General features: G+C 70.4%; 43 protein-coding genes, 1 pseudogene and 2 riboswitches (1 of these 46 cut by a window edge). Of the genes and pseudogenes, 22 read left to right on the top strand and 22 right to left on the bottom strand.

What is annotated here, in order from left to right:
- The 5 genes from Q0P88_RS08885 to xseA form a co-directional block, all read right to left on the bottom strand.
- A partial coding sequence (locus Q0P88_RS08885) for a lyase family protein (protein WP_295013212.1) occupies window positions 1-436 on the bottom strand: 436 nt, incomplete at its 3' end.
- Window positions 437-475: 39 nt separating this feature from the next.
- Complete coding sequence (locus Q0P88_RS08880) at window positions 476-1,135, bottom strand: carbonic anhydrase (RefSeq protein ID WP_295013210.1); 660 nt, start codon at window positions 1,133-1,135, stop codon at window positions 476-478.
- Window positions 1,132-1,785, bottom strand: coding sequence for a DUF4245 family protein (locus Q0P88_RS08875; RefSeq protein ID WP_295013207.1), 654 nt, complete (start codon window positions 1,783-1,785; stop codon window positions 1,132-1,134). Before Q0P88_RS08875 ends, Q0P88_RS08880 begins: the two co-directional genes overlap by 4 nt.
- Window positions 1,782-2,057 (bottom strand): exodeoxyribonuclease VII small subunit, encoded by a 276-nt coding sequence (locus tag Q0P88_RS08870; protein WP_295013224.1) that lies wholly within the window; start codon window positions 2,055-2,057, stop codon window positions 1,782-1,784. The genes Q0P88_RS08875 and Q0P88_RS08870 overlap by 4 nt, the downstream gene beginning before the upstream one ends.
- Window positions 2,058-2,072: 15 nt before the next feature.
- Complete coding sequence (xseA, locus tag Q0P88_RS08865; protein WP_295013205.1) at window positions 2,073-3,389, bottom strand: exodeoxyribonuclease VII large subunit; 1,317 nt, start codon at window positions 3,387-3,389, stop codon at window positions 2,073-2,075.
- Window positions 3,390-3,591: 202 nt separating this feature from the next.
- Here xseA and Q0P88_RS08860 point away from each other — a divergent pair, with 202 nt between their 5' ends.
- Entirely contained in the window at window positions 3,592-4,632 is a 1,041-nt protein-coding gene (locus Q0P88_RS08860) for a 4-hydroxy-3-methylbut-2-enyl diphosphate reductase (protein ID WP_295013222.1), read from the top strand.
- On the top strand, window positions 4,629-5,240 hold the full coding sequence (locus Q0P88_RS08855) for a DUF6264 family protein (protein WP_295013203.1): 612 nt from the start codon (window positions 4,629-4,631) through the stop codon (window positions 5,238-5,240). The genes Q0P88_RS08860 and Q0P88_RS08855 overlap by 4 nt, the downstream gene beginning before the upstream one ends.
- Window positions 5,241-5,326: 86 nt before the next feature.
- Here Q0P88_RS08855 and fbaA read toward each other — a convergent pair whose 3' ends face one another.
- Window positions 5,327-6,355 (bottom strand): class II fructose-bisphosphate aldolase, encoded by a 1,029-nt coding sequence (fbaA, locus tag Q0P88_RS08850; protein ID WP_295013201.1) that lies wholly within the window; start codon window positions 6,353-6,355, stop codon window positions 5,327-5,329.
- Window positions 6,356-6,539: 184 nt separating this feature from the next.
- Between fbaA and glpX the strand changes: the two genes are divergently transcribed.
- Window positions 6,540-7,532 (top strand): class II fructose-bisphosphatase, encoded by a 993-nt coding sequence (glpX, locus tag Q0P88_RS08845; RefSeq protein ID WP_295013199.1) that lies wholly within the window; start codon window positions 6,540-6,542, stop codon window positions 7,530-7,532.
- Window positions 7,533-7,672: 140 nt separating this feature from the next.
- Entirely contained in the window at window positions 7,673-7,885 is a 213-nt protein-coding gene (locus Q0P88_RS08840) for a UDP-N-acetylmuramyl pentapeptide phosphotransferase (RefSeq protein ID WP_295013196.1), read from the top strand.
- Here Q0P88_RS08840 and Q0P88_RS08835 read toward each other — a convergent pair.
- The gene (locus Q0P88_RS08835; protein WP_295013195.1) at window positions 7,860-9,221 is read right to left on the bottom strand and encodes a DNA recombination protein RmuC; all 1,362 of its coding nucleotides are present in this window, start codon (window positions 9,219-9,221) and stop codon (window positions 7,860-7,862) included. The two genes, Q0P88_RS08840 and Q0P88_RS08835, sit on opposite strands and share 26 nt — an antisense overlap.
- Before the next feature lie 79 nt (window positions 9,222-9,300).
- Complete coding sequence (locus tag Q0P88_RS08830; protein ID WP_295013193.1) at window positions 9,301-9,900, bottom strand: 3'-5' exonuclease; 600 nt, start codon at window positions 9,898-9,900, stop codon at window positions 9,301-9,303.
- A gap of 80 nt (window positions 9,901-9,980) precedes the next feature.
- Between Q0P88_RS08830 and Q0P88_RS08825 the strand changes: the two genes are divergently transcribed.
- Both Q0P88_RS08825 and ychF read left to right on the top strand, forming a co-directional pair.
- On the top strand, window positions 9,981-10,721 hold the full coding sequence (locus tag Q0P88_RS08825) for a class I SAM-dependent methyltransferase (protein WP_295013191.1): 741 nt from the start codon (window positions 9,981-9,983) through the stop codon (window positions 10,719-10,721).
- Window positions 10,722-10,752: 31 nt separating this feature from the next.
- Window positions 10,753-11,826: a redox-regulated ATPase YchF gene (ychF, locus tag Q0P88_RS08820; RefSeq protein ID WP_295013188.1), complete on the top strand. Its 1,074-nt coding sequence runs from the start codon at window positions 10,753-10,755 to the stop codon at window positions 11,824-11,826.
- 18 nt (window positions 11,827-11,844) lie between these two features.
- On the opposite strand, the gene Q0P88_RS08815 is transcribed toward ychF, so the two are convergent.
- Entirely contained in the window at window positions 11,845-12,342 is a 498-nt protein-coding gene (locus Q0P88_RS08815) for a DUF427 domain-containing protein (protein ID WP_295013186.1), read from the bottom strand.
- A 35-nt stretch (window positions 12,343-12,377) separates the two neighbouring features.
- Here Q0P88_RS08815 and Q0P88_RS08810 point away from each other — a divergent pair, with 35 nt between their 5' ends.
- Window positions 12,378-12,989 (top strand): LON peptidase substrate-binding domain-containing protein, encoded by a 612-nt coding sequence (locus Q0P88_RS08810; RefSeq protein ID WP_295013184.1) that lies wholly within the window; start codon window positions 12,378-12,380, stop codon window positions 12,987-12,989.
- Window positions 12,990-12,996: 7 nt separating this feature from the next.
- Here Q0P88_RS08810 and Q0P88_RS08805 read toward each other — a convergent pair whose 3' ends face one another.
- Together Q0P88_RS08805 and Q0P88_RS08800 are read right to left on the bottom strand one after the other, a co-directional pair.
- Entirely contained in the window at window positions 12,997-13,380 is a 384-nt protein-coding gene (locus Q0P88_RS08805; RefSeq protein WP_295013183.1) for a VOC family protein, read from the bottom strand.
- 58 nt (window positions 13,381-13,438) lie between these two features.
- Window positions 13,439-13,876 (bottom strand): VOC family protein, encoded by a 438-nt coding sequence (locus Q0P88_RS08800; RefSeq protein ID WP_295013181.1) that lies wholly within the window; start codon window positions 13,874-13,876, stop codon window positions 13,439-13,441.
- 79 nt (window positions 13,877-13,955) lie between these two features.
- Between Q0P88_RS08800 and Q0P88_RS08795 the strand changes: the two genes are divergently transcribed.
- The 3 genes from Q0P88_RS08795 to Q0P88_RS08785 are packed head-to-tail and all read left to right on the top strand — an operon-like array spanning window position 13,956 to window position 16,065.
- Window positions 13,956-14,531, top strand: a complete 576-nt coding sequence (locus Q0P88_RS08795) for an alpha/beta fold hydrolase (protein ID WP_295013179.1) — start codon at window positions 13,956-13,958, stop codon at window positions 14,529-14,531.
- 51 nt (window positions 14,532-14,582) lie between these two features.
- Complete coding sequence (locus Q0P88_RS08790) at window positions 14,583-15,395, top strand: DNA-formamidopyrimidine glycosylase family protein (RefSeq protein WP_295013177.1); 813 nt, start codon at window positions 14,583-14,585, stop codon at window positions 15,393-15,395.
- Between the two features lie 25 nt (window positions 15,396-15,420).
- Window positions 15,421-16,065 (top strand): DUF1345 domain-containing protein, encoded by a 645-nt coding sequence (locus Q0P88_RS08785; RefSeq protein WP_295013176.1) that lies wholly within the window; start codon window positions 15,421-15,423, stop codon window positions 16,063-16,065.
- A gap of 3 nt (window positions 16,066-16,068) precedes the next feature.
- Here Q0P88_RS08785 and Q0P88_RS08780 read toward each other — a convergent pair whose 3' ends face one another.
- Together Q0P88_RS08780 and Q0P88_RS08775 are read right to left on the bottom strand one after the other, a co-directional pair.
- Window positions 16,069-16,650: a 1-acyl-sn-glycerol-3-phosphate acyltransferase gene (locus tag Q0P88_RS08780; protein WP_295013174.1), complete on the bottom strand. Its 582-nt coding sequence runs from the start codon at window positions 16,648-16,650 to the stop codon at window positions 16,069-16,071.
- 98 nt (window positions 16,651-16,748) lie between these two features.
- Entirely contained in the window at window positions 16,749-17,048 is a 300-nt protein-coding gene (locus Q0P88_RS08775) for a Fe-S cluster assembly protein HesB (protein WP_295013172.1), read from the bottom strand.
- Window positions 17,049-17,333: 285 nt separating this feature from the next.
- Between Q0P88_RS08775 and Q0P88_RS08770 the strand changes: the two genes are divergently transcribed.
- Window positions 17,334-17,513, top strand: a complete 180-nt coding sequence (locus Q0P88_RS08770; protein ID WP_295013170.1) for a hypothetical protein — start codon at window positions 17,334-17,336, stop codon at window positions 17,511-17,513.
- 40 nt (window positions 17,514-17,553) lie between these two features.
- Here the strand turns inward: Q0P88_RS08770 and Q0P88_RS08765 are convergent, their stop codons facing one another.
- Window positions 17,554-19,029 carry an MDR family MFS transporter gene (locus tag Q0P88_RS08765; RefSeq protein WP_295013168.1) on the bottom strand — a complete coding sequence of 492 codons (1,476 nt, stop codon included), beginning with the start codon at window positions 19,027-19,029 and terminating at the stop codon, window positions 17,554-17,556.
- Window positions 19,030-19,210: 181 nt separating this feature from the next.
- On the opposite strand from Q0P88_RS08765, the gene Q0P88_RS08760 reads away from it, so the two are divergent.
- Window positions 19,211-21,094, top strand: coding sequence for an ABC transporter ATP-binding protein (locus Q0P88_RS08760; protein WP_295013220.1), 1,884 nt, complete (start codon window positions 19,211-19,213; stop codon window positions 21,092-21,094).
- Between the two features lie 10 nt (window positions 21,095-21,104).
- Here the strand turns inward: Q0P88_RS08760 and Q0P88_RS08755 are convergent, their stop codons facing one another.
- From Q0P88_RS08755 to Q0P88_RS08725, 7 genes are read right to left on the bottom strand one after another with little or no spacing between them, the layout of a single operon-like run.
- On the bottom strand, window positions 21,105-21,878 hold the full coding sequence (locus Q0P88_RS08755; RefSeq protein WP_295013166.1) for an SDR family NAD(P)-dependent oxidoreductase: 774 nt from the start codon (window positions 21,876-21,878) through the stop codon (window positions 21,105-21,107).
- A gap of 28 nt (window positions 21,879-21,906) precedes the next feature.
- Complete coding sequence (locus Q0P88_RS08750) at window positions 21,907-22,848, bottom strand: glycosyltransferase family 2 protein (protein WP_295013164.1); 942 nt, start codon at window positions 22,846-22,848, stop codon at window positions 21,907-21,909.
- Between the two features lie 9 nt (window positions 22,849-22,857).
- The gene (locus Q0P88_RS08745; protein ID WP_295013218.1) at window positions 22,858-23,988 is read right to left on the bottom strand and encodes a cysteine desulfurase family protein; all 1,131 of its coding nucleotides are present in this window, start codon (window positions 23,986-23,988) and stop codon (window positions 22,858-22,860) included.
- 10 nt (window positions 23,989-23,998) lie between these two features.
- On the bottom strand, window positions 23,999-24,850 hold the full coding sequence (gene nadC / locus Q0P88_RS08740) for a carboxylating nicotinate-nucleotide diphosphorylase (protein WP_295013162.1): 852 nt from the start codon (window positions 24,848-24,850) through the stop codon (window positions 23,999-24,001).
- Window positions 24,847-26,472, bottom strand: a complete 1,626-nt coding sequence (gene nadB, locus Q0P88_RS08735; protein WP_295013160.1) for an L-aspartate oxidase — start codon at window positions 26,470-26,472, stop codon at window positions 24,847-24,849. The genes nadC and nadB overlap by 4 nt, the downstream gene beginning before the upstream one ends.
- Window positions 26,472-27,773, bottom strand: a complete 1,302-nt coding sequence (nadA, locus tag Q0P88_RS08730) for a quinolinate synthase NadA (RefSeq protein ID WP_295013158.1) — start codon at window positions 27,771-27,773, stop codon at window positions 26,472-26,474. Before nadA ends, nadB begins: the two co-directional genes overlap by 1 nt.
- Window positions 27,770-28,474, bottom strand: a complete 705-nt coding sequence (locus Q0P88_RS08725; RefSeq protein ID WP_295013156.1) for an NrtR DNA-binding winged helix domain-containing protein — start codon at window positions 28,472-28,474, stop codon at window positions 27,770-27,772. The genes nadA and Q0P88_RS08725 overlap by 4 nt, the downstream gene beginning before the upstream one ends.
- Window positions 28,475-28,582: 108 nt before the next feature.
- Here Q0P88_RS08725 and Q0P88_RS08720 point away from each other — a divergent pair.
- The 9 genes and pseudogenes from Q0P88_RS08720 to Q0P88_RS08680 all read left to right on the top strand — a co-directional run bounded on the left by Q0P88_RS08720 (window position 28,583) and on the right by Q0P88_RS08680 (window position 39,975).
- Window positions 28,583-29,197 (top strand): annotated as a pseudogene (locus Q0P88_RS08720) (DUF817 family protein).
- 19 nt (window positions 29,198-29,216) lie between these two features.
- Window positions 29,217-29,310, top strand: a riboswitch (glycine riboswitch).
- 67 nt (window positions 29,311-29,377) lie between these two features.
- A riboswitch (glycine riboswitch) is annotated at window positions 29,378-29,503 on the top strand.
- 50 nt (window positions 29,504-29,553) lie between these two features.
- Window positions 29,554-30,672 carry a glycine cleavage system aminomethyltransferase GcvT gene (gene gcvT, locus Q0P88_RS08715; RefSeq protein WP_295013155.1) on the top strand — a complete coding sequence of 373 codons (1,119 nt, stop codon included), beginning with the start codon at window positions 29,554-29,556 and terminating at the stop codon, window positions 30,670-30,672.
- Window positions 30,669-31,046, top strand: coding sequence for a glycine cleavage system protein GcvH (gene gcvH, locus Q0P88_RS08710; protein WP_295013153.1), 378 nt, complete (start codon window positions 30,669-30,671; stop codon window positions 31,044-31,046). The genes gcvT and gcvH overlap by 4 nt, the downstream gene beginning before the upstream one ends.
- A 2-nt stretch (window positions 31,047-31,048) precedes the next feature.
- Complete coding sequence (gene gcvP, locus Q0P88_RS08705) at window positions 31,049-33,919, top strand: aminomethyl-transferring glycine dehydrogenase (protein ID WP_295013151.1); 2,871 nt, start codon at window positions 31,049-31,051, stop codon at window positions 33,917-33,919.
- A gap of 208 nt (window positions 33,920-34,127) precedes the next feature.
- Window positions 34,128-35,756 (top strand): ABC transporter substrate-binding protein, encoded by a 1,629-nt coding sequence (locus tag Q0P88_RS08700; protein ID WP_295013149.1) that lies wholly within the window; start codon window positions 34,128-34,130, stop codon window positions 35,754-35,756.
- Window positions 35,757-35,857: 101 nt separating this feature from the next.
- Complete coding sequence (locus Q0P88_RS08695) at window positions 35,858-36,784, top strand: ABC transporter permease (RefSeq protein ID WP_295013147.1); 927 nt, start codon at window positions 35,858-35,860, stop codon at window positions 36,782-36,784.
- On the top strand, window positions 36,777-37,718 hold the full coding sequence (locus Q0P88_RS08690) for an ABC transporter permease (protein ID WP_295013144.1): 942 nt from the start codon (window positions 36,777-36,779) through the stop codon (window positions 37,716-37,718). The genes Q0P88_RS08695 and Q0P88_RS08690 overlap by 8 nt, the downstream gene beginning before the upstream one ends.
- A complete protein-coding gene (locus Q0P88_RS08685; RefSeq protein WP_295013142.1) occupies window positions 37,715-39,397 on the top strand; it encodes an ABC transporter ATP-binding protein in 1,683 nt (560 codons plus the stop codon). The genes Q0P88_RS08690 and Q0P88_RS08685 overlap by 4 nt, the downstream gene beginning before the upstream one ends.
- Window positions 39,394-39,975, top strand: a complete 582-nt coding sequence (locus Q0P88_RS08680) for a PH domain-containing protein (RefSeq protein ID WP_295013140.1) — start codon at window positions 39,394-39,396, stop codon at window positions 39,973-39,975. The genes Q0P88_RS08685 and Q0P88_RS08680 overlap by 4 nt, the downstream gene beginning before the upstream one ends.
- A 55-nt stretch (window positions 39,976-40,030) precedes the next feature.
- Here the strand turns inward: Q0P88_RS08680 and Q0P88_RS08675 are convergent, their stop codons facing one another.
- Window positions 40,031-40,828: a CPBP family intramembrane glutamic endopeptidase gene (locus Q0P88_RS08675; protein WP_295013137.1), complete on the bottom strand. Its 798-nt coding sequence runs from the start codon at window positions 40,826-40,828 to the stop codon at window positions 40,031-40,033.
- Window positions 40,829-40,978: 150 nt separating this feature from the next.
- Here Q0P88_RS08675 and typA point away from each other — a divergent pair, with 150 nt between their 5' ends.
- A protein-coding gene (typA, locus tag Q0P88_RS08670) for a translational GTPase TypA (RefSeq protein WP_295013135.1) crosses the window boundary here: on the top strand, window positions 40,979-42,746 show its 5' portion. 143 nt of this gene lie beyond the right edge of the window; 1,768 of the gene's 1,911 nt are visible here — the first part of the coding sequence; its start codon is at window positions 40,979-40,981; its stop codon lies beyond the right edge, outside the window.

Raw genomic sequence — 42,746 nt, 5'->3', positions numbered from 1 at the left:
GCACCGAGGTGGGGAAGACGTCGTTCGAGGACTGCGACGCGTTGACGTGGTCGTTGGGGTGCACGGTCCCACCGAGGATCCGGGTCGCGAGCGTCGCCAGCACCTCGTTCATGTTCATGTTCGAGCTGGTGCCGGATCCGGTCTGGTACGTGTCGACCGGGAACTCGCCGTCGTGCGCGCCCGAGGCGACCTCGTCCGCGGCCTGGGCGATCGCGTCCGCGATCGCGCCGTCGAGCGTGCCGAGGTCCTTGTTCGCGAGTGCCGCGGCCTTCTTGATGCGGGCCAGCGCCGCGATCTGAGTGGACTCCAGTCCCTTGCCCGAGATCGGGAAGTTCTCCACGGCGCGCTGCGTCTGCGCGCCGTACAGCGCGTTCACGGGCACCCGCACCTCTCCCATGGTGTCGTGCTCGATGCGGTACTGCTCGGTGTCGGTCACTGCTTTCCTCCAGATGCGACGGTGGATGAGGGGGGATGTTCAGGCGTGGGCGTCGCTGAGGCCCACGGTGACGACAGGCACCGCGGTGCCCTCGCCGAGACGATAGTTGGCGCCGACGATGCCCAGCCGGCCCTCGGCGACGGCCGCGTTGATGAGCTCGGACGACTGCAGCAGATCCTGCACCGTGTTGCGCAGGTGCTCACGCCCCACGAGCTCGGCGTCGATGTCGTCGACGGCGGAGACGCCCTGCTCGGCCACGACCTTGCGCGCGGCGGGCACGATCGGCGCGATCAGACGCCAGATGTGCGGCGGGAGCGGAGCCGCGTCGATCGCGGTGCCGTCGATCGCCGCGCGGACCGCGCCGCAGCTGTCATGCGCGAGCACGACGATGAGAGGCACGCCGAGCACGTGCACGGCGTATTCGAGGCTCGCGACGATCGACTCGCCGAGCACCTGCCCCGCGTTGCGCACGACGAACAGGTCGCCGAGGCCCTTGTCGAAGATGATCTCCGCGGCCAGGCGCGAATCGGAGCAGCCGAACAGCGTCGCGAGCGGCGCCTGACCGGCGGTGAGCTCGTGCCGCTTGTCGACGTTCTGATTGGGGTGCTGCGGCTCGCCCGCCACGAACCGGCGGTTGCCCTCCTGCATGAGGGCCCATGCCTCGTCCGGGGTGAGCGAGCGCGGTGCGGGAGCGGTCATCGTTGTCCTTCGAGTTTGTCGATCTGCGGGCTGATCTTCGCGACGAGCTCGGCCGTCTGGGCCTTGCCGAGGGCGCCGTAGACGAGGATGTAGTCGGATCCGACCTGTGCGCCCAGCGCATCGGTGACGTTGCCGGACTGGCTGGGGTTTGCGATCGAGTACTGGTCCCACGTGCGACCGCCGATGCTCACGGTCCCCTTCGGCGCGGTGCCGCGCAAGGGCGTGAGCGCCCAGTCCGCATCGGCGTCGAACGCCTGCGCGATGTGGGCGTAGCCGCGGGCGTTCTGGGCTTTCGGGGCGACCGTGATGTCCCAGACGGTCGGCTTGCCGTCGACGAGCACGGCCTTGTTCACACGCCAGTTCGACGGGATCGTGGGGACGAGGACGGGCCTGTTCAACGAACTCTGCGCGTTCTTGGCCGCGGTCCCGAGATCCACTTCACCGCTGCCGTCGAAGTTGCCGCGGGGCACGATCAGCACGATGAGCAGCACGACGCCGACAGTCGCGATGATCGCGGCGACGAGCCCGCGGAAGGTCTGGCTGGAGCGGTACGCGGCCGAGAAGGCCGCCTTCCGGTCCGCGGTCTCCTGCGCGGTCTCCGCGCGGCCGAGCTCGGCGACGATGGGCGGCTGCTTCGGTGCGCGGCTCATCGCTGCGTCCCCTCGGGGGATCCCTCAGCCGCGGTGCGCGCCGCGTCCAGCCGGCGCTTGGCGCCGAGCAGCCATTCCTCGCAGCGGGCGGCGAGGGCCTCGCCGCGCTCCCACAGGCTCAGCGACTGCTCGAGTGTCGGCGCGCCCTGCTCGAGCTCCGCCACCACGCGGACGAGTTCGTCCCTGGCCCGCTCGAAGCTGAGCTCGGCGATCGCGGGATCGGCGGAACCGGGGACGGAGACGCCTCCGGAAGCGGACGGCTCGTTCGACACGGTCACTCCTTCATCCTACCGGCGAGGACCGGGCGCCTCGGTCGATCCTTCGTCTCCGGCGTCCTCCGCGACCTCGCCGTCGGACGTCGCCCGCATAGACCCTCGCCGAACCGTCACGGTCAGCGCGGTCCCGGCCGGGGCGTCGGCGGCGTCGCGCACGATCACGCCGTCGTCCCGATGCGCGATCGCGTAGCCGCGGGCCAGCGTCGCGGCCGGAGAGAGGGCGCGCAGCGAGGCGCGCAGTTCCGCCGTCCGCCGCCCGGCGACGTCCACGCTGCGCGTGAGGGCGTCGCGGGACCGCGCGAGGAGCAGCCAGACCTCCTGCGCACGGCGCTCGACGAGCGGATCCGGATCCTTCAGCACCGGACGCGAACGCAGTTGCTCCAGCTGGGCGATGTCGTGGGCGACCCGCTGCGAGACGCGCATCGTCGCGCGGGCGCGCAGCTGCCCGATGACCGCTCGCTGCTCGCCGACGTCCGGAACGACCCGCTTCGCCGCGTCGGTCGGGGTCGACGCCCGCAGATCGGCGACGTCGTCCAGCAGCGGGTGGTCGTTCTCGTGCCCGATCGCGCTGACGACGGGCGTGACGGCGGCCGCGACCGCCCGCACCAGGCGCTCGTCGCTGAAGCCGAGGAGGGTCTGCGGATCGCCGCCGCCGCGCGCGATCACGATGACGTCGACGTCCGGATCCGCGTCCAGCGTGCGCAGGGCGGCGAGCGTCTCCGGCACGCAGCGGTCGCCCTGCACGGCCGCGTGCACGGTGCGGAAGCGCACCTGCGGCCAGCGCAGCTCGGCATTGCGATGCACGTCCTTCTCCGCGTCCGAGTTCTCCCCTGTGATGAGCCCGATCACGTGCGGAAGGAACGGCAGCCGCTTCTTCCGTGCGGGATCGAAGAGCCCCTCCTGGCGCAACTGGGCGCGCAACCGCTCGAGACGTTCGAGCTGATCGCCGAGTCCGACGTGCTTCATCGCCGACACGGTGAAGCCGAAGTCGCCCGCCTTGACGAAGTAGTCGGCCTTGACGGCGGCCACCACGTGGTCGCCCACCGTCAGGTCGGAGGGGATCCGCGCGCGCACGCTCGACCAGACCCTGATCGAGATCTGCGCGTCGGATCGGGTGTCCTTGAGGCGCGCGAACACGTTGCCGGCACGGACGTTCCAGCTCGTGATCTCGCCTTCGACCCACACCGTTCCCCATTGGGCGACGAAGTCCCGGATGGTCGCATTGAGGCGTGCGATCGAGGTCGGTGCCTCAGCCGAGGAATCGCGCGGCGACACCGCGTCGGCGGGCGGAGCCTCGCCGGGGCCCGTGGCGGCTTCGAAGACGGTCATCGCATCCTGTCGTTCGGGCCGCGCTCGTCGTCGCGGCCACCCGCCGCAGCGAGCGGGCCGGAACAGGATAACGCGGACCGCCGACGCCCCTCGGGACGCCCCTCGGGACACCGGCCTGCGCGGCGTCCGTCCCGGCCTTCTGCCAGGAGGTCACGGATAGACTCGGGGGGTGAGTTCCCCCGTTGCGCTGCCTGTGCCGCAGATCCCTCGCCGTCGCCCCGAGGGCGTCCGCGAGCCCCTTCAGGACCGCCCGGTCGACGGGGCCAAGCGGGTGCTGCTTGCTGCTCCGCGTGGATACTGCGCCGGGGTCGACCGCGCGGTCGTCGCCGTCGAGAAGGCCCTGCAGCGCTACGGCGCCCCCGTGTACGTGCGCAAGCAGATCGTGCACAACATCCACGTCGTCACCGAGCTCGAAGCGCAGGGCGCGATCTTCGTCGACGAGGTGGACGAGATCCCCGAGGGCTCGCACGTCGTCTTCAGCGCGCACGGCGTCTCGCCGATGGTCGTCTCCGCGGCGGAGGACCGGCATCTGCACGCGATCGACGCGACCTGCCCGCTCGTCACGAAGGTGCATCGCGAGGCCGTGCGCTTCGCCCGCGATGACTTCGAGATCCTGCTCATCGGCCATGACGGTCACGAAGAGGTCGAGGGCACGGCGGGGGAGGCCCCGAACCATGTCACGGTCGTGAACTCCCCGGACGAGGCGGACCTCGTCGAGGTGCGCGACCCGTCGAAGGTGGTCTGGCTCTCGCAGACCACGCTCAGCGTGGACGAGACCATGGAGACCGTGAACCGGCTGCGGACCCGGTTCCCCGAGCTGCAGGATCCGCCGTCCGACGACATCTGCTACGCGACGCAGAACCGCCAGGTCGCGATCAAGAAGGTGGCGCACGATGCAGACCTGGTGATCGTCGTCGGATCGGCGAACTCGTCCAACAGCGTGCGGCTCGTCGAAGTGGCGCGCGAGTACGGCGCGAAGGCCGCCTACCGGGTCGACTACGCCGAGGAGATCCGCCAGGACTGGCTCGACGGCGTGTCGACGGTCGGCGTCACCAGCGGTGCGTCGGTGCCCGAGGTGCTCGTCGAGGAAGTGCTCGCCGCGCTCGCCGAGGCCGGCTACGGCGACGTCGAGGAGGTGCGCACCGCCGAGGAGGACCTCATGTTCTCGCTGCCGAAGGAGCTGCGCCAGGACGTCGCGGGACGCCGGGACGAGAGGGCGCTCGGCGGACGGACGGCCCGATGACCGAGCAGGGCGGATCCGCGGAGCCGTCACGCCCGCGCCCGCAGTACGGCGAGTATGCGACGACCGAGGAGCAGCTGCGCCGCTCCGGCCGGGAAGCGGCTCCCGTCCCCCCGGGACTGGCGCCGCCCGCGATCTCGCCCCACGCGGCGGCGTCGCACGCGCTTCCGCCGCGTCCCGGCGCGCCCTCCGCGAATACCCCTGCGTCGACCGCCGGAGCGGTGACGCCGGCGCATCCGATCGACCGCATCGCCGCCCTCGCGCTGCTCGCCTACGGGCTCTGGAACGTGATCACCTCGGTGATCACGTTCCTCGATCCCTCCACCCTCATCGGCACCATGATGCAGATGCTGGGCGTCAGCGGAACTTTCACGAACTACGGGCAGGCCAAGGTGCTCGGCATCGTCGCCGCGGTGATCCTCATCGTGGGCTGGACGCTCACCGCCGCCTGGACCGTGCTGCGGCTGCGTCGAGGCAAGCGCACCTGGTGGGTCCCGGTGCTCGGAGGCGCCGTCTTCGTCACGCTGTCCTCGATCTGCATCCTGGTCGCGTTCTACAGCGACCCGGCCGTGGTCTCGTACATCCAGGGACTCACGACCACGAAGCCGTGAGTGTCGGGATGGGAGCCACGGAAGGCGCCCGGTCATGAGGAACGCCCCGTCCGATCGGACGGGGCGTTCCTCATGACCGGGCGGGATCAGCTCTTCGACTGACCGTAGGATCCGAGCTGCCGGGTCGACTCGATGACGCGCTGCGCCATCGCGGTCTCGGCGACCTTGCCCCAGGCGCGCGGGTCGTAGACCTTCTTGTTGCCGACCTCGCCGTCCACCTTGAGCACGCCGTCGTAGTTCGAGAACATGTACCCGGCGACGGAACGCGTGAAGGCGTACTGCGTGTCGGTGTCGATGTTCATCTTGACGACGCCGTTCGCGACGGCGAGCGCGATCTCGGCATCGGACGATCCGGATCCGCCGTGGAAGACGAGGTCGAGCGGCTTGGGGCCGGTGCCGTACTTGGCCGCGACCTCGGCCTGGATCTCGCCGAGGAGCTCGGGGCGCAGCTTGACGCCGCCGGGCTTGTAGACGCCGTGCACGTTGCCGAAGGTCAGCGCCGCGATGTAGCGTCCCTGCTCGCCGAGGCCCAGGGCCTGCACGGCCTGATCGACGTCGGCGAAGGTCGTGTAGAGCGCCTCGTTCGAGCCCTCGTGCTGGACACCGTCCTCCTCGCCGCCGACCACGCCGATCTCGACCTCGAGGATCGCGTTGATGTTCTTCATGCGGGGCAGGAGATCCTTGGCGATCTCGATGTTCTCCGCGAGCGGCACGGCCGATCCGTCCCACATGTGCGACTGGAAGATCGGGTTGCGTCCCGCACGGACCTCTTCTTCGCTCGCCGCGATGAGCGGCTCGACGAAACCGGCGAGCGCGTCCTTCGGGCAGTGGTCGGTGTGCAGCGCGACCGTGATCGGGTACGACTTGGCGACCTCGGTGGCGAAGCGGGCGAAGGCGAGCGCACCGGTGGCGCGCGCCTTGACGCTCTGCCCGGCGAAGTAGTCGGCGCCGCCCGTGGTGACCTGGATGATGCCGTCGGACCCGGCCTCGGTCAGTCCCTGCAGCACGGCGTTGATGGTCTGCGAGCTGGAGACGTTGAACGCGGGGTAGGCGAACCCGCCCGCCTTCGCGCGGTCGAGCATCTCGGCGTACTGATCCGGGGTGGCAACGGGCATGGCATCTCCTGTGCTGGACGACGGGGGTCACGGCCACTCTATCGCCGCAGGATCGCCGATTCCGAGCGCATGACGAGGCCGCCGCAGGGCTGGATCTTCCGCTCGGTGAAGAACCGCGGATCTTTCGCCTCCGAGGGGCGGAAATCCACGGATCCGTAACGCGCCCACCTCTACGCTGGGCATCATGGTGAGTCTCACGGCCGATCTCAGCCCCCTTCGTCCCGACCGCAACCTCGCGCTGGAGCTCGTCCGCGCGACCGAGGCTGCGGCGATCCGCGCGGTGCCGTTCATCGGGCGGGGCGCGAAGGAGGCCGCGGACGGCGCCGCGGTCGACGCGATGCGCGCCTTCCTCGGCACGGTCGACTTCGACGGACGGGTCGTGATCGGTGAGGGCGAGAAGGACAACGCCCCGATGCTCTTCAACGGCGAGCACGTCGGCAGCGGAACGGGAACGGGGCCGCAGTGCGACATCGCGGTGGACCCGATCGATGGTACGTCTCTGACCGCCGCGGGACGTCAGAACGCGCTCTCGGTGATCGCCGTCTCCGACCGTGGCACGATGCTCGACGCGTCGAGCGTGTTCTACATGGACAAGCTCGTCACCGGTCCGGCCGGCGTGGGCGTCGTCGACATCCGCCTGCCGATCGGCGAGAACATCCGTCGCCTGGCCGCGGCGCTGGGCAAGCCGGTCGAGGAGATCGTCGTCTCGGTGCTGAACCGTCCTCGGCACGAGCAGCTCATCGCCGACATCCGCGAGGCGGGCGCCGGAACGCGCCTGATGAGCGACGGCGATGTGGCGGGCGGGATCAACGCCGCCCGGCACGGCGCGCGCACCGACATGTGCGTGGGTGTGGGCGGCAGCCCCGAGGGGATCGTCACCGCCTGTGCGATCAAGGCCCTCGGCGGTCACATCCAGGGCCGGCTCTGGCCGCGCGACGACGATGAGCGTCAGCGCGGGATCGACGCGGGCCTCGACATGGACAAGGTCTACGAAGCGGACGACCTGGTCAGCGGGAACAACACGATCTTCGTGGCGACCGGTGTGACCGACGGACAGCTCGTCGCGGGTGTGCGACGCGAAGGCGACTACCTCTACACCGAGAGCGTCGTGCTGCGCAGTGCGTCTGGCACGCTGCGCAGGATCGCCTCGGAGCACCTCGTCTCCAAGTGGCTCTGACGCCGGGAGCCATGCTCTGACGCCGGCCACCATAACGACCTGGTCGCATTCCGGTCCTTCTCGGCGACGCCTGGCACAATGGAGGTGCGCCGTTCGGCGTGCGTCGGAACCTTCGGCGCGAAGCAGGAGGGGTTTTCGCAATGGCTTCGGAGAACATCTACCGGCATGAGACGGTCACCGACACCGGTTCGGTGACGGTGGTGGAGATGGACGCCGCGCGTCGCCCCGACGTCTTGTTCCGCGTGCGTCGCGAAGAGGGTCACGAGGTGAGCGCCTGGTGGATGGTAGGTGCCTTCGTCCTCTTCTCCGGCATCGTCGTCTTCCTGCTCAGCGGGGTTCCGGGGAGCGCCTGACGGCATCGTCGTGGTGCGATTCGGAGGTCGATGACCCCGTGCCGATCCGTGTGCGGAGATCGCCCAGATCCGCCTGGATCGACGTCTTCCCGCCTCCGACCGGGTCCGTTCCCTCGCGCGACGGGTTCTCGTCCGACCCCGTCGAGTCGGCTGCCGGGGTGCTCGGGTCGTGCGCCGGAGGCACCAGCTCGTCCGCCGTGTAGCGGCGGGTCGCCGAGGTGATGCTCGGCGGCGCGGGGAGCGCATCCGCGTCGATTCCGGGGAAGCGTCGTGCGGTGACGAGCACGCGGCTTTCGAGCGAGCCGGCGAAGCGGTTGTAGCTGTCGACCGTGCGCTCGAGAGCCTTCCGCAGATCGTCCGCGTGGCCCGCGAGCACGCCGAGGCGGTCGTACAGCTGGGTGCCGAGATCGAGGAGGACTGCGGCCTCCGCGGACAGCTCCTGCTGCTTCCAGGTGTAGGCGACCGTCTTCAGCACGGCCCACAGGTTGACCGGAGTCGCGAGGGCCACGCGCTTGCCGAAGGCATAGTCCAGCAGCGTCGGGTCCTCGTCGAGTGCCGCGGACAGCAGGGACTCGCTGGGCAGGAAGCAGATCACGAACTCCGGCGCCACGTCCAGACCCGACCAGTACGCCTTCTTCGCCAGGGCATCGACGTGCGCTCGCACCGCCTTGACATGCTGCTGGATCAGTGAACGCCGTTGCGGATCGTCGTCGTCGAGCGCGCCGGCGGTGAGGAACGCATCGAGCGGCGCTTTCGCGTCGACCGCGATCGACGCTCCGCCCGCGAGCCGGATCACCATGTCAGGACGGCCGTGGCCGGTATCCGAGCGGATCGTCGTCTGCAGATCGAAGTCGACGTGGCGGGTGAGCCCCGCCGCCTCGACGACGCGGCGCAGCTGGGTCTCGCCCCACATCCCGCGCGCCGCGGTGGAGCGCAGGGCGCCCGCGAGGGACGCGGTGGTGGAGCGCAGCGCCTCGCCGTTCTCCTCCGTGCGGCGCAACTGCTCGCTGAGTTGACCGAACTGGGCCTGACGTTCACGCTCCAGCACGGTGACCGTCTGCTGCATCCGATGCAGGCTCTCGCGCACCGGTGCCAGCGCGGTGAGCACCGCGTTCTCCTGTCGTGTCCGGTCCGCGGCCTCGCTCTGCGTGCGGCGGGAGTGCTCGACGGCGTCCCGGTAAAGGTCGTTCTGGCGGTCGCGGTCCTCCCGGACGGCACGCAGCTCGGCGTCGGCACGGGCGAGATCCGTCGCACCGCGCATGCGACCGAAGTACCAGCCCAGGCAGAGACCGGCGCCGAGGGCGACGACGGCGAGGAGGAGTGCGATCGGATCCATTCCCTCATCCTGCGCCGGGCCACCGACATCGGCGGGATCCCGCGCGCGAGCGCACGGGACGGGGGTGGAGACCCGGCGGTCAGGCCGCCGTGCGCACCTTCGCGGCGGACGGTCCCAGCGGGTCCGCGATGCGCACGCCGATGGCCTCGGCGAGACCGTGGACGGTCCTCGACGCGGTGCGCCGGGCGGCGTCGATCACGATCTGGGCACAGGCGCGCGCATCCGCCAGCGCGTCGTGATGCGGGAAGGCGCCGAAGCCCGCCGCAGCCGCGGCGCGGGGGAGCTTGTAGGAATCGAGGTCGTAGACCTTGCGCGCCACACTCAGACTGCACAGCGATCGGTACGGCGGCGTCGGCGCCTCGGTGACCTCGCATGCACGGCGGATGACGTTCAGATCGAAACCCGCGTTGTGCGCCACGAGCACGTCCGCTCCGGCGAAGGCGCACAGGCGGTCGAGCTGATCGATCCAGCCGTCGGCGCCCGCGACCTCGTGCGCGCGGATCCCGTGGATGCGCACGTTCCACTCCTGGAACTCGTCGTGCCCGGCCGGTGGGCGGATGAGCCAGCCCGTCTGCGCGACGACCGCGCCGTCCCGGACGCGGACGAGGCCGACCGAGCACGCGGAGGCGGGGGAGGAGTTCGCCGTCTCGAAGTCGATCGCGGTGAAGTCCAGGGGCACGACTCCACCCTCCGTCCTGCGGAGCATTCCACGATCCAGGCGCGCCGGGGCGTGTCCGATCCCGCGCGTAGGCTGGCGGGATGACGCAGCGTGCGACGAGTTTCGGGGCGGAGAGCGGCAGCTACGAGAAGGGGCGCCCGGAGTATCCCGCCGATGCGGTCGCCTGGCTCCTGGAGCCTCTCGCGAAGGGGACCCGCGCCGTGGTCGACATCGGCGCGGGAACCGGGAAGCTGACCCGGGCGGTGCTCGCGCTCGGCGGGACGGATGTCGTCGCGGTCGACCCGGATCCGCAGATGCTCGCGACGTTGCAGGAGAACACTCCCGGCGTGCCCGTGCTCGAAGGCACCGCAGAGGGCCTGCCGCTCGGCGACGCGGTCGCCGACGCCGCGGTGCTCGGTCAGGCCTGGCACTGGGTGGATCCGGTGCGCGCCTCCCGGGAGATCGGCCGGGTGGTCCGCCCCGGCGGTGTGCTGGGCCTCATCTGGAACGTGCGCGACGACCGCGTCGAGTGGGTGCGCCGGCTCACCGCGATCATGCACGGCAGCGCCGCGGAGGAGATGATCGCCGAGGACGGCGTCCGGGTCGCGGATCCCTTCGGCGTGCTCGAACGGTGGCGCGGGGAGTGGAGTCGTCCCATGACCCGGGAGCAGCTGCACGCGATGGCGCGCTCGCGCAGCTACGTCATCACGGCCGCCGAGGAGGAGAAGCAGCGGATCGCCCGGGAGATGGATGCGCTCTTCGACGACCTCGGGCTCGCGGAGGGGCGGACGATCGACCTGCCCTACGTCACCGCCGCGTTCCGCGCGGTCCGCGGATCCTGAGCCTGCGGCGGCCCCGGTAGACTCGACCTCCGTGGCTCTCACCATCGGAATCGTCGGACTGCCCAACGTCGGCAAGTCCACCCTCTTCAACGCCCTGACCAAGAACGACGTGCTCGCGGCGAACTATCCGTTCGCGACGATCGAGCCGAACGTCGGCGTGGTCAACCTGCCCGATGCCCGCCTCGGCGTGCTCGCGGGGATCTTCGCCAGTGAGCGGATCCTGCCGGCGACCGTGTCGTTCGTGGACATCGCCGGCATCGTCCGCGGCGCGAGCGAGGGCGAGGGGCTCGGCAACCAGTTCCTCGCGAACATCCGCGAGGCCGACGCGATCGCCCAGGTCGTGCGCGGTTTCGCCGACGACGACGTCGTGCACGTCGAGGGCGCGATCGATCCGAAGAACGACCTGGAGACGATCAACGCCGAGCTCATGCTCGCCGACCTGCAGACGCTGGAGAAGGCCGTCGTGCGGTTCGAGAAGGAGGTGCGCGGCAAGAAGACGGATCCGGTCGTCCTGGAGACTGCGACGGCGGCCAAGGACGCGCTCGAACGGGGTCAGCTCCTGTCCACGAGCGGCATCGAGCTCGCGCCGATCAAGGAGCTCGGGCTGCTCACCGCCAAGCCGGTCATCTTCGTCTTCAACGTCGACGAGTCGGTCCTGACCGACGCCGCGCGCAAGGCCGAGCTCGCCGCGCTCGTGGCGCCCGCGCAGGCGATCTTCCTCGACGCGAAGATCGAGTCGGAGCTCATCGACCTGGATCCTGAGGACGCCGCGGAGCTGCTCGCCTCGACCGGTCAGGACGAGTCGGGCCTGGACCAGCTCGCCCGGATCGGCTTCGACACCCTCGGACTGCAGACCTACCTCACGGCCGGACCCAAGGAGGCGCGTGCCTGGACGATCGGCAAGGGCTGGAAGGCGCCTCAGGCCGCCGGTGTGATCCACACCGACTTCGAGAAGGGCTTCATCAAGGCGGAGGTCATCTCGTTCGACGACCTCGTCGAGACCGGCTCCGTCGTCGAGGCCCGCGCCAAGGGCAAGGCCCGCCTGGAGGGCAAGGACTACGTCATGCAGGACGGCGACGTGGTGGAGTTCCGCTTCAACAACTGAGGGCACGCGCCGCGCTGCTCACCAGCCCAGGGATCCTGGTGCACCCTTGAAGGGCCCCACGACCGCGCTCGTGATCCACCCTCCGTAGAAGCGTCCGGGCTGCGGCGTGACGACCTCGCCGTCCACCGTGCACGCGTCCATCTGCTGGGCGTACACGGCGACGCGATCCCTCAGGCTCTCGAATCCGGGCGACGGGTGCGGATAGTTCCACGCGGCGGCCGATCGCACCTCGTCGCCGCCGCGGACGTCGAGGTATCGTGCGGTGCCCTTGAACTCGCAGAACGACGAACCTGCGGCGTCGACCAGCGCGCCCTCCGCGAAGTCGGCCATCGGAATGTAGTAGACCGGCGGATGGCTGGTCTCCAGCACACGGACGGCGTCGCGGCTCTCCGCGATGAGGCGACCTCCGAGACGGATCGTCACGGGTCCGGCGACGGACTCGACGCGCGGCGGCCTGGGGTAGTCCCACACGGACTCCTGGCCTGGTCCGAGTACCTCGGGGCGCGGTCTTGGCACCTGTTCACTCTACGTCCGCGGTGCTTCACTGGGGCATGGCCGCTTCACCGATGTTCCCCCTCGGATCCGTGCTGTTCCCCCACGTGCCCATCGTGCTGCGGGTGTTCGAGCCGCGTTACCTGACGATGCTCGGGCGGCTGCTCGACGAGGACGAACCGGGGTTCGAGTTCGGGGTCGTCCTCATCGAGCGCGGCTCCGAGGCCGGTGGCGGCGACCAGCGGGCCGGGGTCGGGACGCTGGCGCGCCTCGTGAGAGTCGCCGCGGGCGCCGACGACCTGCTCATCGTCGGCGTGGGGACCGGGCGGTTCACGGTCGAGCGATGGCTCGACGACGATCCGTACCCCCGGGCCGAGCTCTCGATGCTGCCCGAGCTGGTGTGGTCCGCGACGCTGGAGCCTCTGCGGACCCAGGCCGAAGCGGTCGTACGACGAGCCGCCGCCCGCGTCGCGGAACCACAGGAGGACGCGCCGGTCGAACTGTCGGACGATCCTGTCGAAGCCGCGTGGCAGCTCGCAGCCATCGCGCCGCTGGGCGAGTACGACCGGTACACCCTGGTGAGAGCGACGTCGATGGGAGATCTCCTGCGTCGGATGATCGATCTGACGCTGGAGGCCGAGCAGCTCTGGGCCGCAGACGGCGACGTCTGACCGCCGGTCACCGCTCGGGGTCGCGCAGCCTCACCTCGAGGGCGTCCGTATGCATCCCGACGTTGAGGACGTTCCCGGCGTCGTCCTGGACGAAGAATCGCGTTACGCCCCACGGCTCGTCGGTGAGCGGGTGCACGATCTCCATTCCAGCGGCTTCCACGTTCGACAACGCCTCGTGCACGTCGTCGACGAAGATCGAGACGGTCGGCTCGACAGGCGCGGTCGCATCCGCCGTCATCAGCGAGAGTTGGTGCGCCCCATCGCTGTCTGCGAGGGTGACGATCCAACCGTGATCCATGACCACCTCCAGACCGGTGAGGGCGCGGTAGGCGTGCACGACACGGGGGAGATCGTCGACCGTCAGCAGGGGCACGACGCGCTGGACTCGCATGCCCTCACGCTAGGCGCCCTCCCGCGCGCAGACAACGGACGACGGAGAATGACCCCCGTCAGCGCAGCGACTGTGCGAGCCCGACGAGGATCCCCTCCGGTCCGCGGACGTAGCACAGGCGATAGACGCCCTCGTAGTCCACGACTTCCGAGCTGACGAGGGTGGCGCCGATCGCCGAGATGCGGGCGAGAGTGTCGTCCAGATCGTCGACCTCGAACATGACCCGCAGATACCCGAGGGCGTTCACGGGCGCGGCGCGGTGGTCCTCGATCACGTCCGGCTCACGGAAGCGGGAGAGCTCCACGGCGCCGTGCCCGTCCGGGGTGCGCATCATCGCGACCTCGACGCGCTGATCTCCGAGGCCGGTCACCGCTCCCGCCCAGGGGCCGTCGACGTCCATGCGGCCCTCGAGCTCGAGGCCCAGTTCGCCGAAGAACGCGATCGCCGCGTCCAGGTCCTCGACCACGATTCCGATGTTGTCCATGCGCACCGTCATGCCGCCATATTAGACAGCCCGCGTCCGACCGCAGAGGCCTGCAAGGAGGACGGACAGGCGGACTCGATACGATGGCCCGGTGACTCAGAACAGCATCTTCGAGCCCGATGGCCGCGCAATCCCGTACGTCGACGAGATGTCCGAGGGCGACGGACCCGCTCTGGTGCTGATCCCCGGTCGCGGCCTGGAGGGCGGGGCGCTCGGATCCGTCGCGCACATTCTCGCGGGCGAGGGCATCCGCGTGCTGCGGATCGGATCCCGCGCCGGCTCGGACGAGACCGTTTCGCTGCAGCAGCGCGTCGACGACGCGAGCGACGTGATGGACCACGTCGGCATCGGAGCGAGCTGGATCGGCGGCCACGGAGTGGGCGGCACCGTCGCCCGGGCGCTCTCGGCGAAGCGCACGGACCGCGCGCTCGGAGTGCTGCTGCTCGGGGTCGAGGACGTGGACGTCCCGCTGGCTCCGGCGGTCCCCGTGCTGATCGTCCAGGGCTCCGAGGACGACGTGATGCCGCCGGTCAACGGCGAGAGGCTGCGCGACGCCGCACCGGAGCGCACCAGCATCGTGACGATCGAAGGCGGGGGCCACCTGTTCCCGGTCAGCGATCCGGTCGACACCGCGTTCGCGATCGAGGACTACCTCGCCTGGGACTGAGCTCCGCAGGGGGCCGCCGCGGATGTCGGCGGCCGGTGGCAGGATGAGTCCATGCCCGAGGCGCCCGAGGTCCAGGCGCTCGTCGAGTTCCTCGGCGAGCGGGGGATCGGCCGCGCGTTCCGTGCGATCGACCACGTCGACCACCGGATCGTGAAGACCCGCGATCGCCCGCCGCAGACGCTCGACGGCGCGCAGATCGCCGAGGTGCGCCGTTTCGGGAAATACGCGGGGATCGCCACCGATGCCGGGTGGTTGGTCGTCAGCTTCGGACGCAACGGCTGGATCCGCATCGACGGCGAGCCCGATACCGGCGCGCTGCCGGTCGCGCATGTCGTGCTCGACGACGGAACCGGCTTCGAGATCGTCGAGCGCGGCGAATTCCTCGCGGTCGCGGTCTGGGTCGTCGACGCTCCGACCGACGTGGCCGGCGTGGCCGCCCTCGGCCCCGATCCGCTGGCCGAGGACTTCTCCCGCGAAGACCTCGAACGGGTGCTCGGAGCGCGCCGCAAGCAGATCAAGGCGCTCCTCCAGGAACAGGCGTCCCTCGCCGGGATCGGCAACGCCTATTCGGATGAGATCCTGCACCGGGCGCGGATCGCCCCCGCCACGCACGCGTCCCTGCTCGCATCCGAGGATCGCGACCGGCTCTTCGCGGCGCTGATCGACACGATGCGGCAGGCCGCGGCGGAGCGACGCGGCCTCCGACCCGCCGACCTCAAGGCGGCCAAGGTCGCGGCGATGACGGTGCACGGGCGGGGCGGACAGCCGTGCCCGGTCTGCGGCGCGGAGGTCGCCGATCACGTGTTCGGCGGAGCCTCTGCGCAGTACTGCCCGGTGTGTCAGACGGTGCCGTCGATGCCCTGACCGCGCCACCGGCTAGCCTGAGCGGGTGAGCAGCCTTCCCCTCCGCCACCGCTGGCGGGTGCGCGCGCTCGTCGGTCTCCTCGTCGGCGTCGCGGTCGGGCTCGTGATCGCACCGTTGCTCGGCGTCGCGGCGGGGCTGCTCGCCGGATGGGGCTCGCTCGCGCTCGTCGGCACGGTGTGGATCCTCCTCGTCGCGTGGCCGATGGACGCCGCGCAGACCCGTGCGCACGCGACGGAGGAGGACCCGGGACGGCGGTGGGCCCGGCTGATCGCCGTGACAGGGAGCTTCGCGAGCGTGGCCGCGGTGCTCGTCGTCGTGCTGCAAGCCAGGCACGCGCACGGCTGGACCGAGTTCGCCCTCGCAGGCATCGCCGTGCTCAGCGTCGCCGCCTCGTGGGGGCTCATCCAGACCGACTACATGCTCCGCTACGCCCGTCTCTACTACGACGATTCGGGCGCCGAGGGGATCGTCTTCAACCAGAAGCAGGACCCGGAGTACACCGACTTCATCTACTTCTCGATCGGCCTCGGCATGACCTATCAGGTGGCCGACACCAACGTGACGCGCAACGCGATCCGGCGGATCGTGATCGCGCAGACCGCGATCGCCTATGTCTTCGGGGCGTTGATCCTCGGAACGATCATCAACCTCGTCACGGGACTGGGCTGAAGCTCAGACGCCGAGGGCGGAGAGCTCCTCGCGCAGCCGCGGCTCGGTGCGGCGTTCCGGCCGGACGCCCGCCTTATCGGCGTAGAACGCGCGGAGCCGTTGCATGTCGGCATGCACGTCCCCGGTGAGAGCGAAGGTGGGTCCGAGGCCGGTGGTCATCGTGGTGCGATCCACGTAGCCGAGGGTCACCGGCAGTCCCGTCGCCCGCGCGATCCGGTAGAAGCCGGACTTCCAGTGGTCGTTGCCGCCGCGCGTGCCGTCCGGCGTGACGACGAGGCCGAAGACCGCGCCCGCGTCGATCCTCGCGATCACCTCGTCCACCACGCGGCTCGGATCCGATCGGTCGACGGGGATTCCGCCGAGGCGGCGCATGAGCGGGCCGCGCCATCCCCGGAAGAGACTTTTCTTGCCGAGCCAGTGCACGTCGATCCGGTTCCGCCACGCGATCGCGAGCATCAGGACGAAGTCCCAGTTGGAGGTGTGCGGGGCGCCGATCAGCACGCTCGGCCGCTCGGGGGCCGGTCCTCCGACGAGCCTCCAGCGGCTGCAGGCCCAGAACGCTCGGGCGATGAGTGACTTCACCATGCGACAACCGTAGGTGGCGTCGCATTCCCGCGGCGGCATGGTCCGCAGACGCCGAGGGCGCCCACCGGACCGGCGGACGCCCTCGGCGGAAGCCTCACTCAGGCCGTCTGGGGGAGCAGCGAGAAGGAGACGGCGCCCTCCTCGTCGACGTTCGCGTCCAGGACCTTGTCGTCGAGGACGATCGCCGCCTCTCCCTCCAGGAAGACGGGGGCGCCGGGAAGATCGACGACCTTGTCGTCCGCCTCGGGGGAGACGACCACGTCGGCGGCGAGGCGGGGCTCGCCGGCCGGGCCGTGGGACTCGGACGTGTGGATGCGCAGACCCGCGCTCTCCGCGTCGGTGCGACGACGGACGAGGGTGGTGACCAGAGCGGTGGCGTTGTCGGTCAGGGTGAGCATGAAGCGCTCCTTTCCGGTTGCGGACATGACGCGGCTGCGACATGTCCGGGCAACGATTCCCGCTCGGCGCGAAGGTCTCAACCCCGGCACGCGGGTCCGGCCGGATTCGGAGGGTTCTCCCACCTGGGCGCGGCGAAACGCTCGTGGAGGACTCCGCGACGCTCGCCCCCGCGGAGGACACCGCGGGCCTCACCAGCGAGCGGAGGGACCCCCGGAGCCACGAACCATCCGGCCCGTCGCGCTCGCACCGGCCCCGACGCGCCCGCACCGGCGTAGCATCGAGGCATGACCACTGCAGCCGAGCATGCGCAGCAGACGCCCGCGGACGCCGATCAGGACCACGCTTCTGCGGCCCCCGAGCCCCTCGTTCCCCTCCCGGGGCTGACCTCCCTGACGCTGACCGATGGCGACGGCGCCGGCCTGTGCATCGGCGGCGTCTGCCGCCTCCCCGTCACGAAGGACTGAGGCGAACCCCCCGCACAAACGGCTGAGGCCAACCTCGCGCTCAGTGCATGGCGGGGACCGCATCCTCCTCGGCCGGCTGATCCGCGGGCTTGCGGATGAAGAACGAGCCGATCACGGTCACGGTCGCGACGACCGCGCCGATGACGAAGGTGGCCCGTGATCCCGCGGCGACCGCCTCCGGCACCTCCGTGCCGCCTCCCGCGTTCACGATGAGAGTGAACACGGCGATCATGACGGCGATGCCGGCCGCACCCGCGACCTGCTGCACGGTGCCGATCACGGCACTGCCGTAGGAGTAGAACCGGGGCGTCAGCGAGGCGAGGGACGCCGTGAAGAGCGGCGTGAACGAGAGCGCCAGTCCGGTCGACAGCAGCGTCTGGGCGACGAGCACCACCCAGACGGGCGTGGTCGTCGTCAGGCCCGTGTAGAACCAGAGCGTCGCGGCCGTGAGGATCGATCCGGGCACGAGGAGGACCCGGGTCCCGCGGGCGTCGTAGATCCGCCCGATGACCGGTCCGAGCAGGCCCATCGCGAGGGCGCCGGGGAGCACGACGAGTCCGGCATCCGTGGTCTCCAGACCGAGCGCCTTCTGCAGGTACAGCGGGATCACCGTGAGGGCGCCGAAGAACGCGAGCGACAGCAGGAACATCTGCACCATCGCGAGGGTGAAGTCGCGGGAGCGGAAGACGCGCAGATCGAGCAGGGCCTCGTCCGAGCGCTGCAGGTGCGCCTGACGCCACAGGAACGCGGCGAGACCGAGCACCCCGACCACGAGGGCGAGGATCATCGACAGCGGGGATCCGCCGCTCCCGGCGAGCGCGCCGATCTGGCTGAGGCCGAAGACCAGGCCTCCGAACCCGAACGCGGACAGGATCACGGAGAGGACGTCCAGCGGCGCGTGCGACAGCTCTCCGACGTTCGTGAGCCAGCGCCAGCCGATGGCCATCGCGATCAGGGCGATCGGAAGCACCACGACGAAGATGGACCGCCAGCCGAAGTGGTCCAGCAGGAAGCCCGAGAGCGTCGGACCGATCGCAGGGGCGAGCGAGATGACGATGCTGACCCGGCCCATCATGCGCCCGCGGGTCGCGGGAGGAACGAGGCTCATCAGCGTGGTCATGAGCAGCGGCATCATGATCGCCGTGCCGGAGGCCTGGACGACGCGCGCGACGAGCAGCACCTCGAGCCCGGGCGCGAGGGCCGCGATGAGCGTGCCCGCGGAGAACAGGGTGAGCGCTCCGAGGAACATCTGCCGGGTCGTGAAGCGTCGGAGCAGGAAGCCTGTGATCGGGATGACGACCGCCATCGTCAGCATGAACGCGCTGGTGACCCACTGGGCCGCGATGGGGGTGATGTGCAGGTCGTCGATGAGGTGCGGGATCGCCATGCTCATCGTCGTCTCGTTGAGGATGGCGACGAAGGCGGCCACGAGGAGCACCCAGATCACCGCCATGTCGCGGCGGGGAATGAGCGACGATCCGCGGGCGGGCACGGATCCGGTGTCGACGGCGGACATGCGGGCCTCCAGGAGGGAAGAGAAGGGAATGCGGAGCGTGGGCGGAGCGCCGCGTGTTCAGGCTAACCATAGGGTCGGACATCGAATTCCCGATACGGGTGCCGGGCTTCTCGGCGCGATCCGGGACCGCGCCCGTGGCGACCGACCGGGCCCCGGTCGTCGTACGCTGGCACCGATGAGCATGATGGGCAGGGTCGGACCGCGCGGCGGCATGCGACCGATCGACGAGGACGCGCAGCGTCGGGCCAACGCCGCGGCGCCAAAGATCGAGGACCTGGGCCGCAGGGTGATCGCGCTCTTCCGGCCGTACCGCGCACGGATCGTCGTGACCATGCTGCTCGTCGTCCTCGGCGCCGCCCTCGGCGTGGTCCCGCCGCTGCTCGTGCGCCACGTGTTCGACGACGCCCTGTTCCCGAAGAGCGGCGGCCCGCAGCTCGGCCTGCTCGTGGGACTCGTGACCACGATGATCGTGCTGTACCTCGTCTCGGCGGGCCTCGGCGTGCTGCAGACCTGGTTCACCTCCACGGTCGGCAACAACGTCACGGGCGACCTGCGCGTGCGGCTGTTCGAGCACTTGCAGTCGATGGAGCTCGGCTTCTTCACCCGCACCAAGACCGGCGTGATCCAGTCGCGGATCCAGAACGACGTCGGCGCGGTCTCCGGGGTGCTCACGAGCACCGTGACGAGCATCCTCGGCAACGCGGTCACGGTCATCGCGTCGCTCGTCGCGATGATCCTGCTCGACTGGCGGCTCACCCTCATCGCCGTCTGCGTCATGCCGATCCTCGTCCTCGTCCAGCGCCGCGTGGGGCAGGTCAGGGCGCGGATCGCCGCGCAGACGCAGGAGTCCCTGAGCGAGCTCACCGCGATCACGCAGGAGACCCTGAGCGTGTCGGGGATCCTGCTGTCGAAGTCCTTCAACCGGCAGGGGGCGGAGTCGGAGCGCTATCAGGCGCAGAACCGCACGCAGATCCGCCTGCAGGTGCGCACCGCGATGAGCGGCCAGGGCTTCTTCGCCGTCGTCTCCGTCATCATGTCGAGCGTCCCCGCGATCATCTACCTCGTCGCGGGCTTCCTCGTCGCGGGGGGCACGGGATCCATCACCGCGGGCGCGATCGTCGCCTTCACGACGGTGCAGGCCCGGCTGCTGATGCCCCTCATCGGGCTCATGCGCGTCGCGCTCGAAGTGCAGACGTCGCAGGCCCTGTTCGCGCGCATCTTCGAGTACCTCGATCTCGTGCCGGAGATCGCCGACGCTCCGGGGGCGCTGCCCGCTGCCGCCGCCCCGGGTCCGCGCGGCCGGCTCGAGTTCCGCGATGTGCGCTTCCGATATCCGGATGCGACGGGCTCCGGCCGCGACACCCTCCAGGGCGTCTCGTTCGTCGCCGAACCCGGCGAGCACGTGGCCTTCGTCGGTCCGTCCGGTGCCGGAAAGACGACGATCCTCTACCTCGCCCCCCGGCTCTACGAGGCGACCTCCGGGACCGTTCTCTTCGACGGAGCGGACGTGCGCGCGCTCACGCAGGACTCGATCATCGAGCAGATCGGGATCGTGTCCCAGGAGACGTACCTCTTCCATGCGACCATCCGCGAGAACCTGCTCTACGCCAAACCGGACGCCACCGACGCCGAGCTCGTCGCGGCATGCACGGCTGCCAACATCCACCACGTGATCGCCGGGTTCGAGCACGGCTACGACACGGTCGTAGGGGAGCGGGGCTACCGGCTCTCCGGGGGCGAGAAGCAGCGGATCGCGATCGCGCGCGTGCTCCTCAAGGATCCGCCCGTGCTGCTCCTGGACGAGGCGACCTCGGCTCTCGACACGGTGTCGGAACGCGTCGTGCAGGAGGCGCTCGACGAGGCGGCGAAGGGGCGTACGACGCTGACGATCGCGCATCGGCTCTCGACGGTCATCGGCGCCGACGTGATCCACGTCGTCGAGGAGGGACGCATCGTCGAATCGGGTACGCACTCCGCACTGCTCGCACAGGGTGGCCTGTACGCCGACCTCGCCGCGCAGCAGGTGGCCGCGGCCCGGATCGACGACGACCTCCGCTCGGCGTGACCGGGCGGCCTCAGTGCACGCTGAGCCCGCCGTCGACGAACAGCGAGTGCCCCGTGACGAACGAGGAGCCGGCACTCGCGAGGAACACCGCGGCACCGGCGAAGTCGCCCGGCAGGCCGTTGCGACCGATCATGGTGCGCGCGGCGAGCGCCGCGATCTGCGCGGGATCCTCCTGCAGCCGCGCGTTCAGCGGCGTCAGGACGAACCCCGGCACGAGGGTGTTGCTGGTCACGCCGTGCGGCCCCCACGCCTCGGCCTCCGAGCGCATGAGCGACTCCACCGCGCCCTTGGAGACGCCGTAGATCCCGCTGCCGACGAACGCGCGGTGCGCCTGCTGCGAGCTGATGTGGATGAGACGCCCGTACCCGCGCTCCGCCATGCCCGGTGCATAGCGCTGCCCGAGCAGGAACGGGGCGAGCGCGTTCACCGTCATCGTCGCGTCCCAGTCGTCCTCGGTGATGTCCGCGAACGGCGGGCGGATGTTGATCCCGGCGGAGTTGACGAGGATGTCCGGCTCGCCGAACGGCACGACGGCCTCCTCCGCGGCCGCACGGATCCCGTCGCGGGTCCCGAGATCGCCGACCACGCCGGCCGCGCGGCAGCCCGTGTCGGTCAGCTCCTGGACGGTCCGGTCGATGCGGTCGGCGCCGCGGGCGACGATCACGGTCGCCGCGCCCGCGCGGGCGAGCGCGGCGGCGATGCCCCGGCCGATGCCGGAGCTGCCGCCGGTGACGACGGCGGTGCGGCCGTCGAGCGAGAACAGGTCGGAGAGATACGAGGTCATGGATCGTCCTGGGGAGCGGCCCCGTCGCTCACCAGCGGAGGGCGGCGGCGAGGGTGGGATCGGCGCGGGCGTCGACGAACTCGGGCAGGCTCTGCAGCGAGGCGAGGAACGCCCTGACCTCCGCGGCGTAGGCGGGGTCGGGGTGGGTGTCGGCGATCTCCTGGATCGGCGGCAGGTCCATCGAGAGGATGAGTCCGAGCCTAGCGGTCACCGCAGCCGACGCACCGGCCTCGTGCAGCACGGCGATCCCGCCGCGCAGGGCGGTGAGGTAGTCGCGGAGGACCGGAAGGCGGTCCTTGCTCTGGGTGAGGGAGGATCCGTCGGCCCGCACGCGCCAGCGCACGACGGGGTCGGGGATCACGTCGAACGCCCGCGCCGCGACGTACATCTGCTGTGCGACCATCTGGTCCTCGTAGGCGACCGACTCCGGGAAGCGACGGTGCCGCCAGAAGTCGGTGCGGCTCAGCTTCGACCAGGCGACGATGTTCGCCGAGGCTGCGGGATGGGCGAAGATCGTCGTGCCGAGGCGCGCGGGGTCGGTCGCCGCCGCGACCCAGGGCTGGATCCTGCCCGTCGCATAGGCGTTCCCGTCCCAGCGCGAGCGGACGTAGGCGGCCGCCACGAAGTCGCTTCCCGTTTCGGTGAGCGTCTCCGTCAGCCGGGCCAGCGCCGTGGGGGCGAACTCGTCGTCGCCGTCCAGGAAGCCGACGAACGGCGTGTCCACCAGGGGGAGCGCCGTGTTACGCGCCGCGCCCAACCCTTTCGGGCGATCGTGGTGCACCACGACGAAGCGGGAGTCGCCCGCCGCGGCGGCGTCGAAGATCCGCCCTGTCGCGTCCTCGGATCCGTCGTCGACGAGGAGGGCCCGCCAGCGGGGCTCGGTCTGCGCGCGCAGCGAGTAGAGAGCGGCGGGCGCGAAGGCGGCGATGTCGCGTCCGGGGACGATGACCGTGGCGATCGGCGCAGGCACCCGCTCAGTCTAGGAGGTCACCGCGGCGACGGACGCGGCCACGAGCGCGGCCAGCCGCTCCGGTCCGTCGCCGGGAAGACCCTGGCGGCCCAGGGTGAGCCGGACCGAGGTCTGCGCCAGCCCGGGCGGCACGCCGCACGCGAGAAGGACGTGGGACGGCTCGTCGCTCCCCGCCGCGCAGGCGGAGCCGCTCGACGACACGACGCCGCGGCGTTCGAGCTCGAGCAGCACGGCCTCGCCCGAGACGCCGTCGAACGTGAAGCCGGCCGTCCCGGGGAGGCGATGGATCGGATCGCCCGTGAGCGCCGCGCGGGGCACCGCGGCGAGGACCGCGGCGATGAGCCGTGCGGTCTGTGCGCCCACGCGTTCCGCGACCGCCACGCGCTCCCCGTCGGCGAGTTCGAGCGCGGTCGCGAGCGCGACCGCACCCGCCACGTTCTCGGTGCCGGAACGCCGACCGCGCTCCTGACCGCCCCCATGCAGCAGCGGTTCGAGCGGGACGCGCCCGCGGACGGCGAGCGCACCGATCCCCTTCGGCGCGCCGAGCTTGTGGCCGGCGATCGCGAGGGAGTCGGCGCCGAGGCCGGACACGTCCAGCCAGCCCGCGGACTGCACGGCGTCGACGTGCACGGGCACTCCCTGCGCGGCGGCGACGATCCCCGGCACGTCCTGGACTGTGCCGATCTCGTTGTTCGCATGGCCCACTGCGACGAGCGCCGTCTCCGGACGGAGCGCCGCGGCGATGGCGGCGGGATCCACGCGACCGTGCGCGTCGGTCGGCACGAGGGTCGCCGTCACGTCGTGGAAGCGGCCCAGATAGGCGACCGATTCGAGGATCGCCTCGTGCTCGATGGGCGTCGTGACGACGTGCGAGCGCCCCCGGGCGAGCGCCGCCAGCACGATCCCCTTCACCGCCAGGTTGTCCGCCTCCGTGCCGCCCGCGGTGAAGACGACGTCGCCGGCGCGGAACCCGAGCACGCGGGCGACCCGGGCCCTCGCGTCGTCGAGGGCGTAGGCCGCGGCCTCTCCGACCGTGTGATGGCTCGACGGGTTGCCGAAGTCCCGGGTGAGGGACGGGGCCATCGCCTCGAGGGCCTCGGGCCGGATCGGGGAGGTCGCGGCGTGGTCCAGGTAGAGCAGGCCGGACACGTCAGTCGATCCGCAGGTCGAGGCCCAGATCCAGGGCGCGGGCGGAGTGGGTGAGCGCGCCGACGGAGATCACGTCGACCCCCGTCTCCGCGATGCCGCGGACCGTGGCGAGGCTCACCCCGCCGGAGGCCTCGACGGTCGCGGATCCGCCGATCAGCGCGACGGCTTCGCGCAGGTCGGGCAGCGAGAAGTTGTCGAGCAGCACCGTGTCCGCCCCTCCTGCGAGCACCGCGGGGATCTGATCCACGCGGTCGACCTCGACGACGACGTGCGTCGTGTGCGGCAGGGTCGCGAGGCCGGCGCGGAGCGCCGAGGCGAGGTCGGCACCGCCGCGCGTGAGGACGGCGAGGTGGTTGTCCTTGGCCATCACGGCATCGGAGAGCGAGAAGCGGTGGTTCCTGCCGCCGCCCGCGACGACCGCGTGGCGCTCGAACGCGCGCAGCCCCGGCGTCGTCTTGCGGGTGTCGACGATGCGGACGCCCGTGCCCGCGACCGCGGCGACGTAGGCGGCGGTGAGCGTGGCGATGCCGCTCAGGCGCTGTGTGAAGTTCAGTGCGACCCGCTCCGCCGTGAGCAGGCTCCGGGCGGGTCCGGTGACGCTGGCGAGCACGTCGCCGGCGTCGAAGGCGTCGCCGTCGGCCACGTGCAGGTCCACCACGATCGTCGGATCCGTGAGTGCGAACGCGGCGGAGAACACGTCGCCTCCTGCCAGCACCCCGGGCTCGCGTGCGACGAGGTCGGCGGTCGCCGCGGCGTCGGCCGGCAGCAGCGCCGTGCTGGTGAGGTCGCCCCAGGGAGCGTCCTCCTCGAGGGCGGCGGCGACGACGCGGTTCAGGACGGCGGGGGTGATCATCGGGCTCCGATCAGGGCGGGGGCTTCGAGGTGGTGGGCGCCGACCGAGCTCGGCCGCGCGAGCGCAGCGCGGATCATGGCCTCGGCGACTTCGATCAGATTGCGGTCCTCGATCGAGGCGCGGGTCGTCATCGGCTCGCCGTCCGGGCAGGACGCAGGAGAAACGGCATCGGCAAGGCATCCCGACCCCGGACGCGGCGGGAACTCCTGCGTTGTGCGCCAGCGACGGACCGTCGCGAGGGCAAGGGCGAGCCCGTCCGGGGCGCGCAGCGGCCCCACCAGGTCCCACATGAGCTGCTGCAGCGCCTCACGGGCGAACGGTGTCGCGCGGGGCACCACGGTCGGCGGCTCCAGGTCGAGCCCGGTCGTCGCGGCGTCGGGACCGTCCCACGCCGGCTCCGGATCGGCCGACCCGGCGTCGGGGCGGATCGGGGATCGTCGGTCCGCCGGCTCGGTGCCGAGGGCCGCCGCCGCGCGCGCGCCGAACACCGCTCCTTCCAGCAGCGAGTTCGAGGCGAGCCGGTTCGCGCCATGCACCCCGGTGCGGGCGCATTCCCCGACCGCGAAGAGCCCGGGAAGCGTCGTGCGGCCGTCGGCATCGGTGACGATCCCGCCCATGAGGTAGTGCGCGGCAGGAGTCACGGGGAGGGGTTCGCGCGCCCAGTCGAATCCGCGCCCTCGGGTGACCCGGTCGATCGTCGGGAACCGCCGGGCGAGGCGGGCCGCTCCGAGCGACGTGGCGTCGAGCCGCACGGGAGACCCCTGCGCGGCGGCCCGGCGGACGATGGCGCGCGCCACGACGTCGCGCGGGGCGAGCTCGCCGTCCGGATGGGCGTCGAACGCGAAGCGCCGCCCGTCGTCGTCGATCAGCACGGCGCCCTCTCCACGCACGGCCTCGGAGATGAGGAACGCGGGACCCGGCGCCGCGAGCACGGTCGGGTGGAACTGCACGAACTCCAGGTCGGCGACGGCGGCACCGGCCCGCAGCGCGGCGGCGATCCCGTCGCCGGTGCACACCGCGGGGGCTGTCGTGTGCGCGAACAGCAGGCCCGCGCCGCCGGTCGCGAGGACGACGGCATCGGCCGGCAGATCCGTGATGCGGCCGCGGTCGAGAACGCGCACGCCGCGCACGACGCCGTCCAGGACGAGCAGATCGACGAGGACGACCTGCTCCCGGATCCGGATCCCGGCTTCGCGCACGCGGTCCGACAGGGCCGCAGAGATCGCCGCGCCGGTCGCGTCCCCGCCGGCGTGGGCGATCCGGGCCGCGGAGTGCGCCGCCTCCAGGCCGCGGCGCAGCGTGCCGTCGGGGGAGCGGTCGAACGGAACACCGCGGGCGACGAGCTCGGCGACCCGTGCCGGCGCGTCGCGCACGAGCACGTCCACGACGGCGGGATCCGACAGCCCCGATCCCGCCCGGAGGGTGTCCGCGGCGTGCGCCGCGGGGGAGTCCCCGTCGCCGTAGACGCCCGCCACCCCGCCCTGCGCCAGCGCGGTCGCCCCGTCGCCGAGCCGCTCCTTCACGAGCACCTGCACGGCGTGTCCGGCCTCGTGCGCGTGCAGGGCGGCGGTGAGCCCCGCGATGCCGCCGCCCACGACGAGGACGTCGAGCCGGCGATCCATCAGGGCCTCGCCGCCAGCATGCGCTCCAGCGCGACACGGGCGGGATCCGCCACGTCGGTGCTCACCGTGATCCTGTTCGGCGTGCGACCGGCCACGAGCTCCTCCAGGACCCACGCGAGATACCCGGGATGGATCCGGTACATCGTCGAACAGGGGCAGACCACGGGGTCCAGGCAGAAGATCTCGTGCTGCGGGTACTGCGCGGCCAGACGGCGGACGAGGTTGATCTCCGTGCCGATCGCGAAGGTCGTGGGCTCGGTCGCGGCGTCGATGGCCTTGCGGATGTAGTCGGTCGATCCCGCCTCGTCCGCGGCGTCGACGACCTCCATGGGGCACTCCGGGTGCACGATCACGCGGACCCCGGGATGCTCGGCCCGTGCCTGGTCGATCTGCGTGACCGTGAACCGGCGGTGCACGGAGCAGAAGCCGTGCCAGAGGATGACGCGGGCGTCCTGCAGGTCGGCGGGGGCGGATCCGCCGAGCGCCTGCCGGGGGTTCCACAGCGGCATCTCGTCGAGCGTCACTCCCATCGCCTTGGCGGTGTTGCGGCCGAGGTGCTGATCCGGGAAGAAGAGCACGCGCCGCCCGCGGGCGAAGGTCCACTCCAGCACGGTCCGCGCGTTCGAGGAGGTGCAGACGATGCCGCCGTGACGACCGACGAAGCCCTTGATCGCTGCCGAGGAGTTCATGTAGGTGACCGGGATCACGGGGACGCGCCCGTCGGCGTCCGGCTCGTCCAGGGGGCCGAGCACGTCCGCGAGCTGCTCCCAGCAGTCCTCCACCTGGTCGATGTCGGCCATGTCGGCCATCGAGCAGCCGGCGGCGAGGTTCGGCAGGATCACGGCCTGGTCCGCCCCCGAGAGCAGGTCGGCCGTCTCCGCCATGAAGTGCACCCCGCAGAACACGATCGCCTCGGCCTCCGGGTGCTTCTTGGCGAAGCCGGCGAGCTGGAACGAGTCGCCCACGTAGTCGGCGTGCTGCACGACCTCGTCGCGCTGGTAGAAGTGGCCGAGCACGACGACGCGGTCGCCGAGAGTCCGCTTCGCCGCGCGGATCCGCTCGTGCAGCTCCGCCTCGTCCGCCTCGCGGTACGCGACGGGCAGCTCGCCCTGGCGGGGCGAGCCGGTCGGGATCACATCGCCCATCGAGGATCCGGGGCCGTAGCCCTCGAGCGCGTCGAAGTGCCACGGCCCGGCAGCCAGTTCGGTCGAGCAGGTCGATTCGGTCGAGGCTCCGGCGACGATGAGACGCAGGGCGTGGTCGACGGAGGGATCGACCGGGGCGTGCAGGGGCGTGGTCATGACGTTCTCGTCTCCTCGGGTGAGAGCGGGCCGCGGTCGGCGAGCTCGACATCGGTGGCATCGCGGTAGAGCCGGGCCGGGCGGTGGCTCCCGGTCCGGAAGGCGTTCGTGGGGATCAGGCTGCGGGTCGCGTCGACCTGGCGGCGGAAGTTCGCCGGATCCAGGCGGCGGCCGAGGATCGCCTCGTACGCCTCGCGCAGATCGGCGAGGGTGAACTCGGGCGGGAGGAAGCCCTGGGCGACCCGGCTGTAGCCGACCTTGTTGCGCAGGCGCCAGAGCGCGTACTCGACGATGCGCGCATGGTCGAAGGCCAGCGGCGGGAGATCGTCGGCGTCGAACCAGCGGACGTTCTCCTGGGCGATCGCGGCGGTCGCGTCCTCCGCGCGGACCAGCGCCCAGTAGACGACGGAGACCACCCGGCTGGGCGAGCGGTCGACGGCGCCGAACGCGTAGAGCTGTTCGAGGTAGCTCGGTGCGAGTCCCGTCGTCTCCGCGAGCGTGCGCGCCGCGGCGGAGGAGAGCCCCTCCGACTCGTCGAGCCATCCGCCCGGAAGCGCCCACTCGCCGCGGTGCGGGTCCCTCGTGCGCAGCACGAGAGGCAGGGCGAGCCGGGCGTCGCCCGTGTCGTCCCGCCGCAGCGTGAGGATCACCGTCGAGACCGCGACCCGGATCCCGGACTCGACCGACGTGCTTCTGGTCATAGCGACTTTAACCTCCGGGACCCATCTTATAGTCACGATGACTCGAAGCGCGCCCCTGTGACGGCGATCTCCCAGGCGCGCGGACGAGGCGGCACGCAGCGTCGGGTGATGCAGCAGCCGACGCGTCTCGAAGCGAGGATCGATCGCCGGGCGCGGCGGATCCTCGCCGGGGCACCGTCCGCGGGCCTCCGAGGGTTCGCCGTCGAGTGCGCCGTCTTCCTCGCGAAACAGGCCTGGGCCTGCGTGTTCGGTGCGCTCCTGCTGCTGGCGATCGTGCTGGTGCGGACCCTGATCCCCGCGGACGCAGGGCTCTCCCGCAACGACGTGCTCACCGTCGTGGCGCTCGCGATCCAGGCCGGGATGCTGCTCGCCGGGCTGGAGTCCGGGAGGGAAGTATGAGTGATCGTGCTGTTCCACGTGACGGGGACGGCGATGGAGCTGTTCAAGACCGATGTCGGATCCTGGGCGTACGCGGGGGACGGGATCCTGCGGATCGGCGCCGTCCCGTTGCTGGTCGTCGTGCTCTGGCTCCCCACGACCATGCACGCACGGGTGTGGCGTCGCCGCCTGGCAGCCGGTCTCCCCGTCGAAGGTCTCCAGCTGGTTCCTGCTGATGATCATCTCCGTGGTGCTCGTGACGCTCGTGTCCCCGCCACGCTCGCCGCGGACCTCCGCCGCAGGGAGAGGGGTGACCGGGTCCGCGGCGCGCTAGGATGGCGCTGACAATCGAACACGTGGCCGAATGGTCCGTGCGGGAGAGTCCGGTGATCGCTGCCGGACACCGAAGGAGCAAGCCTCCCCGCCAATCTCTCAGGTAACCGCACCGCGCAGACCCGGCCGCTCTGGAAAGTGATTCCGAGCGAAGCAAGAAATCAGGTTGAGCGAGGCCGCCGAAGGCGCCCGAGCCGAAACCCTGGTGAGGAGATCCTCGCGGATCTGCATCTCTTGTCCCTTCGCGACGAGATCCGCCGACGGTGAAAGCCGGCCCCGCGCCGGCGAAGCTCTCAGGCCCATGACAGAGGGGGAGTTCTCGGATCCGCGCGCCGTGCGGATCCTCACCGATCCGCACGGGAGAACCCATGGCCGACACTCCGACGCCGCCCCGCTACACCCCGCTCCGCGAACGCCACGAGGCCCTCGGGGCCTCCTTCACAGACTTCGGCGGCTGGCAGATGCCGGTGCGCTACACGTCCGATCTGGCCGAGCACCACGCCGTGCGCGAGGCGGCGGGCATCTTCGACATCTCGCACATGGCCGAGTTCACGGTCGAGGGTGCGGGCGCGGGGGACTACCTCGACTACGCGCTCGCCGGACGACTCTCGGCCCTGGCCGTCGGCAAGGCCAAGTACTCGCTGCTGCTGGCGGAGGACGGCGGGATCATCGACGACGTGATCGTCTACCGCCTGGACGAGGACCGCTTCCTCATCATCTCGAACGCGGGCAATCGCGATGCGGTCCGCACGGCGCTGCAGGAGCGCGCGGACGGGATCGACGTCCGCGTCGAGGACGTCTCGGACGCGTACGCGCTCATCGCCGTGCAGGGCCCGAACGCCGAGTCGATCGTCGCCGCGATCGACGGCATCGAGGACGTGAGCGTTCCCTGGGGCGACCAGAAGTACTACGCCTGGGCCTCCGCCAACTACCACGGGAGGCCGCTGCTGCTCGCCCGCACCGGCTACACGGGCGAGGACGGCTTCGAGCTTCTCGTCCTCGCCGAGGACGCCGCCGACTTGTGGGACGCGGCGCTCGCGGCGGGGGCCGACCACGGCCTGGTCCCGGCCGGCCTCGCCGCGCGCGACACCCTGCGTCTCGAAGCGGGCATGCCGCTCTACGGTCACGAGCTGACGCGGGAGACCAAGCCTGCGCAGGCGGGTCTCGGCCGCGTGGTCGTGACCGACAAGGAGCGCTTCGTCGGCCAGGGCGGCGTGACGGCGTCCGAGGGCGCGCGCGTGCTCGTCGGCCTCACCGCCGAGGGCCGTCGCGCCGGTCGTGCCGAGTACGCGGTGGTGACCGAGGACGGTGCCGTGATCGGCGAGATCACGAGCGGCGCGCTGAGCCCCACACTCGGACATCCCGTCGCGATGGCCTATGTCGACCCCGCCGTCTCCGACGGCTCCGTGCCCTTGTTCCTCGACGTCCGGGGGACGAAGATCCCCGCCGCCCTCACCGCCCTGCCTTTCTACCGGAGGAAGAAATGACCGATCTGAACACCCTGCGCTACAGCGAAGAGCACGAGTGGGTCGCCGTCGACGGCGACGCCGCCACCATCGGGATCACCGACTTCGCCGCCGACGCCCTGGGCGACATCGTCTTCGTCGAGCTGCCGGCCGTCGGCGCGTCGCTCACGCGCGGCGACGTCTTCGGAGAGGCGGAGTCGACCAAGTCGGTCTCCGAGCTCTACGCGCCGGTCGACGGCACGGTCGTCGAGATCAACGACGCGGTGATCGATGACCCGTCGCTCGTGAACTCCGCCCCGTTCGAGGGCGGCTGGCTCATCAAGGTCTCGATCGCCGACGGCGCGGTCGACGGCCTGCTCGACCGCGACGCCTACGTCGCGCACACGGAGGGCTGAGAGTGACCGCGTTCCTCGACCGCCACATCGGCACCACCGCCGACGCGCAGCGGGCGATGCTCGACGCGATCGGCATCTCCTCGGACGCGGACGAGCGTCCCGTCGACGCGCTCATGCGCGAAGCGGTGCCGGCGTCCATCCGCTCCGCGGCGGACCGCGTCAGCATCCTTCCGGCCGCCGCGAGCGAGTCGGAGGCGCTGGCCGAGCTGCGCGCCCTCGCGAACCGCAACACGGTGAACCGTCCCATGATCGGTCTGGGCTACTACGGCACGATCACCCCGAGCGTGATCCAGCGCAACGTGCTGGAGAACCCGTCCTGGTACACGGCGTACACGCCGTACCAGCCGGAGATCTCGCAGGGCCGCCTGGAAGCGCTCATCAACTTCCAGACGATGGTGTCCGAGCTCACCGGCCTCGACACAGCGAACGCGTCGATGCTCGACGAGTCCTCGGCTGTGGCGGAGGGCATGCTGCTCGCGCGGCGCGGATCGAAGTCCGCGTCCTCCGTCTTCGTCGTCGACGCGGACGCGCTCCCGCAGACCAAGGCGCTGCTCGCGACCAGGGCCGACGCCGTCGGCATCGAGCTCGTCGAGCGGGACCTCGCCGGTGGCGAGACGCTGCCGGAGGAGCTGTTCGGCGTGTTCGTGCAGTACCCGGGCGCGTCGGGACGGATCTGGGATCCGTCCGGGGTCATCGAGGCCGCCCACCTCGCGGGCGGCCTCGCCGTCGTCGCCGCCGACCTGCTCGCGCTCACGCTCATCGCCTCTCCCGGATCGCTCGGTGCGGACGTGGCCGTGGGCACCACCCAGCGCTTCGGCGTGCCGATGGGCTTCGGCGGCCCGCACGCGGGCTACATGGCGGTGCGCAGCGGCCTGGAGCGCCAGCTGCCCGGCCGTCTGGTCGGCGTCTCGCAGGACGCGGACGGCCACCCGGCCTACCGCCTCGCGCTGCAGACCCGCGAGCAGCACATCCGCCGCGAGAAGGCCACGTCCAACATCTGCACCGCCCAGGTGCTGCTCGCCGTCATGGCGTCGACGTACGCGGTCTACCACGGTCCGGAAGGGCTCAAGGAGATCGCGACGGGCGTCGCGTCGAAGGCGCGCTTCCTTGCCACGCAGCTGGAGAAGGCCGGCGCGGAGATCGTCCACGCGGACTACTTCGACACGATCACCGTGCGGGTGCCGGGTCGCGCCGACGAGCTCGTCGCCGCCGCCCACGCCGCAGGGATCCTGCTGAACCCGGTCGATGCGGACACGCTGAGCATCGCGGCCGACGAGACGACGACCTACGAGGACATCCTCGCCGTGGCGACCGTCTTCGGCGCGGGCGAGGGATCCTTCGCCTACATCCCGGTGACCTCCGTGCCCGTTGGTCTCGCCCGGCAGGACGAGTACCTCACGCACCCCGTGTTCCACGCGCACCGCTCCGAGACCGCCATGATGCGGTACCTGAAGAGCCTCGCCGATCGCGACTACGCGCTCGATCGCGGCATGATCCCGCTCGGATCCTGCACGATGAAGCTCAACGCGGCGACGGAGATGGCGTCGATCACCTGGCCCGAGTTCGCCCAGCTGCACCCGTTCGCGCCGGAGGCGGACGCGCGGGGCACGCTCGAGCTCATCGATCAGCTCGAGCGCTGGCTCGCCGACGTCACGGGCTACGACGCCGTCTCCCTGCAGCCGAACGCCGGTTCGCAGGGCGAGCTTGCGGGGCTGCTCGCGATCCGCGGGTATCACCTGGCCAACGGCGACGACCACCGCACGGTCTGCCTGATCCCGTCCTCCGCACACGGCACGAACGCCGCCAGCGCGGTGCTCGCCGGGATGAAGGTGGTCGTGGTCGCGACCGACGAGCTCGGCAACGTGGATCTCGACGACCTGCGCGCGAAGATCGCGCAGCACGCGGACGAGATCGCGGCGCTCATGATCACGTATCCGTCGACGCACGGCGTGTACGAGCACGACGTGCTCGACATCACGGCGGCCGTGCACGACGCGGGCGGCCAGGTCTACATCGACGGCGCGAACCTGAACGCGCTCCTCGGCTACTCGCGCTTCGGGGATCTGGGCGGCGACGTCTCGCACCTCAATCTGCACAAGACGTTCGCGATCCCGCACGGCGGCGGGGGTCCCGGTGTGGGCCCGGTCGGCGCCAAGGCGCATCTCGCGCCGTTCCTGCCGGGGCACCCGCAGGCGCAGCGCGCGGTGCACGCGGGCGGATACGTCTTCGAGGGCGGTCCGGTATCCGCCGCGCCGTACGGATCCGCCGGGGTGCTGCCGATCTCCTGGGCGTACGTGCGGATGATGGGGGCGGACGGGCTCCGCGACGCGACGGCCGCGGCGGTCCTCGCGGCGAACTACGTGGCCGCGCGCCTGGGCGAGCACTACCCCGTGCTCTACACCGGCGAGCACGGACGGGTCGCGCACGAGTGCATCCTGGATCTGCGTCCGCTCAAGGAGGCGACGGGGATCACGGTGGACGACGTCGCCAAGCGCCTGATCGACTACGGTTTCCACGCTCCGACGATGTCGTTCCCCGTCGCGGGCACGCTCATGGTCGAACCGACCGAGTCGGAGGACCTGGGCGAGCTGGAGCGCTTCGTCGAGGCGATGATCCAGATCCGCGCGGAGGCCGACGAGGTCGCCGCAGGGGCCTGGCCCGCCGACGACAACCCGCTCGTGAACGCCCCGCACACGGCGGCGTCGCTCCTCGTGGGGGAGTGGGATCACGCCTACACCCGGGAGAAGGCCGCGTACCCCGTGCACGCGCTCATCGCCGGCAAATACTGGCCGCCGGTGCGTCGCATCGACAACGCCTATGGGGACCGCAACCTCGTGTGCGCGTGCCCGCCCGTGGAGGCGTTCGCGCTGTGATGCACGGACGACCGCGCCCTGCGCGATCGTGACGGAACAGGCCCCGAGGACGACGGTCCCCGGGGCCTGTTTCGTGCAGGTCACCAGTGAGTAACGGTTAACGCAACGGGTTCGCCGGAACCCCCGGATCGCGGTTACGCTCGAGTATCCCTACATGCTCGACGATGAGCGTGCAGACTGCTGTCAACTGTCCACAGGAGGACACAACGTGAAGCGCAACAAGATCGCCCTCGCGGCTGTCGGACTGCTCGCGGCGGGCGTCATCGCCCTCGCCGGCTGCTCCGGCGGTGCGAACAAGGGTGGAGGCACGTCCGATGTCAAGGCCGACCCGGCCGCGATCATCACCGCCAACGGTTCCGAGCCGCAGAACCCGCTCATCCCGACCAACACCAACGAGGTCGGCGGTGGAAAGATCCTCGACAGCATCTTCGCTGGCCTGGTCTACTACGACGCGAAGGGCAAGCCCGTCAACGACATGGCGGACTCCATCAAGACGGAGGACCCCCAGCACCTCACGGTGACGCTCAAGAAGGGCGAGAAGTTCACCGACGGCACCGAGGTCAAGGCCGACAACTTCATCAAGGCCTGGAACTACGGCGCGCTCGCATCCAACAAGCAGCTCTCGAGCTACTTCTTCGAGGACATCGAGGGTTACAACGCCGACGCCGACAGCGAGCTCACGGGTCTGAAGAAGGTCGACGACTACACCTTCACGATCGCGCTGAACAAGCCGGCCTCCGACTTCGCGCTGCGTCTGGGCTACTCCGCGTTCTACCCGCTGCCCGACTCGGCCTTCTCCGACATGAAGAAGTTCGGCGAGAACCCGATCGGCAACGGCCCGTACAAGATCGGCAGCAAGGGCTGGCAGCACAACGTCAGCATCGACCTCGTCAAGAACGACGACTACAAGGGCGGACGCCAGGCGAAGAACGGCGGTCTGACGATCGTCTTCTACGCCACGCAGGACGCGGCCTACGCCGACCTCCAGGGCAACAAGCTCGACGTGCTCGACGCGATGCCGTCGACGGCTCTTCCGACCTTCGAGAAGACCCTCGGCGACCGTGCGGTCAACCAGCCGGCCGCGGTGTTCCAGTCGTTCACGATCGGCCAGTTCCTCCCGCACTTCTCCGGTGAAGAGGGCAAGCTGCGTCGCGAGGCCATCTCGATGGCGTTCGACCGCAAGCAGATCACCGAGAAGATCTTCTTCAAGACCCGCACGCCCGCCGAGGACTTCACGTCCCCGGTCATCTCCGGCTGGTCCGGCGACATCCCCGGCAACGAGGTCCTGAAGTACGACCCGACCAAGGCGAAGGAGCTGTGGGCGCAGGCCGACAAGATCTCGCCGTGGAGCGGAAGCTTCCAGATCGCGTACAACAGCGACGGCGGCCACAAGGAGTGGGTCGACGCGGTGACCAACTCGATCAAGAACACCCTCGGCATCGACGCGTCCGGCGCGCCCTACCCGACGTTCGCGCAGATCCGCACCGAGGTCACGAACCGCACGATCAAGACGGCCGCCCGCTCCGGATGGCAGGCCGACTACCCGGGCATGTACAACTTCCTCGGACCGCTCTACGCGACCGGAGCCGGCTCGAACGACGGTGACTACAGCAGCGCCGACTTCGACAAGGAGATCTCGGACGGTATCGGCAACGCCGACTCGAAGGCTCAGCTCGAGGACTTCAAGAAGGCCCAGGAGATCCTGTTCAAGGACCTTCCGGCCATCCCGCTGTGGTACTCGAACGTGACCGGTGGTTACGGCACGAGCGTGCAGAACGTCACGTTCGGCTGGAACTCGGTTCCGCTGTACTACCAGATCACCAAGGCTGCCAAGTAACGCCAGTGTGATACCCGCGAGGCGGTGACGGCGACGTCACCGCCTCGCGGCTTGTCGCTGTAGCCTTGCTCGAGGCTTCCCCTCTTTTGAAAGGACGGCGGATGCTCGGATACATTCTGAAACGTCTGCTGCAGGTGATTCCGGTCTTCTTCGGAGCCACTCTGCTCATCTACTTCCTCGTGTTCGCCATGCCCGGCGACCCGATCCTCGCCCTCTTCGGAGACCGCACGCCCAACCCGGCCATCGTGCAGGCGCTCCGCGAGCAGTACCACCTGAACGACCCGTTCATCGTGCAGTACTGGTACTACATCACCGGCGTCTTCCAGGGGAACCTGGGCGTGACGTACTCCGGACGACCCGTGTCCGAAGTCCTCGCCGAGACGCTCCCCGTCACGGGACGTCTCGCCGTGATGGCGATCGGCATCGAGTTCACGCTGGCGATCATCATCGGAACGATCGCGGCGCTGCGCAAGGGCAAGATCTTCGACAACGTGTCGCTCATCGTCGCCCTGATCGCGCTGTCGATCCCGATCTTCGTGCTCTGCTTCATCGCGCAGTACTTCTTCGCCCTGCAGTTGGGCTGGTTCAGTCCGACGGTCGGCGCGGACAACGATTGGGGCGGCCTGTGGCTGCCGGCGCTCGTCCTCGGATTCAGCCTGTTCGCCGTGAGCATGCGCCTCATGCGCTCCTCCACGATCGACACCCTGAACCAGGAGTGGGTGCGCACCGCCTACGCGAAGGGACTGCCGCGCCGCCGCGTCATCCCCGTGCACGTGCTGCGCAACTCGCTGATCCCCGTGATCACGAACTCCGCGACGAACTTCGGCGTGCTGCTCGTCGGCGCGACCGTCACCGAGGGCATCTTCAACGTCCCCGGCGTCGGCAACACGCTGTACCAGGCGGCCGTGCGCGGCGAGGGACCGACCGTGGTCTCCTTCGTCACCGTGTTCGTCATCCTGTATGTGCTGGTCAACCTGGTCATCGACCTGCTCTACGGCCTGCTCGACCCGAGGATCCGCTATGCCTGAGCCCACCAACACCGCGCACTACGTCGCGCCGGTCGAGACCGAGACGATCTCGGTCGACGCCGTCCGCATCGGCGAGAAGCCGAGCAACCTGTGGCGGGACGCCGGTCGCGACCTGCGCCGTCGTCCGCTGTTCTGGATCGCGTCGGTCCTGGCCCTGCTGTTCCTCATCGCGGCCATCGCGCCGCAGGTGTTCGCGCAGTTCGACCCGACCAAGTGCGACCTCATGTTCAGCAACGAGGGACCGGCCGCCGGCCACCCCCTCGGCTACAACTTCCAGGGCTGCGACATCTACTCCCGCGTGATCTGGGGTGCCCGCACCTCGCTCGCCGTGGGTGGTATCGCGACGCTGCTCAGCGCCGTGATCGGTCTCATCATGGGATCCATCGCGGGCTTCTACGGAGGATGGGTCGACTCGCTGCTCTCGCGCATCGGGGACATCTTCTTCGCGATCCCGTACATCCTGGCCGCGATCGTCGTCATGACGGTCCTGCACGACTTCCGCAACGTGTGGACGCTCGCGCTGGCCATCGGTGGGTTCGCCTGGGCCTCGACCGCGCGCGTCGTGCGAGCGGAGATCCTGCGGGTGAAGCAGGCCGACTACGTGATGGCGTCGAAGGCACTCGGTCTCGGCCGATTCCGGATCCTCGTCGGCCACGTGATCCCGAACGCCATCGCTCCGCTGCTCGTCGTCACGACCCTCGGCCTGGCCTCGGCGATCGTGGCGGAAGCCACGCTGTCGTTCCTCGGCGTCGGACTGGGCAGCGACGTGGTCTCCTGGGGCAACGACATCAGCGGGGCCCAGGCCGCGCTGCAGATCGCGCCGATGGCCCTCATCTACCCGTCCATTGCGCTCACCCTCGCGGTGCTCGCATTCGTCACCCTGGGCGAGCTGATCCGCGACGCCCTCGACCCGAAGGCGAGGGCCCTGCGATGAGCACTCCCGCACAGAACACCCAGGCGCCCGTGCTCACCGTGCGCGACCTCAAAGTCGCGTTCAAGGGCCAGGAGGGTCTCCGCGAGGTGCTGCACGGCGTCTCGTTCGACGTCTACGCCGGTGAGACGGTGGCGATCGTCGGCGAGTCGGGGTCGGGGAAGTCGACGACCGCCACGGCGATCATCAACCTCCTGCCGGGCACCGGCCGGATCACCGAGGGGTCGATCACGCTCGACGGGCGCGAGCTCACCGAACTGGACCGGCGAGGCATCGAGCACGTCCGCGGACGGGACATCGGTTTCGTCCCGCAGGATCCGATGGCGAGCCTCAACCCGGTGTGGTCGATCGGCTTCCAGGTGAAGGAGGCCATCCGGGCCAACGGGATCGCCACGAAGCGCTCCGCGGTCAAGGAGCGTGCGATCGAGGTGCTGAAGCAGGCGGGTCTGGCGGACGCCGAGAATCGGCTGCACCAGTTCCCGCACCAGTTCTCCGGTGGCATGCGGCAGAGGGCGCTGATCGGGATCGGTCTCGCGGCCGACCCGAAGCTCCTCATCGCCGACGAGCCGACCTCCGCCCTCGACGTGACCGTGCAGCGGGTGATCCTCGATCACATGGCGACGCTCACGCGTGAGCGGGGCACGGCGGTGCTGCTCATCACTCACGACCTCGGACTCGCGGCAGAGCGGGCCTCGAAGATCATCGTGATGAACAACGGCAACATCGTCGAGTCGGGGCCGAGCCGGGAGATCCTCGAAAACCCGCAGCATCCCTACACGCGCCGGCTGGTCGCGGCAGCGCCGAGCGTCGCCTCCCAGCGGATCCAGACCCTCGTCGAGGACCGCGGGGTGCAGACCGAGGCCGATCTGGCCACGGCGGCGCCGACGGTCAGGGTGGCGGGTCTGACGAAGGACTACTCGATCCGTCAGGGGCAGTTCCGTAGCGTGCCGTTCCGGGCCGTGGACGACGTGTCCTTCGAGATTCCGCGAGGCAAGACGCTCGCGCTCGTGGGGGAGTCCGGATCGGGCAAGTCGACCGTTGCGAAGATGGTCCTCAAGCTCGAGGAGCCGACGGCGGGGACGATCGAGATCGACGGCCACGACGTGTCCCGTCTGTCGTTCGCCCAGTCGTTCGCGATGCGTCGCCGCATGCAGCCGGTCTTCCAGGACCCCTACGGGTCGATGGATCCGCTGCGCAACATCGGCAACACGATCATCGAGCCGCTCGACATCCACCGCATCGGCGATCAGGCATCGCGCCGGGAGCGGATGCTCGAGCTCCTCGACCAGGTCTCGCTGCCGCGCGCTCTGGCGACGAGGTATCCGAACGAGCTGTCCGGCGGTCAGCGTCAGCGCGTGGCGATCGCCCGTGCGCTCGCGCTGAAGCCCGACATCGTCGTCCTCGACGAGGCCGTCTCGGCGCTCGACGTGCTGGTGCAGGACCAGGTGCTGCAGCTCCTCGCCGAGCTGCAGAGCGAGCTCGATCTCACGTATCTGTTCATCACCCATGACCTCGCCGTCGTCCGCGTGTCGAGCGACCTCGTCTGCGTCATGGAGAAGGGCAAGGTCGTCGAGCAGGGGACTGTCGACGAGATCTTCGCGAACCCGCAGCAGGAGTACACCGAGCGCCTGCTCCAGGCGATCCCCGGTGCCTCGATCACCCTGGGCGGTCGAAGCGCGTGAGCTCTTCCGATCAGATGCCCGTGGGCGCGCGGACCTACCGCACGCCCACGGGCATCGTCGTACTGATCGTGTGCGCGGTGCTCTCCGTGTTCCTGCTCGGCGATGCCGTGATCCGCGGGAGCTGGGGGCTGATGCTGCTGTACGCACCGTGGATGCTGCTGGTGCTCTGGCTCGTCTACGAGATCAGCGTGGTCTCGAAGGTGCGGGTCGACGACGACGGCGCTCTCGTGCAGAACGTCCTGCGCCGCACGACGTTCGGCTGGCATCGGGTGCGTGAACTCGACCTGCGCTGGCAGCTCGATTTCCTCCTCGACGACGGCCGGAAGCTGTCCTGCTGGGGAGGCCCGGGACGGATCCGATCCCCGCGGATGTCCAAGGGCGACGCGGTGAAGGTGCCGTCCAGCCTGCGCGACTTCACCGAGATCCAGGCCCGGTGGGAGGCGGCGACCGAGGGTCCGCCCGCGACGACCGGGTCGGCGGCCGACGCCCCGATCCGGCGCACCTGGGACTGGCCGGCGCTGATCGCCCTCGTCGTGATCGTGGTGTGGGCGGCGATCGCCGTCGCCGTGACCCGCTGACCGCTCCGTCGCGGGATCTCGGAGATCCCCCAGGGGCGCCTCGCTGCGCCGGCCCTCAGTGCGCGGGCAGGCCGAAGAGCGCCGGCCACAGTCCCGCGGCCAGGGGGTAGCCGACGAAGGCGGCGGCGTCGATGAGGAAGTGCGCGACGAGGAACGGCAGCAGACGTCCGGTGCGCAGGAACAGGGCGCCGAAGAGCAGCCCCATCGCGAGGTTGCCCACGAAGGCCCCAGGCCCCTGGTAGAGGTGATAGCTCGCGCGGAGCACCGACGTCGACAGCACGATGGTCCAGGGGCCCGCGCCGAGCTGGCGCAGGCGCGCGAAGAGGTAGCCGAGGACGACGAACTCCTCCTGCACCGCGGCGCGGGCGGCGGAGAGCAGCAGCACGGGGATCGTCCACCCGTAGGCGTTCTGCGCACCGGGATCCACCGCGACGAACCAGCCGAGAAGGCGCCCGGCCACGTACAGACCGAGCCCGGGGATCCCGATCGCGAGCACGAGGACGAGGCCCCATCCGCTGTCCCGGGCGACCCGGGTGCCGTCAAGGCCGAGGGCGCCCAGATGCGGTCGTGTCCTCCGCCACAGCAGGAAGCACACGAGTAGCACGGGGACGACCGCGAACGCGATCCCCAGCAGCTGGTAGATCAGGTCGAAGGCCTCGCGGGACGACTGGGACGGGTTCAGCGTGGTGGACTGATCCGCGAGCGGAGTGCTCTGCGTGAGCCGGTCTGCGAGCTGCACGATCGCATACACCGCCGACTGGCCGAGGCCGAGGGCGAGCACGATCGCGACCTCCCACCCGATGCGCGCCCGCGACGGGGCATCCGGCGGGGGGAGCGGCAGCGCGATCCTCATGCGACGAGCGTACGGGGGCGGGGCCGGATCCGCCTGCGGGCCCCGTCGCGCCGGACCGGGTGACCGTCGCCCGGGCCTCGTCCAGGAGCGGTGATGTATCCTGAAGAGTCCGGAATCCCGGGCGGAACCCCATCTGCATTGGACACCTTCATGGCGCACGCCCTCCGTTCCGATCTCCGCAACGTCGCCATCGTCGCGCACGTCGACCACGGCAAGACCACGCTGGTCGACGCCATGCTGCGCCAGACCGGCTCCTTCGGCGAGCACTCCCACGTCGAGGAGCGCGCGATGGACTCGAACGATCTCGAGCGCGAGAAGGGGATCACGATCCTCGCCAAGAACACGGCGATCACGTACAACGGCGAGCACACCGACACGCCCATCACGATCAACGTGATCGACACCCCGGGCCACGCCGACTTCGGCGGCGAGGTCGAGCGCGGTCTGTCCATGGTCGACGGCGTCGTGCTGCTCGTCGACGCGAGCGAGGGCCCGCTCCCGCAGACCCGCTTCGTACTGCGCAAGGCGCTCGAGGCCAAGCTCCCCGTCATCCTGCTCGTGAACAAGACCGATCGTCCCGACGCGCGGATCGCCGAGGTCGAGGAGGAGGCGCACGACCTGCTGCTGGGCCTCGCATCCGACCTCGTCGACGACGTGCCGGACCTCGACGTCGACGCCCTGCTCGACGTCCCGGTGGTCTACGCCTCGGGCCGCGCCGGCGCCGCCTCGCGCACGCGCCCCGAGAACGGGTCGCTCCCCGACAACGACAACCTCGAGCCGCTCTTCGAGGCGATCCTCGAGCACGTCCCGGCCCCCGCCTACGACGACGAGGCGCCGCTGCAGGCCTGGGTCACGAACCTCGACTCCTCGCCGTTCCTCGGCCGCCTCGCGCTGCTGCGCGTCTTCAACGGCACGCTCAAGAAGGGTCAGACCGTGGCCTGGGTGCGTGGCGACGGCTCGACGAGCAACGCCCGCATCACCGAGCTGCTCAAGACCCGCGCCCTCGAGCGCTACCCGGCGGAGGAGGCCGGCCCGGGCGACATCGTCGCGATCGCCGGCATCGAGAACATCACGATCGGCGAGACGATCGCGGATCCCGAGGACGTCCGTCCGCTGCCGGCCATCACGGTCGACGACCCCGCGATCTCGATGACGATCGGCACCAACACCTCCCCGCTCATGGGCAAGGTCAAGGGGCACAAGCTCACCGCGCGCATGGTCAAGGATCGCCTCGACCGCGAGCTCATCGGCAACGTCTCGCTCAAGGTCCAGGACATCGGCCGTCCGGACGCGTGGGAGGTGCAGGGCCGCGGGGAGCTCGCGCTCGCGATCCTCGTCGAGAACATGCGCCGCGAGGGCTTCGAGCTCACGGTCGGCAAGCCGCAGGTGGTCACGAAGAAGATCGACGGCAAGACCTACGAGCCCTTCGAGCACCTCACGATCGACACGCCGGAGGAGCACCTCGGCGCGATCACCCAGCTCCTCGCGAACCGCAAGGGCCGCATGGAGAACATGACCAACCACGGCACCGGCTGGGTGCGCATGGAGTTCATCGTCCCGTCCCGTGGTCTCATCGGCTTCCGCAGCGAGTTCCTCACGACCACCCGCGGCACCGGCATCGCGAACGCGATCTCGCACGGCTACGAGCCCTGGGCCGGCCAGATCACGACGCGCCAGAACGGCTCGATCGTCGCGGATCGTCAGGGCGTCGTGACCCCGTTCGCGATGATCGCCCTGCAGGAGCGCATGTCGTTCTTCGTGCAGCCGACCGAAGAGGTCTACGAGGGCATGGTCATCGGCGAGAACTCGCGCGCCGACGACATGGACGTCAACATCACCAAGGAGAAGAAGCTCACCAACATGCGCTCCTCCACGGCCGACAACTTCGAGTCGATGACCCCGCCGCGCCTGCTGACCC

The sequence above is a fragment of the uncultured Microbacterium sp. genome (assembly GCF_945952435.1).
Lineage (GTDB): Bacteria > Actinomycetota > Actinomycetes > Actinomycetales > Microbacteriaceae > Microbacterium.
The sequence above is the reverse complement of the archived record's forward strand: the minus strand, read 5'-3'. Positions and strand labels throughout refer to the sequence as shown.

Coding starts and splice junctions, on each gene's coding strand:
- nadB (WP_295013160.1), bottom strand. CDS start 26,472: ATGGATCGCCGGCTCGACGTCCTCGTCGTGGGCGGCGGCATCGCGGGG.
- glpX (WP_295013199.1), top strand. CDS start 6,540: ATGGTGAGTCTCACGGCCGATCTCAGCCCCCTTCGTCCCGACCGCAAC.
- Q0P88_RS08775 (WP_295013172.1), bottom strand. CDS start 17,048: ATGCTCACCCTGACCGACAACGCCACCGCTCTGGTCACCACCCTCGTC.
- Q0P88_RS08835 (WP_295013195.1), bottom strand. CDS start 9,221: ATGGATCCGATCGCACTCCTCCTCGCCGTCGTCGCCCTCGGCGCCGGT.
- Q0P88_RS08880 (WP_295013210.1), bottom strand. CDS start 1,135: ATGACCGCTCCCGCACCGCGCTCGCTCACCCCGGACGAGGCATGGGCC.
- Q0P88_RS08695 (WP_295013147.1), top strand. CDS start 35,858: ATGCTCGGATACATTCTGAAACGTCTGCTGCAGGTGATTCCGGTCTTC.
- Q0P88_RS08760 (WP_295013220.1), top strand. CDS start 19,211: ATGATGGGCAGGGTCGGACCGCGCGGCGGCATGCGACCGATCGACGAG.
- Q0P88_RS08875 (WP_295013207.1), bottom strand. CDS start 1,785: ATGAGCCGCGCACCGAAGCAGCCGCCCATCGTCGCCGAGCTCGGCCGC.
- fbaA (WP_295013201.1), bottom strand. CDS start 6,355: ATGCCCGTTGCCACCCCGGATCAGTACGCCGAGATGCTCGACCGCGCG.
- xseA (WP_295013205.1), bottom strand. CDS start 3,389: ATGACCGTCTTCGAAGCCGCCACGGGCCCCGGCGAGGCTCCGCCCGCC.
- Q0P88_RS08765 (WP_295013168.1), bottom strand. CDS start 19,029: ATGTCCGCCGTCGACACCGGATCCGTGCCCGCCCGCGGATCGTCGCTC.
- Q0P88_RS08725 (WP_295013156.1), bottom strand. CDS start 28,474: ATGACCAGAAGCACGTCGGTCGAGTCCGGGATCCGGGTCGCGGTCTCG.
- Q0P88_RS08770 (WP_295013170.1), top strand. CDS start 17,334: ATGACCACTGCAGCCGAGCATGCGCAGCAGACGCCCGCGGACGCCGAT.
- gcvT (WP_295013155.1), top strand. CDS start 29,554: ATGGCCGACACTCCGACGCCGCCCCGCTACACCCCGCTCCGCGAACGC.
- nadC (WP_295013162.1), bottom strand. CDS start 24,850: ATGATCACCCCCGCCGTCCTGAACCGCGTCGTCGCCGCCGCCCTCGAG.
- Q0P88_RS08790 (WP_295013177.1), top strand. CDS start 14,583: ATGCCCGAGGCGCCCGAGGTCCAGGCGCTCGTCGAGTTCCTCGGCGAG.
- Q0P88_RS08805 (WP_295013183.1), bottom strand. CDS start 13,380: ATGCGAGTCCAGCGCGTCGTGCCCCTGCTGACGGTCGACGATCTCCCC.
- Q0P88_RS08780 (WP_295013174.1), bottom strand. CDS start 16,650: ATGGTGAAGTCACTCATCGCCCGAGCGTTCTGGGCCTGCAGCCGCTGG.
- Q0P88_RS08675 (WP_295013137.1), bottom strand. CDS start 40,828: ATGAGGATCGCGCTGCCGCTCCCCCCGCCGGATGCCCCGTCGCGGGCG.
- Q0P88_RS08840 (WP_295013196.1), top strand. CDS start 7,673: ATGGCTTCGGAGAACATCTACCGGCATGAGACGGTCACCGACACCGGT.
- Q0P88_RS08690 (WP_295013144.1), top strand. CDS start 36,777: ATGCCTGAGCCCACCAACACCGCGCACTACGTCGCGCCGGTCGAGACC.
- Q0P88_RS08800 (WP_295013181.1), bottom strand. CDS start 13,876: ATGACGGTGCGCATGGACAACATCGGAATCGTGGTCGAGGACCTGGAC.
- Q0P88_RS08855 (WP_295013203.1), top strand. CDS start 4,629: ATGACCGAGCAGGGCGGATCCGCGGAGCCGTCACGCCCGCGCCCGCAG.
- gcvH (WP_295013153.1), top strand. CDS start 30,669: ATGACCGATCTGAACACCCTGCGCTACAGCGAAGAGCACGAGTGGGTC.
- Q0P88_RS08810 (WP_295013184.1), top strand. CDS start 12,378: ATGGCCGCTTCACCGATGTTCCCCCTCGGATCCGTGCTGTTCCCCCAC.
- Q0P88_RS08825 (WP_295013191.1), top strand. CDS start 9,981: ATGACGCAGCGTGCGACGAGTTTCGGGGCGGAGAGCGGCAGCTACGAG.
- Q0P88_RS08685 (WP_295013142.1), top strand. CDS start 37,715: ATGAGCACTCCCGCACAGAACACCCAGGCGCCCGTGCTCACCGTGCGC.
- Q0P88_RS08755 (WP_295013166.1), bottom strand. CDS start 21,878: ATGACCTCGTATCTCTCCGACCTGTTCTCGCTCGACGGCCGCACCGCC.
- nadA (WP_295013158.1), bottom strand. CDS start 27,773: ATGACCACGCCCCTGCACGCCCCGGTCGATCCCTCCGTCGACCACGCC.